General features: G+C 70.7%; 54 protein-coding genes and 3 pseudogenes. 28 read left to right on the top strand and 29 right to left on the bottom strand.

Annotated elements, in window-relative coordinates; translation table 11 throughout:
- Positions 1–174 precede the first annotated feature (174 nt).
- Positions 175–1437 (top strand): MFS transporter, encoded by a 1263-nt coding sequence (locus GWK61_RS15625; protein WP_194909098.1) that lies wholly within the window; start codon positions 175–177, stop codon positions 1435–1437.
- A 9-nt stretch (positions 1438–1446) separates the two neighbouring features.
- Complete coding sequence (locus tag GWK61_RS15630; protein ID WP_194909099.1) at positions 1447–2541, top strand: serine hydrolase domain-containing protein; 1095 nt, start codon at positions 1447–1449, stop codon at positions 2539–2541.
- Between the two features lie 53 nt (positions 2542–2594).
- On the opposite strand, the gene GWK61_RS15635 is transcribed toward GWK61_RS15630, so the two are convergent.
- Positions 2595–3074 (bottom strand): YbaK/EbsC family protein, encoded by a 480-nt coding sequence (locus GWK61_RS15635; protein WP_194909100.1) that lies wholly within the window; start codon positions 3072–3074, stop codon positions 2595–2597.
- Positions 3075–3124: 50 nt separating this feature from the next.
- On the opposite strand from GWK61_RS15635, the gene GWK61_RS15640 reads away from it, so the two are divergent.
- On the top strand, positions 3125–3694 hold the full coding sequence (locus GWK61_RS15640) for a GNAT family N-acetyltransferase (protein WP_194909101.1): 570 nt from the start codon (positions 3125–3127) through the stop codon (positions 3692–3694).
- Positions 3695–3930: 236 nt separating this feature from the next.
- Here GWK61_RS15640 and GWK61_RS15645 read toward each other — a convergent pair whose 3' ends face one another.
- A complete protein-coding gene (locus GWK61_RS15645) occupies positions 3931–4479 on the bottom strand; it encodes a methylated-DNA--[protein]-cysteine S-methyltransferase (RefSeq protein WP_194909102.1) in 549 nt (182 codons plus the stop codon).
- A 55-nt stretch (positions 4480–4534) separates the two neighbouring features.
- Here GWK61_RS15645 and GWK61_RS15650 point away from each other — a divergent pair, with 55 nt between their 5' ends.
- Positions 4535–5401 (top strand): alpha/beta fold hydrolase, encoded by an 867-nt coding sequence (locus GWK61_RS15650; RefSeq protein ID WP_194909103.1) that lies wholly within the window; start codon positions 4535–4537, stop codon positions 5399–5401.
- A gap of 130 nt (positions 5402–5531) precedes the next feature.
- Positions 5532–5960 (top strand): pyridoxamine 5'-phosphate oxidase family protein, encoded by a 429-nt coding sequence (locus GWK61_RS15655; RefSeq protein ID WP_194909104.1) that lies wholly within the window; start codon positions 5532–5534, stop codon positions 5958–5960.
- A 38-nt stretch (positions 5961–5998) separates the two neighbouring features.
- On the opposite strand, the gene GWK61_RS15660 is transcribed toward GWK61_RS15655, so the two are convergent.
- From GWK61_RS15660 to GWK61_RS15670, 3 genes are all read right to left on the bottom strand, one after another.
- Positions 5999–7645, bottom strand: coding sequence for a hypothetical protein (locus GWK61_RS15660; RefSeq protein ID WP_194909105.1), 1647 nt, complete (start codon positions 7643–7645; stop codon positions 5999–6001).
- Positions 7646–7739: 94 nt separating this feature from the next.
- Positions 7740–7943, bottom strand: a complete 204-nt coding sequence (locus GWK61_RS15665; RefSeq protein ID WP_228562379.1) for a hypothetical protein — start codon at positions 7941–7943, stop codon at positions 7740–7742.
- Complete coding sequence (locus GWK61_RS15670; RefSeq protein WP_194909107.1) at positions 7940–8956, bottom strand: ADP-ribosylglycohydrolase family protein; 1017 nt, start codon at positions 8954–8956, stop codon at positions 7940–7942. Before GWK61_RS15670 ends, GWK61_RS15665 begins: the two co-directional genes overlap by 4 nt.
- A 56-nt stretch (positions 8957–9012) precedes the next feature.
- On the opposite strand from GWK61_RS15670, the gene GWK61_RS15675 reads away from it, so the two are divergent.
- Positions 9013–9471, top strand: coding sequence for a GNAT family N-acetyltransferase (locus tag GWK61_RS15675; RefSeq protein ID WP_194909108.1), 459 nt, complete (start codon positions 9013–9015; stop codon positions 9469–9471).
- Between the two features lie 58 nt (positions 9472–9529).
- On the opposite strand, the gene GWK61_RS15680 is transcribed toward GWK61_RS15675, so the two are convergent.
- From GWK61_RS15680 to GWK61_RS15715, 8 genes and pseudogenes are all read right to left on the bottom strand, one after another.
- Complete coding sequence (locus GWK61_RS15680; protein WP_194909109.1) at positions 9530–10294, bottom strand: hypothetical protein; 765 nt, start codon at positions 10292–10294, stop codon at positions 9530–9532.
- Complete coding sequence (locus GWK61_RS15685; protein ID WP_194909110.1) at positions 10291–12009, bottom strand: Hsp70 family protein; 1719 nt, start codon at positions 12007–12009, stop codon at positions 10291–10293. Before GWK61_RS15685 ends, GWK61_RS15680 begins: the two co-directional genes overlap by 4 nt.
- A gap of 6 nt (positions 12010–12015) precedes the next feature.
- On the bottom strand, positions 12016–12684 hold the full coding sequence (locus tag GWK61_RS15690) for a protein DA1 (protein ID WP_194909111.1): 669 nt from the start codon (positions 12682–12684) through the stop codon (positions 12016–12018).
- A 53-nt stretch (positions 12685–12737) separates the two neighbouring features.
- Entirely contained in the window at positions 12738–13658 is a 921-nt protein-coding gene (locus tag GWK61_RS15695) for a protein kinase family protein (RefSeq protein WP_194909112.1), read from the bottom strand.
- Positions 13651–14823 (bottom strand): protein phosphatase 2C domain-containing protein, encoded by a 1173-nt coding sequence (locus GWK61_RS15700; protein WP_194909113.1) that lies wholly within the window; start codon positions 14821–14823, stop codon positions 13651–13653. Before GWK61_RS15700 ends, GWK61_RS15695 begins: the two co-directional genes overlap by 8 nt.
- 1 nt (position 14824) lies before the next feature.
- Positions 14825–15556, bottom strand: coding sequence for a vWA domain-containing protein (locus GWK61_RS15705; protein ID WP_194909114.1), 732 nt, complete (start codon positions 15554–15556; stop codon positions 14825–14827).
- A gap of 168 nt (positions 15557–15724) precedes the next feature.
- Entirely contained in the window at positions 15725–17773 is a 2049-nt protein-coding gene (locus tag GWK61_RS15710; protein WP_194909115.1) for a M3 family metallopeptidase, read from the bottom strand.
- Between the two features lie 170 nt (positions 17774–17943).
- A pseudogene (locus GWK61_RS15715) lies at positions 17944–18414 on the bottom strand (Lrp/AsnC family transcriptional regulator); the annotation flags it as partial.
- Between the two features lie 110 nt (positions 18415–18524).
- On the opposite strand from GWK61_RS15715, the gene GWK61_RS15720 reads away from it, so the two are divergent.
- Together GWK61_RS15720 and GWK61_RS15725 are read left to right on the top strand one after the other, a co-directional pair.
- A complete protein-coding gene (locus tag GWK61_RS15720) occupies positions 18525–19697 on the top strand; it encodes a trans-sulfuration enzyme family protein (RefSeq protein ID WP_194909117.1) in 1173 nt (390 codons plus the stop codon).
- 68 nt (positions 19698–19765) lie between these two features.
- Positions 19766–20281 (top strand): putative immunity protein, encoded by a 516-nt coding sequence (locus GWK61_RS15725; RefSeq protein ID WP_194909118.1) that lies wholly within the window; start codon positions 19766–19768, stop codon positions 20279–20281.
- Between the two features lie 70 nt (positions 20282–20351).
- Here the strand turns inward: GWK61_RS15725 and GWK61_RS15730 are convergent, their stop codons facing one another.
- On the bottom strand, positions 20352–20918 hold the full coding sequence (locus GWK61_RS15730; protein ID WP_194909119.1) for a 3'-5' exonuclease: 567 nt from the start codon (positions 20916–20918) through the stop codon (positions 20352–20354).
- Between the two features lie 99 nt (positions 20919–21017).
- On the opposite strand from GWK61_RS15730, the gene GWK61_RS15735 reads away from it, so the two are divergent.
- Positions 21018–21539 carry a GNAT family N-acetyltransferase gene (locus tag GWK61_RS15735; RefSeq protein ID WP_194909120.1) on the top strand — a complete coding sequence of 174 codons (522 nt, stop codon included), beginning with the start codon at positions 21018–21020 and terminating at the stop codon, positions 21537–21539.
- A gap of 91 nt (positions 21540–21630) precedes the next feature.
- The gene (locus GWK61_RS15740; RefSeq protein ID WP_194909121.1) at positions 21631–22098 is read left to right on the top strand and encodes a hypothetical protein; all 468 of its coding nucleotides are present in this window, start codon (positions 21631–21633) and stop codon (positions 22096–22098) included.
- 21 nt (positions 22099–22119) lie between these two features.
- Here the strand turns inward: GWK61_RS15740 and GWK61_RS15745 are convergent, their stop codons facing one another.
- Positions 22120–23796, bottom strand: coding sequence for an amidohydrolase (locus GWK61_RS15745; protein WP_194909122.1), 1677 nt, complete (start codon positions 23794–23796; stop codon positions 22120–22122).
- Positions 23797–24068: 272 nt separating this feature from the next.
- On the opposite strand from GWK61_RS15745, the gene GWK61_RS15750 reads away from it, so the two are divergent.
- Positions 24069–24878: a mechanosensitive ion channel family protein gene (locus tag GWK61_RS15750; RefSeq protein WP_194909123.1), complete on the top strand. Its 810-nt coding sequence runs from the start codon at positions 24069–24071 to the stop codon at positions 24876–24878.
- A 35-nt stretch (positions 24879–24913) separates the two neighbouring features.
- Here GWK61_RS15750 and GWK61_RS15755 read toward each other — a convergent pair whose 3' ends face one another.
- Complete coding sequence (locus GWK61_RS15755; RefSeq protein ID WP_194909124.1) at positions 24914–26434, bottom strand: MDR family MFS transporter; 1521 nt, start codon at positions 26432–26434, stop codon at positions 24914–24916.
- 81 nt (positions 26435–26515) lie between these two features.
- Here GWK61_RS15755 and GWK61_RS15760 point away from each other — a divergent pair, with 81 nt between their 5' ends.
- On the top strand, positions 26516–27172 hold the full coding sequence (locus GWK61_RS15760) for a TetR/AcrR family transcriptional regulator (protein ID WP_194909125.1): 657 nt from the start codon (positions 26516–26518) through the stop codon (positions 27170–27172).
- 17 nt (positions 27173–27189) lie between these two features.
- Here the strand turns inward: GWK61_RS15760 and GWK61_RS15765 are convergent, their stop codons facing one another.
- The 3 genes and pseudogenes from GWK61_RS15765 to GWK61_RS15775 all read right to left on the bottom strand — a co-directional run.
- Positions 27190–27576: a VOC family protein gene (locus tag GWK61_RS15765; RefSeq protein WP_228562381.1), complete on the bottom strand. Its 387-nt coding sequence runs from the start codon at positions 27574–27576 to the stop codon at positions 27190–27192.
- An 85-nt stretch (positions 27577–27661) separates the two neighbouring features.
- Positions 27662–28015: a DUF6401 family natural product biosynthesis protein gene (locus GWK61_RS15770; RefSeq protein WP_194909126.1), complete on the bottom strand. Its 354-nt coding sequence runs from the start codon at positions 28013–28015 to the stop codon at positions 27662–27664.
- Positions 28016–28440: 425 nt separating this feature from the next.
- Positions 28441–29130 (bottom strand): annotated as a pseudogene (locus tag GWK61_RS15775) (lysophospholipid acyltransferase family protein); the annotation flags it as partial.
- Between the two features lie 141 nt (positions 29131–29271).
- Here GWK61_RS15775 and GWK61_RS15780 point away from each other — a divergent pair.
- Positions 29272–29796 carry a ribonuclease FAU-1 family protein gene (locus GWK61_RS15780; RefSeq protein WP_194909127.1) on the top strand — a complete coding sequence of 175 codons (525 nt, stop codon included), beginning with the start codon at positions 29272–29274 and terminating at the stop codon, positions 29794–29796.
- Here GWK61_RS15780 and GWK61_RS15785 read toward each other — a convergent pair.
- Positions 29753–29965: a DUF6191 domain-containing protein gene (locus tag GWK61_RS15785; RefSeq protein WP_194909128.1), complete on the bottom strand. Its 213-nt coding sequence runs from the start codon at positions 29963–29965 to the stop codon at positions 29753–29755. The genes GWK61_RS15780 and GWK61_RS15785 overlap by 44 nt on opposite strands.
- Positions 29966–30130: 165 nt before the next feature.
- Between GWK61_RS15785 and GWK61_RS15790 the strand changes: the two genes are divergently transcribed.
- Together GWK61_RS15790 and GWK61_RS15795 are read left to right on the top strand one after the other, a co-directional pair.
- Positions 30131–30793: a hypothetical protein gene (locus GWK61_RS15790; protein ID WP_194909129.1), complete on the top strand. Its 663-nt coding sequence runs from the start codon at positions 30131–30133 to the stop codon at positions 30791–30793.
- A 26-nt stretch (positions 30794–30819) separates the two neighbouring features.
- Positions 30820–31206, top strand: a complete 387-nt coding sequence (locus GWK61_RS15795; RefSeq protein ID WP_369125588.1) for a hypothetical protein — start codon at positions 30820–30822, stop codon at positions 31204–31206.
- Here the strand turns inward: GWK61_RS15795 and GWK61_RS15800 are convergent.
- The gene (locus tag GWK61_RS15800) at positions 31146–32306 is read right to left on the bottom strand and encodes an acyl-CoA dehydrogenase family protein (RefSeq protein ID WP_194909130.1); all 1161 of its coding nucleotides are present in this window, start codon (positions 32304–32306) and stop codon (positions 31146–31148) included. The two genes, GWK61_RS15795 and GWK61_RS15800, sit on opposite strands and share 61 nt — an antisense overlap.
- 100 nt (positions 32307–32406) lie before the next feature.
- Here GWK61_RS15800 and GWK61_RS15805 point away from each other — a divergent pair, with 100 nt between their 5' ends.
- Both GWK61_RS15805 and GWK61_RS15810 read left to right on the top strand, forming a co-directional pair.
- Positions 32407–34128, top strand: coding sequence for an AMP-binding protein (locus GWK61_RS15805; RefSeq protein ID WP_194909131.1), 1722 nt, complete (start codon positions 32407–32409; stop codon positions 34126–34128).
- A 169-nt stretch (positions 34129–34297) separates the two neighbouring features.
- Complete coding sequence (locus GWK61_RS15810; protein ID WP_194909149.1) at positions 34298–35101, top strand: PaaX family transcriptional regulator; 804 nt, start codon at positions 34298–34300, stop codon at positions 35099–35101.
- A 13-nt stretch (positions 35102–35114) separates the two neighbouring features.
- On the opposite strand, the gene GWK61_RS15815 is transcribed toward GWK61_RS15810, so the two are convergent.
- The 4 genes from GWK61_RS15815 to GWK61_RS15830 all read right to left on the bottom strand — a co-directional run bounded on the left by GWK61_RS15815 (position 35115) and on the right by GWK61_RS15830 (position 39202).
- Positions 35115–35498: a hypothetical protein gene (locus tag GWK61_RS15815; protein WP_194909132.1), complete on the bottom strand. Its 384-nt coding sequence runs from the start codon at positions 35496–35498 to the stop codon at positions 35115–35117.
- 133 nt (positions 35499–35631) lie between these two features.
- Positions 35632–37977: a bifunctional salicylyl-CoA 5-hydroxylase/oxidoreductase gene (locus GWK61_RS15820; protein ID WP_194909133.1), complete on the bottom strand. Its 2346-nt coding sequence runs from the start codon at positions 37975–37977 to the stop codon at positions 35632–35634.
- Positions 37974–38378: a RidA family protein gene (locus GWK61_RS15825; protein ID WP_194909134.1), complete on the bottom strand. Its 405-nt coding sequence runs from the start codon at positions 38376–38378 to the stop codon at positions 37974–37976. Before GWK61_RS15825 ends, GWK61_RS15820 begins: the two co-directional genes overlap by 4 nt.
- Positions 38375–39202, bottom strand: coding sequence for an enoyl-CoA hydratase family protein (locus tag GWK61_RS15830; RefSeq protein WP_194909135.1), 828 nt, complete (start codon positions 39200–39202; stop codon positions 38375–38377). Before GWK61_RS15830 ends, GWK61_RS15825 begins: the two co-directional genes overlap by 4 nt.
- A 221-nt stretch (positions 39203–39423) precedes the next feature.
- On the opposite strand from GWK61_RS15830, the gene GWK61_RS15835 reads away from it, so the two are divergent.
- From GWK61_RS15835 to GWK61_RS59510, 11 genes are all read left to right on the top strand, one after another.
- Positions 39424–40128 carry an RNA polymerase sigma factor gene (locus tag GWK61_RS15835; RefSeq protein WP_194909136.1) on the top strand — a complete coding sequence of 235 codons (705 nt, stop codon included), beginning with the start codon at positions 39424–39426 and terminating at the stop codon, positions 40126–40128.
- 382 nt (positions 40129–40510) lie between these two features.
- Positions 40511–41581, top strand: a complete 1071-nt coding sequence (locus GWK61_RS15840) for a serine/threonine-protein kinase (protein WP_194909137.1) — start codon at positions 40511–40513, stop codon at positions 41579–41581.
- Positions 41582–42384: 803 nt separating this feature from the next.
- On the top strand, positions 42385–42942 hold the full coding sequence (locus tag GWK61_RS15845) for an RNA 2'-phosphotransferase (protein ID WP_194909138.1): 558 nt from the start codon (positions 42385–42387) through the stop codon (positions 42940–42942).
- Between the two features lie 57 nt (positions 42943–42999).
- Entirely contained in the window at positions 43000–44721 is a 1722-nt protein-coding gene (locus GWK61_RS15850) for a 3' terminal RNA ribose 2'-O-methyltransferase Hen1 (protein ID WP_194909139.1), read from the top strand.
- Entirely contained in the window at positions 44714–47284 is a 2571-nt protein-coding gene (locus GWK61_RS15855; protein ID WP_194909140.1) for a polynucleotide kinase-phosphatase, read from the top strand. Before GWK61_RS15850 ends, GWK61_RS15855 begins: the two co-directional genes overlap by 8 nt.
- 141 nt (positions 47285–47425) lie before the next feature.
- Positions 47426–48238: a GNAT family N-acetyltransferase gene (locus tag GWK61_RS15860; RefSeq protein WP_323747584.1), complete on the top strand. Its 813-nt coding sequence runs from the start codon at positions 47426–47428 to the stop codon at positions 48236–48238.
- Between the two features lie 93 nt (positions 48239–48331).
- The gene (locus tag GWK61_RS15865) at positions 48332–49441 is read left to right on the top strand and encodes an RNA ligase (ATP) (RefSeq protein ID WP_194909142.1); all 1110 of its coding nucleotides are present in this window, start codon (positions 48332–48334) and stop codon (positions 49439–49441) included.
- Positions 49434–50672: an RNA ligase gene (locus GWK61_RS15870; RefSeq protein WP_228562384.1), complete on the top strand. Its 1239-nt coding sequence runs from the start codon at positions 49434–49436 to the stop codon at positions 50670–50672. Before GWK61_RS15865 ends, GWK61_RS15870 begins: the two co-directional genes overlap by 8 nt.
- Positions 50673–50773: 101 nt before the next feature.
- Positions 50774–51766 carry a phosphatase domain-containing protein gene (locus tag GWK61_RS15875; RefSeq protein WP_194909143.1) on the top strand — a complete coding sequence of 331 codons (993 nt, stop codon included), beginning with the start codon at positions 50774–50776 and terminating at the stop codon, positions 51764–51766.
- Positions 51767–51864: 98 nt separating this feature from the next.
- The gene (locus tag GWK61_RS15880; RefSeq protein ID WP_194909144.1) at positions 51865–52332 is read left to right on the top strand and encodes a hypothetical protein; all 468 of its coding nucleotides are present in this window, start codon (positions 51865–51867) and stop codon (positions 52330–52332) included.
- 54 nt (positions 52333–52386) lie between these two features.
- Positions 52387–53367: a GNAT family N-acetyltransferase gene (locus GWK61_RS59510; RefSeq protein WP_194909145.1), complete on the top strand. Its 981-nt coding sequence runs from the start codon at positions 52387–52389 to the stop codon at positions 53365–53367.
- Between the two features lie 103 nt (positions 53368–53470).
- Here the strand turns inward: GWK61_RS59510 and GWK61_RS61535 are convergent.
- The 4 genes and pseudogenes from GWK61_RS61535 to GWK61_RS15905 form a co-directional block, all read right to left on the bottom strand.
- Positions 53471–53662: pseudogene (locus GWK61_RS61535) on the bottom strand (hypothetical protein); the annotation flags it as partial.
- Positions 53663–53698: 36 nt separating this feature from the next.
- Complete coding sequence (locus tag GWK61_RS15895; protein ID WP_194909146.1) at positions 53699–54112, bottom strand: peptidoglycan-binding domain-containing protein; 414 nt, start codon at positions 54110–54112, stop codon at positions 53699–53701.
- A gap of 168 nt (positions 54113–54280) precedes the next feature.
- Positions 54281–54886 carry a P-loop nucleotide/nucleoside kinase family protein gene (locus GWK61_RS15900; protein WP_323747586.1) on the bottom strand — a complete coding sequence of 202 codons (606 nt, stop codon included), beginning with the start codon at positions 54884–54886 and terminating at the stop codon, positions 54281–54283.
- Positions 54883–56018: amino acid deaminase/aldolase (locus tag GWK61_RS15905; RefSeq protein ID WP_194909147.1), on the bottom strand; the 1136-nt coding region annotated here is incomplete at its 5' end. The genes GWK61_RS15905 and GWK61_RS15900, both read right to left, overlap by 4 nt.

Below are 56018 nucleotides of genomic sequence, written 5' to 3' on the forward strand. Positions count from 1 at the left end.
CGGGTGGGCTCGGGCAGCCCATTGTTACCTGCCGCGGACGTCTGCGGGGAGATCGCGGGCGGATCGCCGCATCGTTGCTTGTCAACGCTGTCCACTCCCCGAAATACATTGCGGACCTGATCGCGTTCCCCCTACGTTCGCGCCATTGGTCTAGACCCAAAGGGGTGGGGCGCCTTGACGACGGCGACCTGTGACGTCCGGCTGCCCGCGCGCTCGCGCCTGTGGAACCGCGATTTCCGGCTGTACTTCACCGCGCGCCTGGTCTCGCTCCTGGGCGACGCCATGCTCCCGGTCGCCCTGCTCTACGGCGTGGTCAGCCTCGGCTACGGCACCACCGGCGTCGGGCTGGTGCTGGCCGCGCAGGTGCTGCCGTTCGCGGCGTTCGTGCTGTTCGGCGGGGTGCTCGCCGACCGGTTCACGCCGCAGCGGATGATGGTCGGCGCCGACGCCGCGCGCTTCGTGCTGCAGGCGGTCACCGCGACCGCGTTCGCCGTCGGGCATCCGTCGCTGTGGCTGCTGATGGGGCTGTCCGGGCTGTCCGGGGTGGGGACGGCGGCGTTCCAGCCGGGGCTGGCCAGCGTCATCACGCAGGTGTCAGGGGACTTACAGCGCGCCAACGCCGTCACGCGCGTCGCCGAGGCCATGGCCACGCTCGGCGGGCCGGCGATCGCCGGGTTGCTGATCGCGGTGTCCGGGGTGCCGGTGGTGCTGGCCGCGGATTCCGCGACGTTCGCGATCAGCGGTATCTGCCTGCTGATGCTGCGGCTCGCGCCGGTGGCCCGGCCCGCGAGCCGCGAATCCACGTGGCGCAACCTGGTCGAGGGCTGGCACGAGTTCCGGACCCGGACCTGGATGCCGTCGGTCATCCTGGGCTGGATCGCGCTGGGCATCACGGTGTGGGGGCCGATCCGGCCGCTGGCCACGATCCTGGTCACCGACAAGCACGGGGCCTCCGGGCTCGGGCTCATGTGGACCGGGTTCGGCGCCGGCGGCGTGGTCGGCGGGCTGGCCGGCGTGCGCTTCCGCCCGCGGCATCCGCTGCGCGTCGGCGCCGTCGGGCTGCTCGCCTGGTCGGCGTGGCCGTTGACGTTGGCCGCCGGACTGTCGCTGCCGATGGTGTGCGTCGGGGCGGCGGTCGGAGGGGCGACCACCGCGTTCTGGGGCGTGATGTGGTCCACGAGCGTCCAGACCCACATCCCGGCCGCCGTGCTGAACCGCATCTCCGCCTACGAGATCGCCGGGTCGCTGATCGCGTTCCCGATCGGGCAGGCGCTGGCCGGTCCGGTGAGCGACGCGGTCGGTACCGGGGTTGCCCTCTATGCGTCCGCCACGTTTCTGGTGGCGGTGCTGATCGCGATGCTGTGCGTGCCGGCGGTGCGGAATCTCGGGGCGCGTGCGGCGGAAAATGAGAGTCGGCCGGAGCCCGCGCGGCTGTAGCGTCCGGCTATGACCGAAGTTCAGGGTACATATACGAAAGAGTTCTCCGCGGTCGCCGACGCGCTGTCCGAACTGCTCGACACGCAGGACATCGGGGCCTCGGTGGCGGTCTTCCTGAACGGCGAGCCGGTGGTCGACATCTGGGGCGGCCATGTGGATGCCGAGCGGACGGTCGCGTGGGAGCGCGACACGATCGTGAACGTCATGTCCTCGACCAAGCCGATCACGGCATTGTGTGCGCTGATCCTCGCTGATCGTGGTGAGCTCGACCTTTCAGCGCCTGTGTCGACCTACTGGCCGGAGTTCGCGGCGGCCGGCAAGGAGAACGTCCTGGTGCGGCATCTGCTGTCGCACACCGCCGGGCTTCCCGACTGGCCGGGGAAGCTCGTCGCCGAGGACCTGTACGACTGGACCGCTGTCACCGATCGGCTCGCCGCCTTGCCGACGCAGTGGGAACCGGGGACGGCGGCCAGGTACCACTCGATCACGTTCGGGTTCCTCGTCGGCGAGGTCGTGCGGCGTGTCACGGGGCGCAGCATCGGGCGCTTCCTCGCCGAGGAGGTCGCCGGGCCCCTCGGTGCCGACTTCCATATCGGGCTCGACGCTCAGGACGACGCGCGGATCGCGCGCTTGTATCCGCCGCCGTCGCAGACCGACGACTTCGCCTCCAGCGGTCCCGACTACGACTCGACCGGCGGCATCCGGGTCAAGGACGCGAACACCGAGGCCTGGCGGCGTGCGGAGATCCCGGCGGCCAACGGGTTCGGCAACGCGCGCGGGATCGCTCGGATCCAGTCGGTCTTGAGCAACGGCGGGGTGGCCGGGGGAGCGCGGCTGCTGTCCGAGAAGGGGTGCGAGCCGGCGTGGCAGGTGGAGTACTCCGGGCAGGACCGCGTGTTGGGGCAGCCGGCCAGCTACGGCGCGGGGTTCGGGGTGTTCGGCAACACCTTCGGGTGGGGCGGCTGGGGCGGGTCGCTGGTGATGAACGACCATGTGTCGGGGCTGACGGTCGCCTACGCGATGAACCAGATGCTCGACCCGCGGTCGGGTGAGGATAGCCGCGGCATGACGATCGTCGCGGCTGCCTACGAGGGGGTGAGCTGACGGCGTCGGCGGTTTGCCGTTCGCTGCCAGTTGTTAGCTCACGTCGACGACTGTCAGTTCACGTCGACGACGTCGCCGCCGGTCACCCGCACCAGCTCCGCGAACGTGATCGCGAAGACTGTGTGCGCGTGGCCCGCGGCGGCCCAGACCTCCGGGTAGTTCTCCAGCGTCCGGTCGATCAGCGTGCGCACCGGCACCGGATGGCCCAGCGGGGCGACGCCGCCGATGCGCTGGCCGGTGTGCTCGTGGACGAACTCCTTCGTGGCCCGCCCGACCTTCGCCACGCCCAGGTCCGCGGCCACCTTCACGGTGTCCACGCGGTGCGCGCCGCTGGTCAGCACCAGCAGGGGCGCGCCGTCGGCCTCGAACACCAGGCTGTTGGCGATCGCGCCGACCTCGCAGCCGACCTGGTCGGCGGCGGCCTGCGCGTTCGGCGCGGACTCCGGCAGGACCACCACCTTCGGCTCGAAGCCCTTCGCGCGCAGTTCCTTCTCCACGGCCTGCACGGCCGGATGGTCAGCGATCCGTTCCATGCCGGGATATTAATCCGGGTCGGCGCCGGAAGTCCGGCACAATACGCGGCATGGAAACGCTTGATCGTGTCGTGGAGCCCACCGAGATCGTGGCGGGCCGCCACCAGCTGCGTCCGCCGTCCTTGCGCGACGTCCCCGACATGATGGAGATGTCCCGCGACCCCGACGTCGCCCTGTGGAACCCGCTGGCCTCCGGCGCCGACGAGGAGACCGCACACGCCTGGGCCGTGCGCTACGGGGACTGGGACGGCGGGCGCAGCCCGACGTTCGGCGTGTACGAGGCGGTCGAGGGGCGGCTGCTCGGCCTGGTGTCGGTGCACAAGATCGACCTCGACATGTCGTCCGGCGAGCTGGGCTACCGTGTCGCGCCCTGGGCCCGCGGACGCGGCATCGCGACGATGGCCCTCGGCGCGGTCAGCGAATGGGCCTTCGGGGCCCTGGAGCTGACGCGGCTGCAGCTGATGCACGGCGTGGAGAACGCCGCGTCGTGCCGGGTGGCGCAGAAGTGCGGCTTCCGGCACGAGGGCACGACGCGCAGCTCGTACCGCTACGGCGACGGGGAGCTGCACGACGAGCACATTCACGGACGGCTGGTCGGGGATCCGGTGCCGGGGCGCTGAGGGCTGGCCAAAACCAGCCAGACCAGCCCGCTAGCCAGACCAGCCAGCCAGAGCCAGCCAAGCGAGAGCCAGCCGCCAAGCCAGAGCCAGCCGGCAAGCCAAAGCCAGCTGGCCAAGCCCCGCTAGCCGGCCAAGCCCGCCAGCCTCCGGAGTCACCAACAACCGACTCAGTCCGGGAGCCGGTCGCAGCTGGCCGGCAGACTGCCGCTCGGCCCGCTACTCGAGCCCCGCCCCGCCTACATCCCCCAATCCAGCGCCGGCGGCATCACACCCTCCCAGGCCAGCAGCCACTCCTTCGTCCGCAGCCCGCCCCCGAACCCGCCGAGCCCGTCGGCGGCGAGGACCCGGTGGCAGGGCACGACGATCGGCAGCGGGTTGCTGCCCATGATGCCGCCGACCGCCTGGGAGGCCGTGACGCCGGCGCCGGAGCCCTTCGCCAGGTCGCCGTAGGTGACCGTCTCGCCGAAGGGGACCTCGGCCAGGAGCTTGAGCACCGTCAGGCGCAGGCCGTTCACGCCGTACCAGTCCAGCGCGATGTCGAAGTGCGTGCGGGTGCCGTCGAAGTACTGCGTCAGCTGGAGGACGGCCTCGTCGAGTTGGGCCTGGGCGATGCGGTCGTCTTTGGCGTCCTTGACGCTCTTGGCCTTTTCCTCTTCCTCTTCCTCAATGGCCCTGGGCGAGGGGCTCTGCCCGCGATCGATCGGGAACTGCACCACACGTAAGCCGCGGGTGGTCGTCCCGATGGTGAGCGTTCCGATCGGGGTGTCCAGCGACGCGGTCTGCATGCAAACATTGTGCCAACCGGGGCCGACAACCCGGTGCTACTTCCAGGAGGACGGCATGCCCAAGGCCACCGCGAACGGCGTCGAGCTGGAGTACGACACCTTCGGCGACCCGAGTGCCCCGCCGTTGGTGCTGATCATGGGCCTGAGCACCCAGATGACGGCGTGGCCGGAGCCCTTCTGCCAGTCCGTCGCCGACGCCGGGTTCCACGTCGTCCGCTTCGACAACCGCGACTGCGGCCTGTCCACCATCGTGGACGTCCCGCCGCCGAGCTTCGGCGACCTGCTCGCCGGCGACACCTCCGGCGTCCCCTACCTCATGTCCGACCTCGCCGCCGACGTCGCCGGCCTGCTCGACGCGCTCGGCTTCCCGGACGCGCACATCGTCGGGCTGTCCATGGGCGGCATGATCGCCCAGCAGTTCGCCATCGACCACCCGGGCCGCCTGCGCTCGCTGTGCTCGATCATGTCCACCACCGGCGCCCCGGACGTCGGCCAGCCCGCAGCCGAGGTCCTGATGCTCCTGCTGAGCCCGGCGGCGACCAACCGCGAGGAGGCGGTCGACCGCGGGCAGAAGATGTTCGAGACCGTCGGCTCCCCGGCGTACCCGACGCCGACCGAGGACCTGCGGGACCACATCGGCGAGGCCTACGACCGCTCGTTCACGCCCGAGGGCTCGGCCCGCCAACTCGCCTGCATCGTCGCCTCGCCGGACCGCACCGCCGCGCTGTCCGCCGTCAGCGTGCCCAGCGCCGTCATCCACGGCGAAGCCGACAAGCTCGTCGACGTCAGCGGAGGCCGCGCCACCGCCGCCGCGCTCGGCGTCTCGCCGCTGATCATCCCCGGCGCCGGCCACGATCTGCCCGAGGAGCTGTGGCCGACCTACGTCGAGGCGATCGTCGCGAACGCTCAGAAGGCCGGCTGAGGGCTGGCTGAGCAGCCGGCAAGGATCAGAACGCCGGCAGGACCAGCCCCGGCGCGCGCCGCACCCCACCCCGGATTCGGCCGGTCCCGAATCCGGAGCACCGCGGCGCTCTCCTGTGTACAACTGAGCCATGGAACTTCTGGATCACCTCCCCGAGGCCGACCGGCAGCGCGTCCTGGGTCGCCTGAACAGCAACCTCATGGTCTGGCTGACCACCGTCCGCCCCGACGGCCAGCCGGTCAGCGTGCCGGTGTGGTTCCTGGCCCGGGAGGACGGGAGCATCCTCGTCTACAGCCGTGCGAACAAGGCCAAGCTCGCCAACATCGCGTCCAACCCGAAGGTGAGCCTGGGCCTGGACGTCACCGACATCGGCCGCAACATCGTGCGCCTGGAGGGCGTGGCACGCCACGACCCGAGCCTGCCGCCGGCCCACGAGCACCCCGCGTTCCTCGCCAAGTACATCGAGCGCATGGGAGCGATGTTCGACACGCCCGAGAGCTTCGGCGAGCAGTTCACCGCCGGTCTGGTGATCGAACCGACCAAGGTCTACGTCGGCTAGGCACGGCCTCGTAAGGCATCCGGCTCGACGCGCCGACCTCAGGGCCCGATCCCGATCGAAGACGGATCCGACGGCGTGCACGCCTTGCTCTTCACCGCGGTGAAGGCAGGGCATCCGCCGTCCTCCATCACGGTCGTGTGCGAGATCATCGTCAAGGTCCCGGGGCCGGACGTGCTCGGCATATAAGAGTTCGCCGTCGCGTCCCCCATCGACGCGGTGAGGAACAACACTCCGGCGAGCACTCCGGGCACCATGGCACGCCGCTTGAACGCGTCCAGCCGCACCGCCACCGTCTCCGACTTCAGACCGACGACGACGAAGTGCCGGGCCATGAACGCCGACAACACCAGCAGCCCGAACAAGATCTGCACGTCAGTACGCGGATACAGCCCGACGACCCCGCTCGCGTACATGTGCTCGGCGGTCCAGAACCGCATCAGCCACGCGCTCAGCACCGACGTGGCCACCACCAGCACCAGCGTGTCCCGCCGCCGCAGCGCCACCGCCGCGGCGAAGCCGACGAACAGCAGCAGCGTGAACAGCCCCACGCCGCCGAGGTCACCGACCGGCGGCCAGGCCCCGAGGTTCGCCGGCGGCTCGTCGGAGAACCAGTGCAGGAAGTACGTCGGCTCGGTCCGCACATCGAAGTAGACGTACGTGTCGGACCCGGCCCCCGAGGTCATCAGCGCGATCAGGTTCCGGAACGTGACGGCGGACAACGCCACACCGGACACGCCGAGAAACACCGCCGCCCGCCCGCGCGCCCCCGGCTCCCACCACGGGAACACCGCGACGATCGCCACGGCGATCCCCAGCGCGGACCACAGGAACCACCCGAAGTAGAGCTCGAACAGCAGTCCCATGCCGACGCCGAACACCGCACCCCGCACGGCGTTGCGCCGATATGAGGCACGGCCGCTGTCCCGCAGCACCTCGACGAACTTCACCAGCACCGGGACCATCATGACCAGCACGACGTTCGTGTACGGCTTGTACAGGTCCATCAGCGGCAACGCCGCCAGCACCCCGACCAGCAGCGCCGACACCGGCCGCAGCACCAGCCGCCAGGACAGGTACGCTAGCGGACCGTAGACGGCGGCGCCGAAGATCTGGAACGTCTTCATCGCGTACGCCGGACTCTCGCCGGTCCACCGCGAGATGGCGGCGATGATCTCGGCGGGCAGCGGCGGGTAGGTCTTCGGCAGCGCCTTGCCCTGCTGTACGTCGGTGGCCCACTGGATCAGCTGCGCCATGTCGCCGTGCTCCGCGTAGATGCCGTACGGCGTCTTGTACAACGCGACCATCAGCCCCGCACCCACCAGCGCGCTGGCCAGCCCGGCGACCGCCGCGCACACCAGCCGCACCGTGGCGTCGGCCGTCCGGGTCCGCCGCGACCGGAGCCCGATCACGGCCGCGCCGACCGCGAGGATGCCGAAGACCGCGAACCGGAACTGGAGTCCGGCCAGCCCGCTCACCTGCCCGACCCGCGTGAGCGGATTGACCGCCACGCTCATGCAGACCAGCAGGAACACGACGGCCGTGAGGAACGCGACCGCGACCTCCGCCGTCCGGAGCCCGAGGACGTCGCGCACCCGCCGGCCGTCCGACAGCCGATGGGTGCGTCGCGGCAACGCCAGCTGCGCCACGTCAGCGGAGGCGTAGCTTTCCGTTCCGGTGTCTATCACGCCCTTAGGACGGCTTGAGGCATGCGAAATGTTGGGCCGTCGACAGAAAATGACAGAGAATTCTCAGGATTGATTCGGGCGAGGTTCAGACAAGCTAGGACGTTTCCAGCGTCCTCGAAGCAGCGCCCTCTGTCTCAGAATCCTGCGTCTCGCGGACCACCACGTAGTACAGCTGCTTGTGCTGCACCCCGGCCTCCATCGCGGCGCGCGCGGCCTCGGCGTCGGCACGTTCGGCGTGCCCGGACACCAGGAACCGGTTCCCGTTGTCGTCCTGGCGCCAGAGCTCGAACCCGCTCACGCCGCACGTCCCCAACCGGCGTCCCACACGCCGCCGGCGCGCGCCAGGCGGTCGCGGTACTCGATCCGCTCGGGCCAGTCCGAAGGAAAGGCCTCGATCCCGTGGCGGGCGCCCAGGAACGCGCCGGCCAGGGCGGCGATCGAGTCCGAGTCGCCGCCGGTGGCCGCGGCGCGGCCGAGGGCGCGCACCGGCTCGTCGGGATACATCAGGAAGCACAGAAGCGCGGTGGCCAGCGCTTCCTCCGCGATCCAGCCCTCGCCGGTGTAGCCGCAGGGGTCCACGGCCGGGTCCGGGTTCTCGGCCGCCTCGGCCAGCACGCCGAGGACCGTGCCGCACTCGACCCAGCCGTGCTCGATGAACTCCTCCGGGGAGTCGCGCAGCGGGACGCGCCACAGGTCGTCGCCGAGCCAGTCGCCGTGGTAGACGCGGCGCTGTTCCTGGCAGCGTTCACGCAGCGCCGGGACCAGGTCCGCCGGTGCCATGCCGCGCAGGAGCCAGCGGGTCGCGAAGGCGGTCAGGTCCGAGGCGGCCAGGGCGGTCGCGTGGCCGTGGGTCAGGGCCGCCTGGAGTTGCGCGGCGCCGGCGACGGTCGTGTCCGGGACGTGCGGCAGCAGGCCGATCGGCGTCACGCGCATGTTCGCGCCGCACCCCTTCGAGCCGCGCTGGCTCGCCTCCGGCCACGGCGCGCCGTTGCCCAGGAGGCCGCAGGCGCGCAGGCAGGTCATGCCCGGCGCGCGGTTGTTGTCCGGGGACTTGGCCCAGGCCAGGAAGTGCTCGATCAGCGAGCCGGTGAGCGGTTCGACCGCCAGGTCGGCGCCCTCGGGCTGCTCCAGCAGGGCCTCGGCGACGGCCAGCGCCATCTGCGTGTCGTCGGTGACGTAGCCGTCCTGCGAAAGGTCCGCCGGGCCGGCCGGACCGTAGAGCCGCACGATCTCCTCGAAGCGCTGGAACTCCGTGGGCTTGCCGACGCAGTCCCCGAACGCGAGCCCGAACATCGAACCGGTCGCTGTCATATGATCCCCTCCCCGGTGGCGCGATCGTGCAAGTCTGCCAGCTACAGTGCCGGTCTATGACCGAGTCCTTGATCCTTCGTGACGCCACCGCCGCCGACCTGCCGGAGATCGTCGCCATGCTCGCCGACGACAAACTGGGCTCCACGCGGGAGGACCCCGAGGACCTGGCGCCCTACCTCGCGGCCTTCGCCGAGTTGGAAGCCGACCCGAACCAGCGCCTGATCGTCGCCGAGCGGGACGGCACGGCCGTCGGCACGTTCCAGCTGACCTTCATCCCCGGCGTGGCGCAGCGCGGCCTGAAGCGCGCCATGATCGAGAGCGTTCGCGTCGCCACCACGGAGCGCGGCAGCGGGCTCGGCACCGAGATGATGCAGTGGGCCATCGATCAGGCGCGGCAGGCCGGCTGTCTGCAGGTGCAGCTGACGTCGAACGCGCAGCGGCCCGACGCGCACCGGTTCTACGAGCGGCTCGGGTTCGTTCCCTCGCACGTGGGGTTCAAGCTGAAGCTGGGCTGATCAGCGGTCGCGCCGGCCGGGTTTTCGGCGACTGGGCTTCGCCGGCCGGCGCGGCGCGTCACGGACGCCAGGCCGCGGTGAAGACCACCTGGTTCCGGATGACCCGGCCGCCCTCGATGTAGCCGGGGCGAATGACGTACTGCGCCAGACCGTCGGCCGGGCAGTCACGCCACGCCTCCTGGCCGGGTCGCAGCGGCTCGCCCTGGATGATCGCGAAATCCCACGAGTGCATCGGCGCGCACGCTACCAGTCGATCTCGGATCTCGCGCATCTTCCTGACGACGTCGCTGTAGTGCTCGTTCCCGATGTTCTGGACCAGTCGTCCGTCGTCCACATCCGCGATGCCGAACAGGATCTCGACGGTCTCCGCGAGGACCGGCACGACCTCAACCGGCTCCCCGCGCTTCCGCACTCTGTTCAGGTGTTGCGTGACGATGGGCCACAGCGACGAGATCAGGGACTCCATGTCGTCCAGCGCCTCGTCCCGGCTGAAACCGACGGCCGTCGCAGCGTTCGGATTGTCGTTGCGGAAGTCGCGCTCCAGGACCTCGGTGAGGCGTTCCTGCAGGACGGTGTGCTCTTCCTCGGACTGCGCGCGTGCCTGGCGCAGGCTGAGCTCAAGGTTCTGGATGGACTTGCGGTGGACCTCCAGCCGCTCCTCCGCGGCTGCCAGCCGGTGGATCAGCGACTGGACGTGCTCTTCGAGCCTGCGGACCCGGTTCCGCTGGTCGTCGACCGTGCCGAGGAACAGCTGGACGAGGTCGACGGCCTGTTTCTGGGCCACGCTCCAGTCGATCTGTCCGGGATATGCGGGCGAGTTCACAGCCGGTCCTCCTCGACGAAGTCAATGAACAGGCGCTCTTCCTCACCGGTCCGGGGATCGCGCGCCACGGTCTCCACCTCGGTCCCCCCGAAGACCATGTAGATCTCGATCATCCGTTCCGCGGGCGGCAGATCGAGGGTCTTCGACATGTCGATCTCGATCACCCCCAGCTCCCGGCACCCCTCGTCGGTGACGTACCGCGGGGTCTTCTCCTCGGTCACGACGACCTTGAGCCCCATCGAGCGCTGGCCGGCCAGGATCGGGTACGCCCGCACCGGCACCCTGGTCCCCGGCTCGACGGCGTCGCCGGCCCGCACGAACGTCTTGAACCGTACGGAGCACAGCTCCTGGCCGTCGTACTGCGTGATCAGCGTCGAGTCCGGGTCGATACCGCGTTCGAAGGGTTCCGCGAAGGAGATGCCGTAGGTGAGCTTCGTGGTCCGGCCACGGATGAGGGTCGGGTCGTTGGCGTAGAACACGGCGCCCAGCAGGATCGCCGCCGCGGGTGTGGTCGGTACGACGACCTGCATCCGCTTGCTGTCGAACGCCTTTCTCAGCTGCTCCTGGAGGTACCGCGACTGCGCGAAGCCACCGACCAGGAGGATCTGGCCGACCGACTTCGGGCCCACGGTCTTCAGCTGCTCGTGCACCAGCTCCAGCAGCGGATTGATGGTGTGGTCGAAGGCCTGCTTGACCTCCTTGGGCGTGAGCACGAACTGGTCGTCCACGCCGTCCTGCGCCTTGGCCAGCCTGGCGCGTGCGCCGTCGGCCGCCGAGATGACCTTCAGCATCGGCGAGGAGATGTCCAGCACGACGGGATAGGTCTGCTCCGGGTCGAACGTCCGCTTGGCCAGCTCCCACTGCGCCGACACCTTGTGCAGCAGTTCCGGCGAGTTCTTCACGATCGCCGACAGCACCTCGGGTCCGATGCGGTCGGCCAGGATCCGGTCGACGAGGTACGCGTCGGAGTACGTGGCACCGTGCTTGCCTCCGGTGGAGAGCCCGATCTCGGTCAGGCCGTCGGCCGCCACCTCGTACGCGGTCAGGTCCACCGTGCCCCCGCCGGCGTCGACCACCATGAACCGGCTGCCCGGCTCGTTCAGCTTCGCCTCGCTGGCCTGGCGCGCGTACAGGGCGGCGACTTCGGGCTCCACCGCGATCAGTAGCCGCTCCGGCGACCCTGGCAGGCCAGCCTGTTCGGCGCAGGCCCGCATCAGACGCCGTTCCTGGTCCCGCCAGATCGCCGGCACCGTCAGGCACCACAGGATCTCGTCGGCGCGCACGTTGGACCGTGTGAGGACTTCGGTCAGCGCATGCTCGCAGAACGCCTTGAGGTACTGCGTGACCAGGAAATCCGGCGGGTACCCGGGCGTCTGGGCCCCGGACGTCGGACGGTCGGGCCGGGACTCCGCCCGGGCCGCGAGCGCCGATTCGCGCAGCAGGCCCATCTTGAACCGCACGTGGTACGTGTTCAGGGAGTCCCGCTCCTGCATGTGGCGGTTGTGGGCGCGGTAGCCCCAGTCGGCGACCTCGCCGACCTCGTCGAGCAGCAGTGCGGTCAGGTTCTTGTGATACGGCACCGCGGCGCCCGGCCACGAGTCGTAGAGCTGGATCGCTTCCGGGACGAGCGGACGGTCGCGACGCTTGTAGGCCCACGCGAACCCGGTCGCGTAAGTGCCGAAATCGATCGCCGCGACGACGCGGACCGTGGACATCGGATCTCATTCCTGGTTGGGGTCGGGCGGGAGCTGTCCGGTGCGGCGCACGTGTTCGATCACCGCGGCGGCGCCGAGCCGCTGGGCGAGGCCACGGACCCGGCGGAAGCCGTCGCCGTAGACCGGATCGGGGTCCCGGCGCATGGCCTGCGCGGCCAGGCAGGACCGGGGATCGGGGGACCGCCGGACGAGGTACCCGTAGGCGACGAGCTGGCAGATGCCCTCCATCACCTCGTCGGGCGCCGGCGGGAAGGAGCGCTGGGCCAGCCAGGCGTGCATGCACTCGTGGGCCACCGTCGCGCCGAACCGGCACGGCGTCAGCCCGGCCGCCACCTGCAGGCTCAGGACCTCGGCGCCGCGGGTGACGGTCAGCCCGGTGCGCCGGCGTCCCGAGTCCCAGTCCGAGTCCGAGCCTGAGCCTGAGCCTGAGCCTGAGCCTGAGCCTGAGTGTGAGTCTGGGACCGCGCCGAGCCCGTCGGCGGCCAGGGCCACGCGCACCGGTGTCGGGAGGCGGATTCCCATGGCGTGCAGCGTCTCTCTGACCTGCGGTACCTCGCGGCGGACGTCGTCCTGGGTCCAGACCGCGGCGGCCTGGCAGTTGGCGCACAGCCCCGGCTGCTTGTCGGACCCTGGCAAGCCGACCGGGGACGAGCCGACCGGCTGGCTGCGCGTCACACGGTCCCGGCGCAGGGTTCTCCGGGACAGGGCTGCGGCGGACCATCGGCCGGTCATCGCGCGGGCGGGAGGGGTCCGAGGCGGAGGTGCTGGCGCCAGTACCGGGTCCAGGTGCCGGCCGTGGGACGGTCGGCGGGGCCGCCCTCCAACGCCGCCCGCAGCAGTCCGACCCCTTCCGGGTCCAGCATGCCGACCGAGGCGTCGACGTCGCGGTTCGACGCGCCGCCGCGTCCCGGCGCCAGGCAGCGCAGGATGAACAGGCCGAGCTTGTACCGGTCGGTCTCCAGGCTCTGGTGGCGCAGGCCGCCGCTGTCGTCCTCGTGCTCCGGCGGGTCCCAGTCCGGGGTGTTCTGCTGCCGCACGCCGCCGGTGGCGCCGTTGGGGCGGGCCGCGTCGCAGTCGACGAGGAAGACGTCCGGCTGCGGGTCGGTCTGGTACAGGATGTTGCGGACCGACAGGTCGCCGTAGACCAGGCTCTCATAGTGCAGCGCGGCGACGATGAACGAGAGCCGCTCGCAGATCAGCATGCGGCTTCTGACGTCGTGGTCGGCCGGCACGTCGATACCGCGCAGCCGGGCCACGTCGGCGGCGAACAGCAGGTGCTGGATGTCGCGGGGTTTGATCGTCGCCGAGCCGTCCGGCAGGTTGATCTTCTGCATGAAGCCCGGCGGTATCAGCGGCATCAGGACCCCGATGGCCTCGTTCGCAGCTCCCGGCGCCCCCGACCGGTCGTCGAACACCACCCGGGTCGGCCAGGCGGTCATGCCCTTGATGTCCTCGCTGCGCTTGGCCTGGCGCCGGATCTGGATGAGCTGGCGCAGCGGCGCGGCCGGCACGCCGGTGTTGAACTCCTTGAAGACCACGGAGGGGCGGTCCTTGAGGCGGTGGATGCGGCCGTTCGCGCCTTTGTTGATCTCTTCGAGCGGGCCGAGCTGGGACCAGGCCACGTCGAAGGGGAGCTGGGTCTCAGCCATCGGCGGTGGCCCCTTCGGGGTGGTCGGGATGTCCGGCTTGCGCGGTGTGGCCAGCGTGCTCGGCGTGCTCGGGCCGGTCGGAGTGCCCGGCGACGTCCGCCGCGGCTTCTCGCGGCGTGGACTCCGCAGCTTGCGGTTCCGGCGCCCCGTTCGCGAACACGCCGCCGTCCGCCCAGATGCCGACCACGGTGCGGTCGTCGTCGAAGCCCTTGCGCCCGAAGCCGATCTGCGCGGTGAACTGGTGTTGGAGCGGCGGCCGGGCCCAGGCCTGCCCGAGGGTGAGGGCGACGTCGTCTTCGGCGTCGTCGAGCGGGTCCCCGACGCCGTCGCTCATCACCAGCAGCGTGCAGTCCGGCGGGAGGATCTCGGTGGTCACCGGGTGGGTTCCACGTTCGACCGGCAGCAGCGGAAGCGCGAGGACCTTCGAGGTCGCGAGCCCGTCGGCGCCCAGCGGCTTGGGACCGGCGAGCCTGCGCCAACGGCCCTCGGCACTGAGTGCCCAGACGGGGGAGTCGCCCTGGCTGGCGACCGTCACCTTCCAGCCGTCCTGAACCGAGGGCGCGGTGTGGCAGATCGCGAAGGTGGCGGTCGAAGCCATCTCGCTGGCGACCTCGCGCGCGGAGGGCACGGTTCCCTGCATGCTCCGGCTCCGCTGTCCGTGCTTGACGATCATGATCGCCAGCTGCTCGAACACGCTCCACCAATCCAGGTCCGACGGCTCGGTGGGGTTGGTGTCGGTGTCGGTGTCGGTGTCGGTGTTGGAGTCGGTGTTGGAGTCGGTGTTGGAGTCGGAGTTCGGGGCGGAGGCCAGCAGTTCGCGGATCAGCTCGGGGCCGTGTCGGCTGACCAGCGCGGCCGCCTCCTGCGACTTCGGGCCGTTGCCCACACCGTCGGCCACGACCGCGATGAACCACTGGCCGTCCTCGCTGAGCGCCGCGCCGTACGAGTCCTGCCTGGGCCTGCCGTCGTAGCGGTGATGCAGGCCCCGCACGCTCGCCGCGCGGATCGCCAGACCGCCGGCCGTGCCACCGTCGGAGACGCTGTCCGGCCACTCCGGGAAGAACGGCAGGCTCGAACGCACCTGCCGGAACGCCTGACCGGGCTCCCCGATGGAGAACTCGAACCGTCCCTCGGGCTGCCAGCCCGGTTCGATGTCCGCGGCCATGTCAGTCCAGGTAGTCGTCGTCGATGACGACGGCTTCCGCCGGCCCGACCGCGGTCAGCTGTCCGCCGCTCCCGCTCCCAGAGACCGGCGGCAGTGTGAAGGCCCCACTGGTGCCGGAGGACAAGGCGGACATGACCAGGATCTCCGCCATGTGCTTGATCGCCTCAGCGGCCTTACTCCCACTGGACATCATGTAGCAGCGGCTCTTGCCGATCGGCTGGACCAGGTGCTCCATGGTCGCCTGGTCCGCATCCTCCACCCCGAAGGGGACCACGATCGGGTGGTTCTTGTTGCCGACGCCCGTGGCCTTGTCGTAGGTGATGAGCTCGGCGAACTTCGTCTCCCAACCCGTGTCGGTCGGTTGGCCGTCGCTGAGGAAGAACACCGCCGGCCGGAACACCCGGAAGGGGTCCGTCTGCAGCTGGCTGACGTCCTTGTCGATCTGGGTGCGCAGGAACTCGAAGCAGGCACCGAAATCCGTTCCGCCCTCGACCGTCAGTGTCGGCAGCGGCCCGACGAACGTCGACATGTCGCACAGGGGGACGATCGACTTGGCGTCGTCGGAGAAGCTCACGAGGCTGAACCTGAGCTTGTCGTTGACGACCGGGTTCACCGCCAGGGTGTTCGCGACTTCCTGGAAAACCTTGTTGGCCGCCTCGATCTTGTCACCGGACATCGAATAGGAGACGTCGACGACGGCGTAGAACGGGATGAGCGGTCTCTGGTTGGCCATGCTTCGCTCCGGATGAGTCGGTACCGCCGTGGGGCGCGGCCTGTGGTGGCGGAGGCTGCGCTTGGTTGTCGGGGTACTGACGGACGGCACATCCGGAGCGAAGTCGGTCAGGCGAGGAGCTACATCCGAGGAACTACATCCCAGGAGCTACATCCGAGTGGAGCCGTCTCAGCCGGCGAGCCCCCGGGCCCGCAGCATCGGCTCCACCTCCGGCGCGCGCCCCCGGAACTCCGCGAACGCCGCCATCAGGTCCACACTCCCGCCGCGCGAGAGCACCGCGCGCCGGAACGCCTCGCCGCTGTCGCGGATCGAGCGCCCCTGCTCCACGCCCTCCTTGAACCAGTCGACCGTGTCCTTGTCCAGGACCTCGCTCCACAAGTACGAGTAGTAGCCGGCGCAGTAGTCGTTGCCCCAGATGTGCGCGAAGTAGCTGCTCCGGTACCGCGACGGGATCTCCGGCACCAGCAGCCCGTACCGCGTGAGCGCCGCAGCCTCGAACTCCTTGGCGTCTGACACCTTGGTGTCGCCGGGGTCCGCGCCGGCCGGCAGCGTGTGCCAGGCCCAGTCCAGCATCACCGCGCCGAGGATCTCCACGGTCGCGAAGCCCTGCCCGAACTTCTCCGCCTCGGCCATCCGCTCCAGCAGGTCCGCCGGTACCGGCTCGCCGGTGCGGTGGTGCTTGGCGTAGTTGGCGAGCACCTCCGGCCATTCCGCCCACATCTCGTTCACCTGCGAGGGGTACTCGACGAAGTCGCGCGGCGTGTTCGTTCCGGAGAACGTCGGATGCTCCACGTCGGAGAACAGGCCGTGCAGCGTGTGCCCGAACTCGTGGAACAGCGTGCGGACCTCGTCCCAGGTCAGCAGTGTGGGCTCGCCGGCCGGCGGCTTGGCCACGTTCAGGTTGTTCACCACCACCGGCGCCTGCCCGAGCAGCCGCGACTGGTCGACGTAGTTCGTCATCCACGCCCCGCCGCGCTTGGAGCCCCGGGCGTAGAAGTCGCCGAGGAACAGCCCGATCCCGGAGCCGTCGGCGTCGAAGACCTCCCAGATCCGCACGTCCGGGTGGTACGCGACCAGGTCCGGACGCGCCTCGAAGGTGATCCCGTAGACCAGCTCCGCGGCGTGGAACACGCCGTTGACCAGCACGCTGTCCAGCTCCAGGTACGGCCGCAGGGCCTCGGAGTCGACGTCGTACTCGGCCCGGCGCACCTTCTCCGAGTAGTACGTCCAGTCCCACGCCTCAAGGCTCTGCCCGGCCGGCAGGTGCGCCCGCAGCGCCTCGGCCTCCTTGGCCGCGTTGGCCACGGCGGTCGGGATCAGCCGCGCCATCAGGTCCTCGACGGCCGCGGTGGTCTTGGCCGTCCGCTCCTGGACCGCGTACTCGGCGTACGACCCGAAGCCCAGCAGCGCCGCACGCTCGGCCCGCAGCTTCGCGATCCGCACCGCGATCGGCCCGTTGGCCTCCCAGGCCCGCTCCAGCGACGCCTCCAGCAGCGCGCGCCGCGCCTCCCGGTCGTCCAGCGAGGCCAGCTGCGTCTGGTTCGAGAAGTTCTTCAGCGAGATGACGTACTTGCCGGGCAGCCCGACCGCCTCGCCGTTCTCCTTCGCCGCCGCGACCGCGTCCGCCGAAAGGCCCGACAGCTGCTCGGCCGAGTCGAACACCTGCTGTCCGGCCTTGTTCGCCGCCAGCAGGTTCCGGTCGAAGTCCGTGGACAGCGCCGCCAGCTTCTCGTTGAGCTCCTTGAGCCGGTCCTTGTCGGACGGCGAGAGCTTCGCGCCGCCCCGGACGAAGTTGCGGTGGATCTTCTCCAGCAGGTGCAGCTCGACGTCGGTCAGGCCCAGGCTCGCACGGCGCTCGTAGAGGTCGTCGATCCGCGCGAACAACGCCGCGTCCAGATTGATCGTGTCCATGTGCGCCGCCCAGCGCGGGCTGATCTCCTGCTCGACCGCCTGCAGGGCGTCGGAGGTGTCGGAGGAGGTCTGCGGGAAGAACACCGCCTGGACCCGGTGCAGCAGCGTGCCGGAGCGCTCCATGGCGACGATCGTGTTCTCGAACGTCGCCGGCTCCGGGTTCTCGGCGATCGTCTTGATCTCGGCCAGGTGCTCGGCGAAGCCCGCGTCGAACGCCGGGAGGTAGTGCTCCTCCCGGATGTCCGCGAACGGCGGCAGCTCGTAGGGCAGCGTGCTGGCGAGGAAAAGCGGATTCTCGGTGGTCACGCTCCCGACTCTAACGCTCGATCGGTAGTGGCTCGAAAGCGGTTTGGTCGTTACCGCCGGCTTGTTTGGTCGGGCGTCGGCGGCGTCGTGGGCAGCGCTGCTGTTGCCGCGGCCGTTGCTGCTGTTGCCGTCGCCGTTGCCGCCGCAGTGCCGGCGGGGCTCGCCGTGCCGCCGGCACCGCGCAGGTGGCCGAAGATCAGACTGGTCTCGGTGTGTCCGACCGCCGGGTGCGTCGTCAGGTGCTCCAGGACGAAGTCGCGCAGCGCGTCGGAGTCGGCGACGGCGATGTGCAGCAGGTAGTCGTCGGCGCCGGCGACGTGCCAGACCCCGACGACGTCCGGCAGCCCCGGCACGTCCCGGATGAACTCCTGCACGCGCTCGCGCGTGTGCGCCCGCAACCGTACCGCGATCATCGCCTGCAGCCCCCGCCCCAATGCCGCCGGGTCGATGTCGGCGTGGAAGCCGCGGATCACGCCGCGCTCCCGCAGCGTCCGGATCCGTGCCAGGCACGTGGACGGCGCGATGCCCACCGCGTCGGCGATGGCGTTGTTCGGGGTGCGCGCGTCGGCCGCCAGCACCGCCAGGATCGCGCGGTCGGTGTCGTCCAGGACCGGCCTCGGCGCTCGCAGATCGTTCGGCATACCGCTCAGTGTTACCGATGCCACTGAATCTTTCAATGAGCAGAGCCATCATCACAGAATCTTGTTCGCGATACTTTCCATCCCACCGATGTATCTTCAACAATGACCGCATGCTCCCCGCCTCCGCACTTCCCGACACCATCGCCGTCCACGCCGGCCGGGACGACTTGAACGCCCTCGGCGTCCACGTCCCGCCGATCGACCTGTCGACCACCAACCCGCTGTCGAACGTCGGCGTCGGCGGCGACAGCTACGAGACGCTGGCCACCGGCGGCACCCCGATCAGCGGCGGCAGCCACGTCTACCAGCGGCTGTGGAACCCGACGACCGCGCGCTTCGAGGAAGCGCTGGCGCGGATGGAGAACACCGAGGCCGCGGTCGCGTTCGCCTCCGGCATGGCCGCGATCACCGCCTGCCTGCTGGCCGCCGCGGCCGAGGGCAAGCGGCACGTGGTGGCGGTGCGGCCGCTGTACGGCGGCAGCGACCACCTGCTGGCCAGCGGGCTGCTGGGGACGGAGGTGACGTGGGCCGCCGCCGACGGCATCACCGCCGCGCTCCGCCGCGACACCGGCCTGGTGATCCTGGAGACGCCGGCGAACCCGACGCTGGAGCTGCTGGACCTGGCGCGCGTCGCCGAGCAGTGCGGCGACGTCCCGCTGCTGGTGGACAACACGTTCGCGACGCCGGTGCTGCAGAAGCCGGCCGACTTCGGCGCGACGCTGGTCGTGCACAGCGCCACGAAGTACCTCGGCGGGCACGGCGACGTCCTGGCCGGCGCGGTCGCGACCACGGCGGCGTGGGCCGAGCGGCTGCGTCCGGTCCGTGCCATCACCGGCTCGGTGCTGCACCCGCTCTCGTCCTACCTCCTGCACCGCGGCCTGCAGACGCTGCCGCTGCGCGTCCGGCACCAGTCGCAGAACGCCGAGAAGCTCGTCGACCGCCTGCTGGCCAACCCGGCGGTCGAGCGCGTGTACTACCCGGGGCTGACCGAGTGCGACCCGCGGCACCTGGTGGGACGGCAGATGGCGGGCCCCGGCGCGGTGTTCGCGATGGCCGTGCGCGGCGGGTACGACGCGGCGGCGCGCGTGGCGGACTCGGTGCGGCTGATCACGCACGCGGTGTCGCTCGGGGGAGTGGACACGCTGATTCAGCACCCGGCTTCGCTGACACACCGGCCGGTCGCCGCGGACGCCAAGCCGCACGCTTCGGTGCTGCGGGTTTCCGTGGGGCTGGAGGATCCGGAGGACTTGTACGCGGATCTGGAGCGTGCGCTGCGGTCCTAAAGCGTGCGCTGCGCTCTTAAGGGGTGTGGTCGTCGCGCCGGCGTGGCGCCTGTCGCGATGATGGAGACATGATTCTGCCCTCCGAACGCGACCCCCGACTGATCACCATCCGACGCGGCGGAACCTTGACCGACGAGCACCACCAGCTGCTCGCGGAGTGGGCGGCGCAGTGTGCGGAGCACGTGCTGCCCCTGTTCGAGCAGGAAGCGCCGGAGGACCTCCGGCCCCGAGACGCGATCGAGGTCGGCCGTGCGTGGATCCGTGGCGAGGTGCGCATGACGGACGCGCACAACACCGCGTTCGTCGCCAACGCCGCCGCCAAGGGACGACCGGACCCGGCGAAGTTCGCGGCGCTCGCGGCCGGCCAGGCGGTGGCGGTGGCACACGTCGCGGCGCACGATCTGGGCGCCGCGGCGTACGCGATCAGGGCGGCGGTCGCGGCGGCTCCGAAGTCCGAGGCGGAGTCGGCGCGGCTGGGGGAGCGGGACTGGCAGCGGGAGCGGATCCCCGCCGAGCTGCGGGAGCTCGTGCTTGACGATCAGCGGCTGCGGAGTCCGATCTGCTGGAACGTGTTCGACGACTGATCCGGTAGTCCCACCGCCAAGCCTGTGCTCGCTCCCTGACCCTCCGCGCCTTCCCCGCCGCTCACGCCGCTCACGCCGCCTCCGGCCAAGCACGCCGCGCCATCATCAGCAGCACCAGCGCCGCGATGTTCCACGCGTCGTCGGCGCCGCAGTGGTGGCGCCCCTCCAGCGGGACTTGCGCGACCTCCAGTGCCCGGTGCATGCCGACGCCCTTCGGCCAGCCGTTGGCGAAGGCGAACTGCTGTTTGGCGTTGGTGTGCATGGCGGCGAAGGGGTAGCGCACGTCAGTGGCGTCGCATTGGCGCTGGAACTGCTTGCGGTCGTAATCGCCCCAACTCGCCCACGGCCGCGAATCGGCGTAGTGCTCCCGGCGCAGCTGGTCGCAGGCCTCGGCGAACGTCACTCCGGTGTCGACCTGCTCCTGTGTCAGCCCCGTGAGCTCCGTGCAGAACTCGCTCACCGTCGAGTGCTCCGGCCGCACCATGATCTGGTGCTTTTCGACGCGGACGCGTTCCTGGACGTCGACGACCGTGAGTCCGATCTCGATGATCTCGGACACCTGGCCCGGTGGTGGCCTGCCGACCCAGCACGTGGCCTCGACGTCGACCACGTTCAGGTACCGCCCGTACGTCTCCATGGTGGGCAGGGTAGATCCGCGCAGGCTCGGGGCGCTGTCGATTATTCGCCGGCTCTGCGCCGAAACATCGGGGAAACGACGCGGTTTTAACCTGCGATCATGACCGCGCCCATTGGGACTGCGCCCATCACCATCGTCCCCATGACGGCCGCCCACGCCGCCGACGTCCTGCGCATCTACCAGCACGGCATCGACGAGGGGAACGCCACGTTCGAGACGGCCGCGCCGACCTGGGACGTTTTCGACGCCGGGAAGATGGCCGAGCACCGCTTCGTGGCGCTGAATGCGGCTGCGCCCGCAGTACTCGGCTACGTCGCCGTCTCCGCTGTCTCGAAACGCGCTTGCTACGCCGGCGTCGTCGAACTCACCGTTTACGTCGCGCCCGAAGCACGCTGCCGAGGCGTCGGCAACCGCCTGCTCAGCGCACTGATCGCCTCCACCGAGGCGGCCGGGATCTGGACCATCAACGCGGGGATCTTCCCTCAGAACACCGCGAGCCTCGCCCTGCACGAGCGCCACGGCTTCCGCGTCCTCGGCCGACAGGAGCGCATCGGCAAGACGGCCGCCGGGGTCTGGCGCGACGTCATACTCCTCGAACGCCGCAGCCCGGTCGTCGAGTAGCTGCACGCTTGTTACCGCGACCCTTACCGCGTTGATATCTTCCATGCGCATGCTGGTCTCACCATCACGCAGGAACCGGGAGAGCAGCGCCGTGAGATACGTCGACATCGAGGTGACCGGTACCGGCGACTCGATCAACCCCCTGGCCTACCTCGACCGGCTCGCCGACCTCGCCCCGCAGCTCCCGCCCGGCGCCCGGGCCTTCGCCGTCGACCCGGACCACTACGACTTCCACGGCGAGCGCTGTGTCAAGGACCTGAAGATCGAGCAGCTGCGCTTCGGCGCCGACGACGACGGTGCGACCTTCGAGATCCACTTCCGCCACAACTGCTGGAAGCACGAGGAAGACCTGCGGATCACCTACCGCCGCCTGTCCGGCTTCACGTTGGACAACGACCCCGACGACAAGTGGGGCGACCAGATCGTCATCCTCGACGAGGTCCTCCCGCACGAGCGCGGATGCAGCCACGAGATCGCCTGCCACACCGGCACGCTGACGATCGTGTGCGGGGACCTGGACGCGGTGTGGGTCCCGGCCGACTGCCCCGAGCAGGAGTAGCCGGGGAGCAAGACGCCGACTTTAGGCGTCGGCCGCATACACCTCCACCCCCTCCACGTACGTGCGAAGCACCCGCGCCTCACCGATCTCCCACGCAGGTCCCTCGAACGGATCCCGGTCCAGCACCACCAGATCGGCCAGCTTCCCGACCTCGACCGAACCGGTCACATCATCCAACCGGTTCACATACGCCGACCCCGCCGTGTAAGCAGCGATCGCCTGCCCCAACTCCAGCCGCTCCTCCGGGTAGAACACCTTCCGCGCCGCGAACTCCTGCGCCGACAGCCCCGGCTCCACCCGGTTCACCGCCGTGTGGATCCCCCACAGCGGGTTCGGCGACGTCACCGACCAGTCCGACCCCGCCGCGATCGTCGCGCCCGCACGGCTCAGCGACCCGAACGGGTACTGCCACCCGGCCCGCTCCTCGCCCAGGAACGGGATCGTCAGCTCGTCCATCGCCGGTTCGTGGGCCGCCCACAGTGCCTGGATGTTGGCCGTCGCGCCGAGCCGCCGGAAGCGCTGGACGTCGTCCGGGTGTACGACCTGGAGGTGCGCCAGGTGGTGACGCCCGCCGGGGCCGTTCGCGGCGCGCGCCGCCTCCAGCGCGTCCAGGGCGTTGCGCACGGCCCGGTCGCCGAGCGCGTGGAAGTGGACTTGGAAGCCGGCGGCATCGAGCTCGGTGACGTAGGTCTTCAGCTTGTCGGGGTCGATGAAGTCCAGGCCGGCGTTGTCGGTGGTACAGCCGCAGCCGTCCAGGTACGGGCTCAGCAGCGCGGCGGTGTGGTTCTCGGCGACGCCGTCGAGCATCATCTTCACGGTCCGCGCACGGAAGCGTCCCGCCCCGGCCACCTCTGCCGCCTCGCGCCGCTGTCGGAACAGCTCCAGCTGCTCCAAGCCGCTCTCGCGTTCCCACCACAGCGCCCCTGCGACCCGCGCGGTCAGAGCGCCGGAGACGGCGGCGTCCAGGTACGTCTCGAAGACATCGCCGATTCCGAGCCCGTCACCGACCCACGCGTCCTGCCACGCCGTGATCCCGAACGAGTGCAGGTACGCTTGCCCGGCCAGCAGCCCGTCGGTCGTCTCCTCGGCTGTCGGAACTGGCAGATGAGCGTTGACGAGCGCCATCGCGCCTTCTTGCAGACATCCGTTGGGCTCGCCGTCGGCGTCGCGTTCGATCCGGCCGTCGAACGGGTCAGGCGTGTCGCGCGTGATGCCGCAGACCTCCAGCGCCTTGCTGTTGACCCACATCCCGTGGACGTCGCGGTTCGGCAGGGCCACCGGTCGGTCCGGCACCACGGCATCCAGCATTTCCTTGGTCGGCATGCCGCCCGGGAAGGCGTCCATGCTCCAGCCGCCGCCGCGGATCCAGGCGGCGTGCGGGTTGCGCTGTGCGTAGTCGGCGACGGCGGCCACGAACTCCTCGGCGGTGTGCAGCTCGTGCAGGTCGCACTGGCGCAGGGTGGTGCCGCCGAGGACCGGGTGCACGTGTGCGTCCTGGAAACCCGGGAGCAGGAGCTTGCCGGCCAGGTCCACGACCTCGGTGCCCGGCCCGATCAGGTCCTTCACGTCCGCGTGCCGGCCGACCGCGGTGATCCGGCCGTCGGCGACCGCCGCCGCGCCGGCCCAGGAGCGTGCGGCGTCGACCGTGTAGCACGGGCCGCCGGTGAAGACGAGGTCTGCGAACGGCGAGCGGGACACCGGTCCTCCAAGGTGGCTGAACAGAGGGGTCAACCAGAAGTCTGGGCTGCCCCGGCCCGCGGCGGTATTGGCAACGTGGCTGGCGCTGTCTCCGAATCACGTCACAGTGCTGGGACGCGACCGCCGAATTCGAACACACACTCGGGGTGCGGCCCGGCTCCCGCCACCTGACCGGAGTACCGCATCCAGCCTTCTGAAGTGCGGCGTCGAAATACGGGTGTTACGAACTATGTGGGGATCTGCCCCGTCACCGCATCGATGGAGGAACCTACATGGGACCGAGACTCGCAATATCGGTCGACTGGGGCTCGGGCATCACCAACGCCTGGACCTCGGTCACAAGAATCATCCCGAAGCTGATCGCGTTCGCCGTGATCATGTTCGTCGGCTGGCTGATCTGCAAGGCGATCGCCAAGGTGCTGGACGCGGTGCTCCGTCGGATCGGCGTCGAGCGCATGGCCGAGCGGGCCGGCGCGGGCCGGTTCCTGTCCAACTCCAAGTGGGACACCACCGCGATCCTGGTGAAGGTCGTGTACTATGGCCTGCTGCTGGTGTTCCTGCAGTTGGCGTTGGGAGTCTTCGGGCCGAACCCGATCAGTACGATGATCCACAGCGTCGTGGCCTGGATCCCCAAGGCGATCGTCGCACTGGTGATCGTCGTCGTGGCGATGTGGCTGGCCAACGTGGCGAAGGAGTTCATCTCCAACATCCTGTCCGCGGCCTCCTACGGCAAGGTGCTGGGCTGGGTGGCGTGGGCGTTCATCGCGTTCTTCGGCGCCATCGCGGCGCTGGCCCAGATCGGCGTCGCCACGTTCGTGCTGGGGCCGATCCTCAACGCGGTGCTGTTCACCTTGGCGGGCGTCGCGATCGTCGGCGTCGGCGGCGGCCTGATCCAACCGATGCGGTCCCGCTGGGAGCGCATGCTGACCAAGGCCGAGTCCGAGACGACACGGGTCCAGGCCTCGGTGCAGCAGAACGCGCTGGCCTACCAGAAGGGCCGCGCCGACGCCCGCGCCGGGCAGCCCGCGACCGAGACGCAGTCGCAGATGCCGTACGGCCGGGAGCCCGGCACGACCGCGTGAGGTTCCGGCGTCAGCGCACGGCTGACCTGGTGACGTCAGCGGACCGCTGACGCGGCGACGCCAGGGTGCGGGTCCGGTGAGTTCGGGCCCGCGCCCTGGCGCTTCTGGCTGCGCAGCGGCACCTCCTTCAGCGCGAGCGCGGCCAGGAACGCCACGGCGCAGACCAGGCCGGCGATCAGGAAGATCAGGTGCGAGCCGTTCGCGGCGCCTTGCACGGCCGAGGCCTGGTGGCTGACCTGCTGACTCACCTGCTGACTCACCTGGCGGCTGACCTCGTGGCCGACCTGGCGGTTGTAGAGCGAGCCGAACACAGCCACGCCGATCGACCCGCCGACCGTGCGGAACAGGTTCAGGCTCGCCGAGGCGGCGCCCAGGTCGCGCATCTCGACGCTGTTCTGCGCGATGGTCGTGACCATCTGCATCTGCCCGCCGAGTCCGATGCCGACGACGGCCATGTAAAGGCTCGTGGTCGTACGGGAGGTGGAGACGTCCATGGTCGACAGCAAGATCAGCCCGACCGCCATCAGGGCCGCGCCGACGACCGGGAAGATCTTGTACCTGCCGGTGGCGGACATGTAGCGCCCGCCGATCTGGGACACGACGACGATCGGGATCATCAGCGGGAGCAGGAGCAGCCCGGAGCTGGTGGCCGTGGCGTGCTGCACGCTCTGCTGGAACAGCGGGAGATAGAGCGTGGCGCCGAACATGACCACGCCCGAAGCCGTGATCAGGGCTATGGCGAGCGGGAAGTTGCGCTCGCCGGTGAACATGCGCGGCGGCAGCACCGGTTCGGGGGAGCGGCGCTCGACCGCGATGAAGGCGGCGATGCCGGCTATGGCGAGGACGAAGAGTCCGAGGACCTGCCAGGACGCCCACGCGTAGGTGGTGCCGGCCCAGTTCGCGGCCAGCGTGACGGACGTGATCACCAGGGTGAGCAGGCTGATGCCGGGCCAGTCGATCCGGGCCTGGCGGCGCAGGCGCGGCAGGTCGAGCATGACCTGGCACCAGACCAGGGCGAGCAGGCCGAGCGGCAGGTTGAGGTAGAAGGCCCAGCGCCAGCCGAAGTGCCCGGTGACGAAGCCGCCGAGCAGCGGCCCGCCGATGGTGCCGATCGCCATGACCGAGGCGGTCATGCCCTGGTAGCGGCCGCGCTCCCGCGGCGGCACGAGCGCGCCGATGAGGGCGAACGCACCCGCGCCGATGCCGCCGGCGCCGACGCCCTGGAACGCGCGGGCCGCGATGAGCCAGCTCATCGACTGTGCGGCGCCGGACAGCGCGGAGCCGGCCAGGAACAGGACGATCGAGATCAGGTAGACGTGCTTGCGGCCGTACAGGTCGCCGAGTTTGCCCCAGACCGGGGTCGAGGCCGCGGTGGCCAGCGTGTAGGCGACGACGACCCAGGACAGGTGGTCGAAGCCGCCGAGGTCGCGGACGATCGTCGGCATCGAGGTGCCCACGACCGTGTTGTCGAGCATCGAGAGCAGCATCGCGAGCATGACGCCCAGCAGGGCCCAGCGGACGTGGCGCGGGCCGGCGGGGTCGGGGTTCGTGGTCATGGGCTCAGAAAAGCACACTCATTTCAAAAGTGCAATGAGTCAACTTTGCCATCGAGTCCACCGTGGTCGTAGGATGGGGCCATGAGCGGTGGTGGCGTGGGATCGCGGCAGGTTGACCGGTCTGAGCAGGTAGAGCGGCTCGAGCCGCCGGGGCGGCGCGAGCGGAAGAAGGCGGCCACGCGGCACGCCATCGCCGACGCCGCGCTGGCGCTCTTCCTCGAGCGCGGCTACGACCAGGTGTCGATCCGCGAGATCGCGGACGCCGCCGACGTCTCGACGACGACGCTGTTCAAGCACTTCACCGGCAAGGAGGCGCTGGTCTTCGACGAGGACGCGCAGATCGAGGCGCGGCTGGTGGCCGCCGTGCGCGACCGGGCTCCGGGGACGTCGATCCCGCAGGCGCTGCGTGCGCTCACGCTGGAGCGCCTGAAGTTCCCGACCGAGGACGAGGCGTTCGCCGCGTACACACGCCTGGTGGAGAGCACGCCGGTGTTGCGCGAGTACTGGCACCGGATGTGGATGCGCCACGAGGGGGCGCTGGCGACGGCCGTCGCCGCCGAGGTCGGGGCGGCGCCGGACGACATGGCGTGTGCGGTGCTCGCGCACTTCGCGCTGGAGACCGCGTCACTGGCACGTGCGAGTCAGGACCCGAAGGGGACGGTCGACGTGGCGTTCGCCGTGCTGGAGAACGGCTGGGCCGGGGCCGGCGTCGGAGTTGGTCCCGGCCCAGGCAGATAGCGCCGGCGGGTGTGCGGTTAGCTGTCGCCGTCGCAGCACAGGCAGAACGGGTGTCCGGCCGGATCGATGAGCACGCGTACGTTCTCCTGCGGCTGATGCGAGGCGAGCGTCGCGCCCAGCTCGACGGCCTCGGCGACGGCCTCGTCCAGGTCGCCGACCTGGAAGTCGAAGTGCATCATCGGCCGCTGCTCGCCCTCGGCCGGCGGCCACACCGGCGCGCGGAAGCCCTCGGCCTGCTGGAACACGAAGTACGGGCCCTCGGGGGCGGGGGCGACGATGGCCGTCCCGGGCTCCTCGTGGCCGATCGGCCAGCCGAGCAACTGGGAGTAGAAGCGGGCGAGGGCGGCGGGGTCGGGTGCCTCGATCGCGGTGCCCCACCACATGCCGGAACGTCGGGATCGCATGCTTGATCCTGTCTGATCAAGTCGCGATCCGCCACAGGGGAATTCCCTGCGGGAACCCCTTGCGAAGCACGCCCTACAGATGATGTCAGAACGCCAGCAGGTCCTGCTCGCGCACCAGCCAGCAGATGGCGGTCAGGCGCAGCGTGGCGAAGTCATAGCCGACGGGCTCCTGCCAGCCGGTCTCGGTGAGCACGTCGTTGAAGCCGAGCACGTAGTCGCTCAGCTCCTCGCGGCCGACCGTGCGCTGGACCGGGATCGCGACCGGGGCGTGGGGCGGGTCGAGGCTGAGGGTGTCGCAGACCGCCGCCGCGTGCTGGTCGATCGCCGCGAGCAGGCCCGGGTCGAAGGCGAACTCGGCCAGGCGCGGCATGAACGCGGCCACGACGCCGGCCAGCGGGGAGGCCATCGGGGGCGCGTCGTCGTGCGGCGGGAAGTCCATGCGTTGACGGTAAAGTGCCAGGTCATCGCACGTCAAAGGAAACTTTGCTGGGTGACGGGACGGGTGCCGACGGTAGCTGGGAACAGCGGTTCGCACGGCACCCGGCGCGCTCAGTCCTCGGGGGTGGTGTCCTTGGCTGCGGTCGCCGCCGACGCGGCTGCCTTGTCCGGCTTGGGCTCCGGCTTCATCGCCTCGGGCTCGGACTCCGGCTGGGGCTCTGCCTTCAGCTCGGGCTCTGCCTTCGCCTCTACCTCCGGCTGAGGCTCCGCCTTCGCTTCGGGCTCCGTCTCCGTCTCCGGCTTCGTGTCCGGCGTCGGCTCCGCCTTCAGCTCAGGCTTTGCCTCGGCGGTCGCCTTTGCCTCGACCTGTGCCTCCGCCTCAGCTTCCGTCTTCTTCTCGGTCCCGTTCTCACCCTCGCCGCGACCGCGGGCGTCCATCTCGGCCGCCTGCTCCAGCGTCGGCGCGGTGCCGCCGAGGTGCGCCGGCAGCCACCACGAGTCCGCGGGGCCGGACGGCTTGTCCGGGTACGTCGACTGCGCCTCGTCGAGCAGCGCGCTCAGGCGGGCGTGCAGTTCGGCCGACAGCTCGGCGGAGTTCTGCCCCTTCTTCGGGTACATCGGCTCGCCGACCAGGACGGTGATCGGCACGTGCCGCTGCCACAGCCGACGCGGCTTGCCCTTCGTCCACAGTCGCTGCGTACCCCACAGCACCACGGGGATCAGCGGCACGTCTGCGGCCTGCGCCATTCGTACGGCGCCGTTCTTCAGGTCCTTGATCATGAAGGAGCGGCTGATCGTGGCCTCGCCGAACACGCCCACGATTTCACCGGACTTCAGGCACTCCAGAGCCTGGCGGTAGGACGACAGGCCGGCCTCGCGGTCCACCGGGATGTGCCGCATACCGCGCATCAGCGGTCCGGAGATCCGGTTGTCGAAGACCTCCTTCTTGGCCATGAACCGCACGCGGCGGCGCGACGGCAGTGCCGCCGCCCCGGCGAAGATGAAGTCCAGGTAGCTGATGTGGTTGCTGGCCAGCACCGCCCCGCCACTGCGCGGGATCCGGTCGGCCCCGTGCACGTCGATCTTGAGATCGAGAGCTCGGAAAGCACCCTTCATGGCCCGGATCACCGGGGGATAAACGTATTCGCGTTCGGCCACAGGAGGACCCTAACCTACTCTGCCGTAAGTTATCGCCACTCGCTGAGGGCCGAGACTTACCCTCGGCCCGCGGGAAACGATAAGGAATATGGGGAAGACGTGAGCGACGGAAAAACCCTGCTGAAGCCCGGCACGACCATCACCGTCCGGCTGCTGAAGGCGCCGCGGCCGGACGTCGAGTACCCGGCCGAGGTCCGGTACGACGACGGCGAGCACCTGGTGGTCGTCGCCCCCTGGTTCGGGGACGGCCCGCGCGACATGGGCTTCGCCGTGTTCGAGCCCGGCGATGTCTGGACCGAGCACTACTGGCGCTCGCGGTGGTACTCGATCAAGGAGGTACGCACCGCCGCCGGCAGGCTCAAGGGCTGGTACTGCGACGTCACCCGGCCCAGCACCGCCCTGCCCGGAGCCCCGGACGGCCCGCGCCTGGAGGTCGCCGACCTGGACCTGGACCTGTGGCTGTCCGCCGACCAGACGCGGATCCTGCGGCTGGACGAGGACGAGTTCGAGGACAGCGGCCTGCGCGAGCGCGAGCCGGAGACCGCCGGACAGGCCGAGGCGACGCTGGACGAGCTGGAGGCTATGGCTCGCTGTGGCGGGTTCCCTTCGCTGCTGGCCTGGTGACCTGCGACTCGGCGCCGGGCATCTTGATGCTCACCACACCGCCGTCCAGGTCGATCGGACCGCGGTGCGGATCGCCCTCGCCCTCCTCCTCGCGAGTCCACTCGAGCCGGTTCCGCTCGTCCTCGACGTGGCGCCGGCTCGGAACGAACATGTCGAAGAAGACGCTCATGATCGGTTAACGCACGGCGGCCCGGAGTCGTTCCAGGCCGCGACACGCCGAAACCGTGGGGCCGACCGGGTGAATTATCCGGACTCTGAGTTGCCCGCACTATTCGCCCCCAATCATCCTGGTGCCTTCACATTCCTGAGGGGACAGGAGAAAGGGGGCGCCATCATGGCACCACGCACCACCAGTCCTACCAGTACGAACAGCACAACCAGCACCACCGGCTATCTCAACGCCACGCAGCTCGCCGCCCGCGGCTGGACGCCGGCGATGATCCGCGACTTCCTGGGCGCCCCCGACCGCACCGAGTTCATCCCGCGCTTCCGGCAGTCGGCGCCGACGCTGCTGTTCGAGCTCTCCCGAGTGCAGGCGGCGGAGCGTACCGAGAAGTTCGTCCAACGCCTTGAGGTGGCGGCCCGAAGATCCGCGGTCGCCAAACAGGCCGCACACCGCCGCCGCGTGGAGCTGCTGCGCCTGATGTCCGCCGACGAGATCCCGATCCCCAAGCTGGCCCCGGACGTCCTCGCGGACCGCGCGATCCGGCACCGCGAGCCCCGCAAGCCGGTCGCCGCCGCCGGCGCGGACAGCAATACTCTGAATCGCTGGAAGGTCAACTACCTCCGGCACGAGCTCACGCGCTACGACTCGATGATCGAGGGCCTGTTCGGCCGGGTCGGCCGCGCCGCCGCTGAGAAGCTGCTGCTGCGGCGCGTGCTGGAAGCGATCGGGAAGACGTACCCTGATCTGCTCGACGAGTGCCAGCGGCAGCTCAGGGTCAGTGAACGGACGTCTCGGTCGACGGCGACCTGGCGACCATCGAGACCGTCGTAGTCCACCCCGGCCACCGCCGCCGCGGCCTGGGCCGTGCCCCGCTGGCCGAGGCGACCACCCGCGCCGCCGCCACCCCGGCGACCACCCTGGACGCCTGGACCCGACGACCCGGACGCCCTGACCTGGTACCGCGCCACGGGCTTCGCCGAAAGCGACCACTACCTGCACGTCTACGCCAACTTCTACACCGACGCCGCCGAGCCGAAGCGAGCGATCGCCGAGCGCAGACCCGACCTGCGGCCGGTGGTCCTGTTCCTGCACGCGAAGCTCGCCGAGGAGGCACGCCTGCGGAAGGAGTTCGCGCGGGTGCACGTCTGCCGACGCTTCGCCATGCCGCTGTGACGCCCCGGCCCTACCCCCGATACAACTCCCGCCCGATGATCGTCCGCTGCACCTCCGAAGCCCCCTCGTAGATCCGCGGCGCGCGCACTTCGCGGTACAGGTGCTCCAGTAGGTGGCCGTGCTGAAGCGCTGCGGCGCCGTGGATCTGGACGGCGGCGTCGACGACGTATTGGGCGGTCTCGGTGGCGAACAGCTTTGCCATGGCTGAGCGGGCGGCGATGCGCTTCTCGCCGCTGTCGTAGGCCTCGGCGGCGCTGTAGACGAGGAGGCGTGCCGCCTCGATGCGGGTCGCCATTTCGGCCAGGCTGTGCGAGACGGCCTGCAGGTCCTTCAGGACGCCGCCGAAGGCTTCGCGCTGGCCGGCGTGCGTGACCGAGGCGTTCAGCGCGGCCTGAGCCATGCCCACGGCGAAGGCGCCGACGCTGGGGCGGAACAGGTCCAGGGTGCGCATTGCGACGCGGAAGCCCTGGTCCACCTCGCCGAGGAGGTCCGCGCGGGTGACCGGCACGTTGTCGAAGGTGACGCGGCCGATGGGGTGCGGGGAGATCATGTCCAGGTGCTCGCCGCCGAGGCCGGGGCGGTCGGCCGGGACCAGGAACGCGGTGACGCCGCGTGATCCCGCCTCGGGTGTCGTGCGGGCGAAGACGCTGTAGAAGTCGGCTTCGGGGGCGTTGGAGATCCAGATCTTCTCGCCGCTCAGCGTCCAGCCGTCGGCGTGGCCTGGCCCCGTGGTCGGTGTCGCGGCCAGAGAGAGTGACGCCGCGTCCGAGCCGCTGCCCGGCTCCGACAGTGCGAACGCCGCGACCGCCTCGCCGGCCACCACCTTCGGCAGCCAGTGCGCGATCTGTTCTTCGGTCCCGTTCTGTACGACGGGGTAGGTGCCGAGACCTTGTAGCGCGAGCGCCGTCTCGGCCTCGGTCGAGACCTGCGCGAGCGATTCCCGCAGCAGGCACAGGTCCAGGGCCGCGGCCTCGGCGCGGCCGTCCGCGCCGCCGGGGAACAGCCGGGCCAGCAGGCCGTGCCGGCCCATGGCGGCGAGCAGGGGGCGGTTGACGTGCCCGGCGGCGCCGGCCGCGGCCAGCGGCGCGAGGTCGGTCTCGGCGAGCGTGCGGACCTGGGCGCAGAAGGCTGACTGGGCCGGGGTCAGGCGGAACTGGGAGCCGGATTCCATACCCGTCAATGTAACAAAATCTTGACTGCCGTCACAGAAGTCGTACGCTGGAGCCGTCGAGCTCGGCTCCGCACCCGCTCTGGCATCCCCGGAGGACCCGATGGACCTGCTCCCGTCAGCGCACGTCGACAGCTTCGCCCGCGACCGCCTGCCGGCCGCGGACCGGTGGCCCGAGCTGCGCTTCGACTTGGACGAGCTGCGGTACCCCGAGCGCCTGAACTGCGCCGCGTACCTGCTGGACCGGGCGATCGCCCGCTTCGGGGCCGACCGCAGATGCCTGATCGGCGCCTCGGACAAGGGCACGTCGGACAAGGGCACCTCGGACAAGCACGGTGCGCCCGGGATCTGGACCTACGGCGACCTGGACCGGCGCAGCGACCAGATCGCGCACGTGCTGACCGCCGAGCTCGGCGTCGTGCCCGGCAACCGGGTGCTGGTCTGCGGCCCGAACAGCCCGTGGACCGTGGCCTGCTGGTTCGGGGTACTCAAGGCCGGCGGCGTGGTGGTGACGGTCGTGCCCCTGCTGCGCAGCGAGGAGATCGCCACCGTCGCCGAGATCGCGCAGGTGAGCGTGGCGTTGTGCGCGCCGGGCTGCGACGAGCAGGCCGCGAAGGCCGGCGTGCCGGCCATGCGGGTCGTCACCTTCGGCGGAACGGGGCCCGAGGACCTGGTCGAGAGGTGCGCGCAGGCCCCGCAGCAGGAGTTCGAGGCGGTCCAGACGTCGCAGGACGACGTCGCGATGATCGCCTTCACCTCCGGCACGACCGGCCGTCCCAAAGGCTGCCTGCACTTCCACCGCGACGTGCTGGCGATCGCCGACACCTTCGGCAAGCACGTCCTCAAGGCCGGCCCGGACGACGTCTTCGCCGGCAGCCCGCCGCTCGGCTTCACCTTCGGCCTCGGCGGCCTGGTCATCTTCCCGCTGCACGTCGGTGCCTCGACCGTACTGCTGGAGCGTGGCAGCCCCGAGGCGTTGCTCGGAGCCATCGCCGAGCACGGCGTCAGCGTGCTGTTCACGGCACCAACCGCCTACCGGGCCATGCTCGCGATGCTGGAGTCGGACAAGCCGGACGACGACGGTGAGGACGAGAGCAAGGGTGAAGGCGAGAGCAACGGCGACACGCGCCTGCGCACCCTCCGCCGCTGCGTCTCCGCCGGTGAGGCGTTGCCGGCCGAAACCTGGCGCGCTTGGCACGCTGCGACCGGCGTCAAGATCATCGACGGCATCGGCGCCACCGAGCTGCTGCACATCTTCATCTCGGCCGCCGACGACGACATCCGCCCCGGCTCCACCGGCCGCCCGGTGCCCGGCTGGCAGGCCGCGATCCTGGACGCCGACGGCAACCCGGTCCCGGACGGCGAACCGGGCCTGCTGGCCGTGCGCGGCCCGATCGGCTGCCGCTACCTGGCCGACGAGCGGCAGGGCACGTACGTGCGCCACGGCTGGAACTACACCGGCGACACCTACATCCGCGACGAGGACGGCTACTTCTGGTACCAGGCGCGCTCCGACGACATGATCATCTCTTCCGGTTACAACATCGCCGGCCCGGAGGTGGAGAACGCGCTGCTGCGCCATCCGTCGGTCCTGGAAGCCGGCGTCATCGGCATGCCGGACCCGGACCGCGGGCAGCTGGTGACGGCGTTCGTGGTGCTGGCCGCCGAGGTGCCGACCGGGGAGGCGACCGTCAAGGAGTTGCAGGAGTTCGTGAAGGCGCGCATCGCCCCGTACAAGTACCCGCGGTCGGTGCACTTCGTTCCGGCCCTGCCACGCACCAACACTGGCAAACTCCAGCGGTTCAAGCTCCGAGATCTGCTCTGAGCCGGGGCGGACGGCACGGTATCTTGCCGCTGTGCCGCCCGAGCCCGCCGAGCCTGTCGGTCGAACCCAGCCTGTCGATCGAACCCAGCCTGTCGATCGAGCCCAGAGGAAAGCCCAGCCTGTGAGCGCACCGTCGAAGACCGAGGGGACGGCGGCCGAGGCCCCCGCCATGAAGGCGCCGACGCCGCGCTCGCTGATCGTGTCGTTCTTCGGCGCGTACGGCCGCGAACTCGGCGGCTGGATCGCGGTCGCCGACCTCGTCACGCTGCTGGGCCGGCTCGGCGTGGACGCCCCCGCAGTACGCTCGGCCGTCTCCCGCCAGAAGCAGCGCGGGTTCCTGCAGGCCCGCCAGGTCGGCGGCGTCGCGGGCTACTCGCTGTCGGAGCAGGCCCAGGAGATCCTGGCCGACGGCGACCGCCGGATCTACGTCCGGCAGGACGTGAAGCTCTCCGACGGCTGGGTCTTGGCGGTGTTCTCGGTACCGGAGACCGAACGACACCGGCGTCACCTGCTGCGCTCGCGCCTGTCGCGGCTCGGCTTCGGGGCCACGGCGCCCGGCGTGTGGATCGCGCCCTCGCACCTGGCGGAGGAGGCCCGGCACACCTTGGAGCGGCTGGAGCTCGCCGAGTACGTCGACCTCTTCCGCGCCGACTACCTCGCCTACGGCGACCTGCGCGAATCGGCGGCGCGGTGGTGGGACCTCGGCGCGGTGCAGGCCGGGTACGCGGAGTTCTCCGAACAGTTCCTCGCCACCGAGAAGAACGCCGACACCGCTGACGAAGCCGACGCGTTCGCGACCTACCTGCTTGCCCTGGACGCCTGGCGGCGCATGCCGTACCGCGACCCCGGGCTGCCGCCGGAGCTGCTGCCGGGGGACTGGCGGGGGACGCAGGCCGCGGACATCTTCTTCGGGCTGCACGACCGCCTGCGCGGACGGGGGTTGAGCTACGTGAAGAGCGTGGTGTCGAGGTAGTACGCCGGGCCGGCTAACCGCCGAGCACCGCACGGAGCAGAAGCACCGCCAGGACGACAGTCAAGGTGACGATGGCGAGCCACTCGCCGTTCTCGGTCAGCCCGCGTCTACGGCCCGACTGCGGGGTGAAGTCGCTGAACTCTCGCGACAGAATCTGGGCTCGGAGCCAGTCCGCGCATTCCGTGCGGCCTTCGAATCGGCACGCCAGGACGCTCATGCCATGCGGGCAGGTCTCCACGCTTTCGCAGTGTTGCACTCGGCGCCGGAACTGCCTTGCCCGGTGGTCTGCGAGCCGCTGCTGCGGTCCCTTGACCAGCGCGTTGATCACACGGACCAGCGTCCAGGACGCCGCGAAGGGCGGTACGAGATACATTGTGCCGAACAGCAACAGCGGCATGGCGCGCCTCCCCCCCCCACCCGGCCGCAGACCTGTGCTGTCGGCACTTCACTTCATCGTGGCATCGGCTGTGGCGCGGTTGATCAGCGGGGCACGTAGGTGGGGAGACGACTGGATTTCGAACACGGAATCCTTACGTGCCAGGCCGCCACCGAGCGTGCGCCGTCTCCTCCGCGCCTTCCCGAATCAGCTCCAGCCGCGGCCGAGGTCCGTCCGTGCGCCCCGACGCGGGCTTCCGGGCGCCCGCGCGGAACGGGGCCGGCCACTGGCTGCCAGGGCCCGTGTATTCCTGCTCGGCGGCCGCGTGCAGCGTCCACTGCGGGTCGTAGAGGTGGGTGCGGCCCAGGGCGCACAGGTCTGCGCGGCCGGCGAGGAGGATCGAGTTCACGTCGTCGTAGGAGGAGATGGCTCCGACGGCGATTGTGGCCAGGCCGGTCTCGTTGCGGATGCGGTCTGCGTACGGGGTCTGGTACGAGCGTCCGTACTCTGGCTGTTCCGCGGCGGTGACCTGGCCGGTGGAGACGTCGATGGCGTCGACGCCGAGGGAGGCGAAGGCTTGTGCGATCTTCACCGATTCGGCGGCGTCCACGCCTCCAGGGGCCCAGTCGGTCGCCGACACGCGCACGCTCATCGGGCGCTCGGCGGGCCATACCGCGCGTACGGCTTCGAAGACCTCCAGCGGGAAGCGCAGCCGGTTCTCCAGCGGGCCGCCATACTCGTCCGTGCGCTGGTTGGTCAGCGGGGACAGGAAGCTGGACAGCAGGTAGCCGTGGGCGCAGTGCAGCTCCAGGAGGTCGAAGCCGGCTCGGGCGCCGCGCTCGGCGGCCTGGACGAACTCGGCCTTGATCTCCTGGAGCTCCGGGACGGTCAGCTCGTGGGGGACCTGGTTCACGCCGGGCTTGTACGGTAGCGGCGAGGGGCCGACCACCGGCCAGTTGCCCTCCGGCAGCGGCTCGTCGATGCCCTCCCACATCAGCTTCGTCGAGCCCTTGCGGCCCGAGTGGCCGAGCTGGAGTCCGATCGCGGCGGTCGACTGCGCGTGGACGAAGTCCGCGATCCGCCGCCACGCCGCCTCCTGCTCGTCGGTGTACAGCCCGGTGCAGCCCGGGGTGATCCGGCCGGTCGCCGAGACGCAGACCATCTCGGTCATCACCAGTCCGGCGCCGCCGAGTGCCTTGGAGCCCAGGTGGACGAGGTGGAAGTCGGTCGGCAGGCCGTCGCCCTGCGCCGAGTACATGTCCATCGGCGAGACGATCACACGGTTCTTCAACGTCAGCTCGCGCAGCCGGAACGGCCGGAACATCGGGGGAGTGGCGTCGCCGTTCACCTCCGCCACGAACTCCGGGTCGCGCAGCTTGAGGTTGTCGTACGTGACCCGGCGCGAGCGGGTGAGCAGGTTGAACGCGAACTGCAGCGGCTCCTGGGCGGTGTAGCGGCCCAGGTCCTCGAACCAGCGCAGGGAGGCCGCTGCGGCGCGCTGCGTGGAGGCGACCACCGGCCGTCGTTCGGCCTCGTACGCCGCCAGGGCCGAGGCGATGTCCGGGTTCTCGTGCAGGCACGCGGCCAGCGCCAGCGCGTCCTCCATGGCCAGCTTCGTGCCCGAGCCGATGGAGAAGTGCGCGGTGTGCGCGGCGTCGCCGAGCAGCACGATGTTGCCGTGCGACCAGTGCGCCGTGGTGACGGTGGCGAAACTGAGCCAGCGGGAGTTGTTGGCGATCAGCCGGTGGCCGCCGAGCATGTCGGCGAAGAGCTCGCCGATCCGCGCGATGCTCTCGTGGTCGCTCTCGCCGGGGGCGAAGTCGCGAGCCGCGAACTGGTCGAAACCGGCCTGGCGCCAGACGCGCTCGTGCATCTCGACGATGAACGTCGAGCCGTGCGCGTCGTAGGGGTAGCCGTGGACCTGCATGACGCCGTACGGGGTCGGCTGGACCTGGAAGCGGAAGGCGTCGAAGACCAGGTCCGTGCCGAGCCACATGTAGCGGCAGTCGTGGGTGCGGATCGAGGGCTTGAAGGCGTCGGCGTACTTGGTGCGGATCGCCGAGTTGACGCCGTCGGCGGCGACCACGAGGTCGTACTCGGCGGACAGCTGCTCGGTCGGCGGCGCGGTGGTCAGGTAGCGGACCTCGATGCCCAGGTCGGCGCAGCGCCGCTGGAGCATCTGGAGCAGCCGGACCCGGCTCAGGGCCGCGAAGCCGTGCCCGCCGGAGGTCACGACCCGGCCGCGGTAGTGCACGTCGATGTCGTCCCAGCGGGCGAACTCGGCGGCCATCAGCTCGTGGATCCCGGGGTCGGCGTGCTCGATGCCGCCGAGCGTCTCGTCGGAGAAGACCACGCCGAAGCCGAAGGTGTCGTCGGCGGCGTTGCGCTCCCAGACGTCGACGACCGCGGCCGGGTCCAGCTGCTTGGCCAGCGCCGCGAAGTACAGGCCGCCGGGGCCGCCGCCGACGACCGCGATCCGCGGGGCGTCGCCGAAACTCACGGCACCACCGCGACGCCGGTGAGCTCCACCAGCGCCGCCGGGTCGAACAGGCCCTTGACTTCGAAGAAGGCCATCGCCGGGTAGTGCTTGCCGAGGTGCCGGCGCCAGATCGTGCCGAGCTCCTTGAGGTCCGCGCGGTACTGCTCGGCGTCGGTGGCGAAGACCGTGACGGTGACCAGGTGCTCAGGCTTGGCGCCGGCCGCAGTAAGGGTCGTGACCATGTTCGCCAGCGCCAGGTCGAACTGCTCGATCAGCGTGGACTTCGGGTCGACCGTGCCGTCGGGCTGGAGTGCGGCCTGGCCGCCGAGGTAGACCGTGCGGCCGGGGCCGGTGGCCACGGCGTGCGAGAAGCCGATCGCCGGGGCCAGCTCCGGGGGGTTCACCAGCTCGTGCGGGGTCATCGGCCCTCCCAATTCGGCGTCTCCTTGGCGTTGAACGCGCGGTGGAACTCGGCGTGGTCGCGGGTGTTCATCAGCAGCGCCTGGACCGCCGCGTCCATCTCCAGCGACGGCGACAGGCCCATGTCCAGCTCGCGGGTCAGCAGCATCTTGGTCTGCGCGTAGGCCAGCGCCGGGCCGTCGGCCAGCCGCCGGGCCAGCGCGTCGGTGGCGATCTGCAGCTCGTCGTCCTCGACCAGCTCGCTGACCAGGCCGTACCGGTCGGCCTCGGGGGCCTTGACGGTGTCGCCGAGCATCAGCAGCTTGGTGGCGTTGCCCAGGCCGACGATCCGCGGCAGCAGGTACGCCGCTCCCATGTCCGAACCGGACAGGCCGACCTTCGTGAACAGGAACGCGAAGCGTGCCGAGCGGGCCACGATCCGGAAGTCGGCGGCCAGCGCCAGCACCGAGCCGGCGCCGGCGGCGATGCCGTGGATCGAGGCGATCACCGGGATCGGGACCTCGCGCAGCGCGCGCACGACGTCGCCGGTCATGCGGGTGAAGGACAGGTGCTCGTCCGGGCGCATCTTCAGCAGTTCGCCGATGATCTCGTTGACGTCGCCGCCGGAGCAGAAGCCGGGGCCCTCCCCGCGCAGCACCAGGACCCGGGTGTCGCCGCGGTGCGGCAGCTCGGCGAGCAGGTCGCGCAGGTCGGCGTAGGCCTGGAAGGTCAAGGCATTGATCTTGTCGGGGCGGTTGAGGGTGACGGTCGCGACCCCGTCGGCGTGTTCCACGCGGAAGTGCTCCCACGTGTCGGTGAACGGGACCGAACCCCGGAACGGGCTCATCGCTGTCCTCCCGGTGCTGTGCCTCGGCCGGCGCGGTCCGTCCGGTCATCACCAACATATGACTGTCGTCAAGGAAACGCCATACCCGGCGGACGTGTCGGAGGTCGCGGAGGTCGCGAGGCTTGTCGGGTATGTCGGTGCATCGGGTGCGTGCGTCCGGTCTAGGGGTCGGGCAGGACGGCGCGATCCGTGTATCGTTCGGGCGGCGACAAGCTGTAGCAGTGGCGTCGGTGCACGCACGGTTCGAGGAGGGGTACGGCTTGGCCTGGGGCGATCTGGATTCCGCCCTGGCCGCGGCCCGCCGCGGCGAGGAGACGGGATTCGCAGAGCTTTGGCACGCCCTGCATCCGCCGCTGCTGCGCTACCTGCGCGCCGTGGTCGGCGACGCCGCCGAGGACGTGGCCAGCGAGACCTGGCTCCAGGCCGCCAAGGACGTGCGCGGGTACCGAGGAGATGCGGCCGGCTTCCGCGTCTGGCTGTTCCGGGTGGCGCGTCACCGCGCCCTGGACGAGCTGCGCAAGGCCTCGCGCCGCAAGGAGGACAACGGCGACATCGCCGAATACGTCACCGACTGGCCGGCCCCCGACGACACCGAGGGCGCCGCCGCCGAGCGCGAGGACACCGAGCGGGCCCTGCGGCTGATAGCCCGGCTGCCCAAGGACCAGGCCGAGGCGGTGCTGCTGCGGGTGGTCGCCGGGCTCGACGTGGCGCAGACGGCGAAGGTGCTGGACAAGCGCGACGGGGCGGTGCGGATAGCGGCGATGCGCGGTCTCAAGCGGCTGGCGGCGATCCTGGCCGAGCAACAGGCCGACGGTCAGACCGGTCGGGACACGGACAACTCGGGGGGAATGGAGGAGACCGGCGAGACGGGGCCGGGCCGCAACGGCCGGGGCTCGCGCACGGTGAAGGGTGCGGAGTATGGCTGAGCTCAGCGACGATGAGGCCGAGCGGATTTTGAGCGCTTTCCGCGCGTCCGGCCTGGTTCCGGCCCGGATTCCCACTTCGGATCGACAGTCCGGAGTGGAAGACGGGGACCGGCGTCCGGCCCCCGGACCTGCGGCTCTTCCGGGTACAGGAATTTCTGCCGTCGCCGGATCACCTTCGCGGATGCCATACTCGGCCGGCTGGGACGGCGCTGGAGATGCCACCGACGGCGCACACCGCCCGGCACGGTTCGACGGACGAGACGCAAGCGACGTCCGAGTACCAGACCTACCAGAGGCACGACTCGACGGTCCGGCGGCCCCGGAAGGGGCCTGGACGCCGGATTCGCACGCAGGCTCGGGGGACAGTGGAGGTGGCACGACCGTGAGCAGCGTGGACTTCCTCGCCGACCTCGGGTCGTCGGCCGAGGCGCGGGCGGTGGCCCGGGTGCTTTCGGCGGCGGCCGCGCCCCCGTGGCCGCACGAGCTGCGCGGGTACGAATCGGCGCGGCGGGCATTCGAGAACGCGGGTGCGGCGCCGGTGCGCGGCGGGACGCATGGCGCGGGCGTCAGGACCGGAGCGGCCAAGACCGGAGTGGCCACGGCCGGAGCGCCCAGGGCCGGGGTCGGGGTGCCGCTGCGGCGGCTGATCGGCGTGAAGCTGGCCGCGGTGGCCGGGGCGCTGACCGTCACCGGCGTGGCGGTCGCGGCGGAGGCCGACGTGCTCCCGTCGCCGATCCAGCGGGCCGCGCACCAGATGCTCGGCGGGGTCGGCGTGCCGGACCCGGACGCGGGTCCGCGCGGGGAGCAGACGATGGCGTCCTCGCCGGGGTCGTCGGGCGTTCCCGGTTCGCAGGGTGCTCCGGGCTCGCTGGGTTCGCCGGGATCGCAGGGCGCGCAAGGTTCGCAGGGCTCGCATCCGGGTCAGCTGCTGACGCCGAACTCGCAGGGTACGGACCAGGCGTCCGACAGCGACTCGAGCAGCGCGGGTTCGCTGCCGGGGACGCCGGTCGGGACCGCCGACACGTCGGCGCAGAGCGCTGCTTCGACGCCGCCTGCGGATGCGCTGGCGCTGTGCCGTACGTACGTCGCGCATCAGGGCAACGGCGACGCCAACGGGAACGGTAAGGACAAGGGCGGTCTCAACGAGCACGACCGGCGCCGGCTCGCGGCTATGGCCGGGGGCGAGGACAAGATCGGCGCCTTCTGCGCGCAGGTGCTCGCGGCGGCGTCGGGTACTCCGGTCCCGCAGCCGACCGGCGCCTCGACGCCGACGACCTCGCCCACGTCCACGCCGACTTCGCCGTCGACGAGCCCGGATCCGTCGCACGACCACAAGCCGGCCGCCGACACCTCCAGCAGCGCCCCGGGTTTCGGCCCGGTCAGCACGTCCTCGCAGGACGGCGGCGGGGGCAAGCACCGGCGGGCCTCGAGGAAGCCCTACGCCGGCACCTGAGCACGTGTCCTGACCTGCTGCGGTAACGGCACGCGGGTTTCGTACGCCTCTTCCGACAAGAGGGATTCGCGGCATGCGAGCCCGGCCGTACCCATCCCTGCCGGCCGGTCCTCCAGGTTGTGCCCCGCTGCGACGCGGCGGGGCGCAGCCAACATCGGACGGCGAAGGACGACGAACGGTGCAGACCCCGACTGGACGGCACGCGGTCCGAGGCACGGGCCGGCTCGCCGGGCGGGTCTCCGGGGCAGAGCGCGCCGACGGAGCCTCGTCTGACGAGTTCGGGGTCGCGTTCAGGTTCGGGGTCGCGTTCAGGTACGAGTCCAGGTACGAGTCCAGGCACGAGTCCAGGCACGAGTCCAGGCACGAGTCCAGGCACGAGTACGGGAACGAACTCGACCACGAGCCCTGCCAAGCCTCCGGTCCCTCGCCGCGCCCGCATCCCGGCGACGGCCCGCCGCGAGGCCCGTTCCCGCCCGGCATCTATCCGCCGAGCCCTGACGGGTATCCCGGACACGGAGTCCGTCCGGCCGGCGCGCCGCCGCCTCCGCCGGGACCCGGCCGTCCGCCGCGGCGTTCTGGGGCCAGTCACTGTGCGGCGCTTCGTCGCAGGTCAGAATAGGTGTAACGCCAGAGGGGCCTGTGACGCCTGTATTAACGGCGAGAAGGTGGCATCTCGTACAGCGCTCGGCTCCGGAACCCGTCGCCCATTCCCGGCGGGGCCCGGAGCCGAATGCTTTTATCCGGCGGGTTCCCGCAAACTCTGTTGCGATCTGCGGCGCCGCTGCGGGACCTTGGTCGCCGATATGAATGAGAAGAACATGATCCGCTTGTCGAAGCGGATGTCGAGCTGGCTGCGCCACCATCCCGAGGCGATCGGCCTGACGATGGACGGCGCCGGCTGGGTGCGCGTCGACGAACTGCTCGCCAAGGCCGCCGCGCACGGGCAGGCGTTCAGCCGGGCCCAGTTGGACGAGGTCGTGGCCGAGAACAACAAGCAGCGGTTCGAGATCGACGACACCGGTGAGCTGATCCGGGCGCGGCAGGGGCATTCGGTGCCGGTCGAGCTCGGCTATTCGACGGCCGAGCCGCCGGAGGTGCTGTTCCACGGCACCGCGCAGAACACGCTCACCCTGATCTGGCGCGACGGGCTGCTGCCGATGAAGCGCCACGCGGTGCACTTGTCGTCGGACAAGGACACGGCGTTGAAGGTCGGATCCCGGCACGGCAAGCCGGCGGTGCTGGCCGTCGCCGCCGCACGCATGCACGCCGACGGCTACACGTTCTTCGTGACGGGGAACGGTGTGTGGCTGACCGATGCCGTGCCCGCGGAGTACCTGCGCGAGGTTTCCGCGTTCGGGTGATACATCTGACGAAATACCAGGTTGCCCCGGCCGTGGCCGGTCCGTCACGATCGTGCAATGCTCCTGACGATTACCGCGACGCCGCCGCCCGGCGCCGACTGGCCGGCCACTGACCTGGGCTTCCTGCTCCACAAGAACCCCGAGCGGGTTCAGGCCTTCGACGTGACCTACGGCAAGGCCCACGTGTTCTATCCGGCCGCCGGCCCGCAGGAGTGCACCGCCGCGTTGCTGCTAGAGGTGGATCCGATCGCGCTGGTCCGCGGCCGTGGGCGCAACAGCCCGGACTTCGCGCTGTCGCAGTACGTGAACGACCGGCCGTACGCGGCCTCGTCGCTGCTGGCGTCGGCTCTCGGCCACGTCTTCCGCTCGGCCCTGCGCGGCCGCTGCGACCAGCGTCCCGAACTCGCCGCCAGCGCCCTGCCGCTGCGCATCGAGGTGCCCGCACTCATCTGCCGCGAGCCGGAGCTGGCCGCCTTGCTGTTCGAACCGCTGGGCTGGACGGTCGAGGCCGAGCCGGTGGCGCTGGACCCGGCCTTCCCGGACTGGGGCGCCTCGCGCTACACGAAGCTGACGCTGACCGGCACCCTGCGGCTGTCCGACGCGCTGTCGCACCTGTTCGTGCTGCTGGCCGCGCTCGACGGCGCCAAGCACTACTGGGTCGCCAGCGACGAGGTCGACAAGCTGGTCCGCGTCGGCGAAGGCTGGCTCGGCACCCACCCCCTGCGCGCCATGATCGCGCGCCGCTACCTGGCCCGCCGGCAGCCGCTGGTGCGCGAGGCGCTGGCGCGGCTGGCCGAGGTGGACGACGTGGAGCCGGAGGCGCTGGACAACGCGGTCGGGTTCGAGGAGGACGCCGTCGAGCTGATCGGTGCTGCGAGCGCCGATTCGGCTACTGCGAACGCCCCCGCCACCGCCACCGCCACCGATCCGGCCGCCGAGACCGCTGCCGCCGCCAATCCGGCCGCCGAGACCGCCGAGACCGCCGAGACCGCTTCCGTGTCGCAAAAGACACCCCACCCACCCAGGGGGCTCACCAACCGACAAGAGGAAGGCGCGCCAGGCGATTACGCCCAAGAATCCGCCGCCGCCCCTGCCGAGGTCAACGAATCCGATCCGAAGTTGGGCCACCCGAGCGAACGCAAGCTGTCCCTGGCCACCGCGCGCCGCGCGGCCGTGGTCGAGGCGCTGCACGAGGTCGACGCCGCGCGCGTCCTGGACCTCGGCTGCGGTGAAGGCGCGCTGCTGCGTGACCTGCTCAAGGACAAGGCGTTCAGCGAGGTCGTCGGGATCGACGTGTCGGCGCGTGCGCTCCAGATGGCCGCGCGCAAGCTTCGCGTCGACCGGCTGCCGGACCGTGTCAGGGCACGGCTGACCCTGCGTCAGGGTGCGCTGACGTACACCGACGCGCGGCTCGCCGGCTACGACGCCGCAGTCCTGATGGAGGTCATCGAGCACGTCGACCCGTACCGCCTCCCCGCGCTGGAGCACGCCGTGTTCCGGGCCGCGCACCCTCGCGCGGTCGTGGTCACGACGCCGAACGTCGAGTTCAACGTGCGCTACGAGACGCTGGAAGCCGGGCGCTTTCGGCACGCCGACCACCGGTTCGAGTGGACGCGTGCGGAGTTCCGCGACTGGGCCGAACGGGTTGCGGCGGCGCATGGGTACGACGTGCGCTTCAAGCCCGTCGGCGAGATCGACCCCGAGCTCGGGCCGTCCACCCAGCTCGCGCTGTTCACCGTTGCCAAGAACGAGAAGAAGGAGGAACCGGCCGATGTCTGAGCTGGCCGTTCCGGAACTGTCCCTGGTCGTCCTCATCGGCACCAGCGGCTCCGGCAAATCCACCTTCGCCCGCAAGCACTTCCGCCGCACCGCGATCGTCTCCTCCGACGCCTGCCGCGGCATCGTCGCCGACGACGAGAACGACCAGTCCGCGACCCCCGAGGCCTTCGCGCTCCTGCACCACATCGCCGGCGTCCGCCTGCGCCGCGGCCTGCTCACCGTCGTGGACGCGACCAACGTCCAGACCAAGGCGCGCGAGGCGCTGGTCAAGCTCGCCCGCGAGTACGACGTCCTGCCGGTGGCGATCGTCCTGGACATCCCCGAGCGCGTCTGCGTCGACCGCAACACCGAGCGCGCGGACCGCGCCGACCTGCCGGCGCGCGTCATCGCGCGCCAGCGCCGCGAGCTGCGCAACGGGCTGCGGAACCTGTCGCGTGAGGGCTTCCGCAAGGTCCACGTCCTCAAGAGCGTCGAGGAGGTCGACCAGGCCGTCATCACCTACGAGAAGGCCTACAACGACAAGCGCGACCTCACCGGCCCGTTCGACGTCATCGGCGACGTGCACGGCTGCCGCTCCGAGCTGGAGACGCTGCTCAGCACCCTCGGCTACGTACTCACACGAGACGACCGGGGGCGCCCCGTGGATGCCGTGCACCCGGAGGGTCGCACCGCGGTCTTCGTCGGCGACCTCGTCGACCGCGGCCCGGACACCCCTGGCGTGCTGCGTCTGGCGATGGGCATGATCGAGGCCGGACACGCGCTGTGCGTCAGCGGCAACCACGAGAACAAGCTGGTCCGCGCGCTCGACGGCCGCAACGTGAAGGTCGCGCACGGCCTGGCCGAGTCGCTGGCGCAGCTCGAAGCCGAGGACGAGGACTTCCGCAAGCGCGTCCGCGGCTTCTGCGACGGCCTGATCAGTCACTACGTCCTGGACGGCGGCAACCTGGTCGTGGCGCACGCCGGCCTGAAGGAGGAGTTCCACGGCCGTGCCTCGGGCCGCGTCCGCTCCTTCGCGATGTACGGCGAGACCACCGGCGAGACCGACGAGTTCGGCCTGCCGGTGCGCTACCCGTGGGCCAACGACTACCGCGGCAAGGCGATGGTCCTGTACGGCCACACCCCGGTGCTGAACCTGGAGTGGGTCAACAACACGCTGTGCCTGGACACCGGCGTGGTGTTCGGCGGCCGGCTCAGCGCCCTGCGCTACCCGGAACGCGAACCGGTGTCGGTACCGGCCGAGAAGGTCTGGTACGAACCGGTGCGGCCGCTGGAAGCCACGACGTTCGCCTCCGCCGAGGGCGTGGTGCGCCGTGACCCCGGCGTGCTGGACCTGGAGGACATCCTCGGCCGCCGCACCGTCGAGGCCCGCCACCTGGGCCGCGTCACAGTGCAGGAGGAGAACGCCGCCGCGGCGCTGGAGGTGATGAGCCGGTTCGCGGTGGACCCGCGCTGGCTGGTCTACCTGCCGCCGACGATGGCGCCGTGCGGGACCTCGACGTTGCCGGGCTTCCTGGAGCACCCGGCGCAGGCGTTCGCCGCGTACCGGGACGAGGGCGTCAGGGAGCTGCTGTGCGAGGAGAAGCACATGGGCTCCCGGGCGGTGGTGGTGATCGCCCGCGACGTCGAGGCCGCACGCAACCGCTTCGGCGTCGAGGACGGCAGCACCGGCGCCGTCTACACACGGACCGGCCGGCCGTTCTTCGACGAGCCTGCGAAGGTCGAGGCCGTGCTGGCGCGGGTGCGTGCGGCGGTCGACACCGCCGGCGTGTGGTCGGAGCTGGCCACGGACTGGCTGCTGCTGGACTGCGAGCTGCTGCCGTGGTCGGCGAAGGCGCTGGGCCTGCTGAGGGACCAGTACGCCGCGGTCGGCGCAGCGGCGCGCGCCTCGCTGACCGCCGCCACGTCCGTGCTCGGCGCCGCGGCGGCCCGCGGCCTGGACGTCGCCGACCTGGCCGCGCGCCAGGACCGGCGCCTCGCCGACGCGCTCGCCTTCACCACCGCCTACGGCCGCTACTGCTGGCCGGTCGACGGCCTGGAGGGGCTGCGGCTGGCGCCGTTCCAGATCCTGGCCTCGCAGGGCGCGAACCACGCCGTGACCAAGGGCAACGACTGGCACATCGCGCTGGCCGACCAGCTGGTCGCCGCCGACCCGGAGTTCTTCACGCGCACCGAGCGCCGCATCGTCGATCTCGACGACGAGGCCTCGGTCGCCGAGGCGACGGCGTGGTGGCAGGCCATGACCGCGTCCGGCGGGGAGGGCATGGTGGTCAAGCCGCGGCACGGCTTCACGGCCGGCCCGCGCGGCCCGGTGCAGCCGGGCGTGAAGTGCCGCGGCCCGGAGTACCTGCGCATCATCTACGGCCCCGAGTACCTGGAGCCGGCGAACCTGGACCGGCTGCGCAACCGCGGCCTGGGCCGCAAGCGCTCGCTGGCGAGCCGCGAGTACGCGCTCGGGCTGGAGTCGGTGGAGCGGTTCGTGGGCGGGGAGCCGCTGTGGCGGGTGCACGAGGCGGTGTTCGCGGTGCTGGCGCTGGAGTCGGAGCCGGTGGACCCGCGGTTGTAGGCGGGCGGTTCGGCCTGGCACCAGCTCGGGCTCCGGTCACGGCGGCGGTTTGAGGCTGCCGCCGAGACCGGGATCCGGCTCGGGTGAAACGTGGGTGCGAGCGTGCGCCGGGGTGTGCGACGGTAAGGCATGACCTGGCATGTGACAGCTGACATCGACGAGTTCGAGACCGCGGCCGGCGACTTCCTGCTCGCCGATCCTGTGCGGAACACCGTGATGCTGACGGTGGTCGCATCGCTGAAGACCTCCGGAACTGACGCTTACGGTGACGCGCCACCGACCTTCGGCTGGTACGCCGACTCCGAGGTGCGTTCCGCCTTTCTCCGCACGCCGCCGATGCCGGCGATCATGACCGATGGCCCGGCCGACGCGGTGAGGGAGCTGGTCGAGGTGCTGGACGGTGCGCCCGGGCTCCACAGTCCCACCACGACCGCGAGGGCTTTCGCGCAGGCCTGGCATGCCGCGAACGGCCACACGCCGAAGGCGGCATCGCATCGAAGGCTCTTCCGGCTGGCCGACCTGACTCCGCCGCAGCCTGCGCCGAAGGGCCGCGCCCGGCTGGTGACGAACGCCGACCGAGACCTGCTGGTCGCATGGTTCTCGGCCTTCGGCATCGATGTCGGCGAGCCGATCGCGGACGCGGCGCGCGCCGTGGATCGGCGCCTGGAGAACGGCGAACTCCTGTTGTGGGAGCTGGACGGCGTCCCCGTCTCGATGGCCGGCGCCACGAGGCCGATCGCGGGCGTGACGCGTGTGGGTCCCGTCTACACGCCTACCCCGCTGCGCGGACGCGGCTACGCGGCCGCGGTCACTGCCGAGATCAGTCGGCGCGCGCTGGATGCCGGCCTCGAAGTGATCCTCTTCACCGACCTGGCCAACCCCACCAGCAACGCGCTCTACCAGCGCCTCGGCTATCGGCCGATCGGCGACTGGACGGAGCTGGAGTTCGCTTAACCGAAAATATTCGCTATAGCCGGGAGCCTCTCTCGCTTTACCGTCGTCGTCGAGTCCATATCCGGACCCTGACCACCACGAGACGAGAAGCCCATGTCCACCCTGCGTGTCACCGCCGAACCCCTGACGATCCACGTCCATCCCAACGCCGACGCGTTGGAGCTGGCGCAAGTCGGCCTCTACCGTGCCGTCGTGGCCAAGGGCGCGTTCCGGTCCGGTGATCACGCGATATACATCCCCGAGCAGTCCGTCCTGCCGACGGAGCTGATCGAGGAGCTGGGGTTGACCGGGCGGCTGGCCGGGTCCGGCAAGGACCGGGTCAAGGCCGTGCGGCTGCGCGGCGAGCTGTCGCAGGGCATCGTGTGCCGTCCCAAGGCGCTGGACGGCGTCGACCTCGCCGCGGCCCACGTCGCCGGGGAGGACTTCGCCGAGCTGCTGGGCGTCGTGAAGTGGATGCCGCCGGTGCCGGTCAGCATGTCCGGGGACGTCGTCTCCGCCGCCGACCTGCTGCCGTGGACCGACATCGAGAACATCGCGCGCTACCCCGGCATCTTCGAGCCCGGCGAGCCGGTGTCCGCGACCGAGAAGGTGCATGGGACCTGCTGCATGCTCACGTACCTGGCCGAGGCCGGCGGGGCCAGCGAGCACGGTAAGGCCGGCGAGTTCCTGGTGTCGTCCAAGGGCTTCGGGTCCAAGTACCTGGCCCTGGTCGAGAGCGACAAGAACCTGTACTGGCGCACAGTGCGTGCCCACAGGGTTCCCGAAGCCGCCGCGAAGATCGCCGAGGCCTACGGCGCGCGCCGCGTCGGCATCTACGGCGAGGTCTACGGCAAAGGCGTCCAGGACCTGGCCTACGGCGCCAACGCGCAGGATACGCCGGGCTTCGCCGCGTTCGACGTCTGCGTCGACATCGACGGCGTCGTCCGCTGGCTGGGCGCCCCGGAGTGGTCGCAGGCGCTGAAGGACACCGGCCTGGAGATCCCCCAGGTGCCGACGCTTTATGAAGGCCCCTACGATGAGGCCCTGTTGCTGGCCCTGGCCTCCGGCAAGGAGACCGTCAGCGGCACGGGGGCGCACATCCGGGAGGGCATCGTCGTGCGTTCGCAGCGGGAGCACGCGAACGCCGTGGTGGGGAGTCGCACGATCGGCAAGATCGTGTCGGCGGAGTACGTGACGAGGAGCGGGGGAACCGAATATGAGTGAGCAGGTAGTTGCGGGGGAGCGACCAGAGCGTCCCCTGCTGTCCGAGGTCATGGACCCGGAGGAACTCGCGCGCGAGATCGCCGCCGACAAGGTCACCCGCCGCACGCACCCGACGCTGCCGCTGTCGATCTACTCCTACAGCCGCGCCTGTCAGTACGAGCAGTACTGGACCCCCGTCACCACCCGCACCCGCGGCCTGGTCGTGGATGACACGACCGGCCGCGTGGCCGCCTGGTGCCTGCCGAAGTTCTTCAACCACGGCCAGCACGGCAAGTTCGACTACGCGCCGACGTTGCCCGACGAGCCGTTCGAGGTCTACGACAAGGTCGACGGCTCGCTTGGCATCGTCTTCCACTACGACGGTGGCTGGCACATGGCGTCGAAGGGCTCGTTCATCTCCGACCAGGCTGCCTGGGCCCAGCGCTACCTCGCAAAGAAGGACACGTCGGCGCTCGATCCGTCGGTGACGTACCTCGTGGAGATCGTCTACCCCGAGAACCGCATCGTCGTGAACTACGGCGACCGCCGCGACCTGGTGCTGCTGGCCGCGTTCCGGGCCGACGGCAGTGAGCTGGCGCTGCGCGAGGCCGCGCCGGCGTGGGACGGTATCGGCACCGTGGTGCGTACCTACGACTGGTCCGACACCTTCGGCGTGCTGGCCGCGTTCGCGGAGAAGAACCAGCACCTCGACGGGGCCGGCGCCACCGGTACCGACGCTGAGGGCTGGGTCATCCGGTTCGCCTCCGGAGTTCGTACGAAGACGAAGCTCACCGGCTACGTCTCGCTGCACTACCGGCTGACCAGCGTCGGGCCGCGGCATCTGTGGCGCGCGCTGGCCGTCGAGCTGTTCCCGGAAGCCACCGACGTGCAGATCGCGCAGGCCATCGGGGTGCAGACCAACGAGGTCGTGGGGATGCGCCGGATCCCCGGCGGGCCGCTGGCGCCGCTGCTGGAGGACGTGCCCGACGAGTACGACGCCTGGGTGCGCGGCGTCTGCGACGAGCTGAAGGCGCGCGCCGCCGAGCTCACCGCGACGATCGAGGACGCGCACCGTTCGCTGGCGCACCTGGCCGGCGACCGGGGTGCGTACGCGCGGGCCGCGAAGGACTTCGACGGGTTCGTGCGCGCCGGGATGTTCCTGCTGGTGGACGGTCGGCCGATCTCGATGCACGTGTGGCGCGCGGTGAAGCCGGAGGCGACCGACGCGTTCCGGGACGACGACGAGGGCTGACGAGGCTGACGAGGCCTGACGAGGGCTCACCGGGCCTTGCGACGCTTGACGGCGGCCGACGAGGGCCGCAGCGAAATGACCGAAGCGATGAATGAGGGCTGATGGACGACGACTACTTCGACGACGCGCTCCCGGACGCCGGCCCGGATCCGGTGCCCACCGGCCCCGGCGTGCAGGCCGCCAAGCCGGTGGTGCACATCATGCGCGGGCTCCCGGCCTCGGGGAAGTCGACGCTGGCCCGACGGATGATGGCCGAGGCCGAGGGCCGGATGCGGCGCGTCAGCCTGGACGAGCTGCGCCGGATGATGGACGACAACGACGGCTCCAAGCGCCTGGGCCGCCGGCACGAGGAGACCGTGCTGGCGGTGCAGGACGCCGTGGTGCTGGCCGCGGTCGAGGGCGGGTTCGACGTCGTGGTCGACAACACGCACCTGGTCTCGCGGATCCCGAAGCGGCTGAAGACCCTGCTCGGCGGCCGGGCGGTGTTCGAGGTGCACGACCTGACCGACGTGGACGTCGAGGAGTGCGTCCGGCGCGACGCGCAGCGTCCGAACCCGGTGGGGGAGGAGCACATCCGGGCCATGGCGCTGCGGCTGGCCTCCACCAAGTCCTCGGGCTGGAAGCTGACGGCGGCGGACCTGAACGCCGTCGTGCCGGTGCAGACCTACGTCGCGGACCCGGCGCTGCCGGCGGCGGTGCTGTGCGACATCGACGGCACCCTGGCTGACAACACGAACCGCGGCCCGTACGACTGGGCGAAGGTGGAGAGCGACGAGCTGATCGTCGCGACCGCCGACGCGCTGGTCGCGTTCGCCGCGCGCGGGGACCGCATCGTCTTGATGTCGGGGCGCGGCGGGGACGTACGCGAGGGCACGGAGCGCTGGCTCGCGGCGCACGACGTCAAGTACGACGAGCTGTGGATGCGCAAGGCCGGCGACACGCGGGCGGACGACATCGTGAAGGGCGAGCTGTTCGACGCGCACGTGCGGGACCGGTTCGCGGTCCGGGTGGTGCTGGACGACCGCTCGCGGGTCGTGGCGCTGTGGCGGCGGATGGGGTTGACGTGCTGGCAGGTCGACTACGGGGACTTCTGAGGGGGACTTTTGAGATAGCGGGACTTCGGTCTCGGCCTCGAAGCCGCCGCGCTGGACGGCCCCGACGGATGTCGGGGCCGATCGCTAGCGTCTGCCGCATGGGAATCCTGTGCGACTACTTCGCCGCCGCCGACGACGCAACGGCCGCCGCCGCGCTCGACGTCGTCGGTCGGCCCGGCGGTCCCGGCGGGCGGCTGTCCGAGCACGGGTTCCAGGTCGTGTCGACCAAGGACTTCAGTCCGTTCGCCGATGTCGCGACGGTCGAGGTGGCGCTGACCGGGGAGATCTGGGAGGACGTCTGGGACCGCCGGCCCCGGCCGGTCGCGATGCGCGACGAGGGGGAGCGGCTGGTGGTGCCGATCGCGGAGGCGGCGTGTGCGGCGCTGGTCGCGGCCACCGGGCCCGCGCTCAAGGCGGCCGCGGTCGCGCTGGTGCGGAGCGTGGCACTGCCGGGGCGGGCGCTGGCCGACACCGCGCCGATCGTCAGCCTGCTGACCGAGCTCCGTGCGCTGGCGCGGGGGGCGAGCGAGCGTGGCGAGCGGGTGTATTGCTGGCTTTGCGTGTGAACGGGGGCGAAATTCATTGCACGACCGGTTCGCACCCTGCCACTGTGACCGTTTATGAGCGCATCGCCGTCGAAACCGTCTGATCTGGTGACCGCCGGGGACGTCGTCCTCATGCAGGGGCTGGCCCGGCGCCTGGTCGCGATCCGGCCCGATCTGGTGAACCCCGGCGCGTCGTTCGGCGGGCTGGCCTGGATCTGGGGCAAGGGGCACGGCTCGGCCGGGAACAGCTGGCGGCGCGCGTTGTGGTTCGCCGACACGCCGGGCGGCAAGGAGCTCGTCGCGTGGGCATGGGTCGGGCTGCCGCGGTGGGTGCGCAGCAGCGACGGTTCGGTCCGGAAGGTCGAGGACGCCTCGGTCACCTTCCAGGTGCATCCGGACCACGCCGAGCTGATCGACAAGGTCATCGCCTGGTTCGAGGGTGTCTCGCCGAACGTCGATCGGCGGGTGGTCATGACGGACACCGACAAGGACATGGTGGCGCGGTGGGCGGAGTTCGGGTACCGGCCCGATCCGGCCGCCGCCGGGGAGTGGACGCGCCTGAACGAGCGCGCCCTGGGCGAGCGGGACCTGGACGACGCGGCCAAACCCATGCTGCCGGAGGGGTATCGGTTCCGGACGGCCGCCGAGGTCCCGGCCGAGGCGGTGGCGCAGGCGCACCTCGACGCGTGGCATCCGTCCACGTACTCGGTCGAGGCGTACCACGGCGTGCGGACGACGGCCGGCTACCGCGAGGACCTGCACTTCCTGGTCGAGGCGCCGGACGGGACGATGGCGGCCTCGACGATCGTGTGGCTCGACGAGGTCAACCGAACCGCCGAGTTCGAGCCGGTGGGGACGCACCCGCGCTACCGCAGGCGCGGGCTGGGCCGGGCGCTGTTGCTGCACGGGATGGGGGCCGCGCGGGATGCCGGGGCCGGGCAGATGACGGTCGCGTGTCTTGGGGCGCCGGGGAATGCCGCGCTGCGGTTGTACGAGGGGCTCGGGTTCCGGGAGATCAGTCGGGACACGGCGCTGGTCAAGCGGAAGGTGGGCTGAGGAGGCGGCGGCGGCCTGGGCTGGAAATGAAAGGCGGTTTGGCAAGTCGGCGGCGGCGTGTGCTGAAGTGACCGGTCCGGCGCATCGCTCACCGTCCAGCGCATCAGTCAGTTGCGATAATCGTCACCACCCCCGCATTCCCCAGCACCTCCCGAGCCGGCAGCGCCACGCTCTCCGCCGCCGTCAGCCCGCTCGCGGCCGAGTGCGCGTCGGCGATCCGCAGGAAGCGCGGCGCACGGATCGCGGCCCGCCCGGCCGGTCCCGGCGGCAACAGTGACACCGGATCCGGCCCGAGCGATCAGCGATCAGCGATCAAGCGACCAGCGCCGGCTCAGCAGAAGTGGCCGGAGTCGACCCCTTCGTTGAGCGCGTTCCAGGTGTTCGGGCCGATGATGCCGTCGGGGTTGGTGGCGCCCATGCAGTGGATCTGGAAGTTCTTGACCGCGGCCTCGGTGTTCTGGCCGAAGTCGCCGTCGGTGCGCACACCGTTGTAGGGGCCGTTGCCGTAGTTGGTCGAGTGGCCGTAGGCGTAGGCGACGTCGAGCTCACACTGGGCCTGGTACACCGCCAGGCCCTGGCTGCCGACGTACAGCTGCGGCTGGGCGTTCGTGTAGCCGCAGAAGTTCGAGGTCGCGGCCTGTGCCGGCGCGCCGGCCGCCAGCGTGCCGCCGCTGACGGCGAGCACGCCGACGACGGCCGCGACGAAGCGGCGCCGCATCGGCAGAGCGAGCGAGAAGTTCGCCATGGTTCTGTTCCCTTCGCAAGGACGTTGTCTGCGATGACCGCGGTCAGGTGCCGAAGTCGTCACGAAGACCATGGCGAAGGGGTGTGGCATTTCCGTGTGAACGCTGTGGCAGCCGCGTGGCAGCCAGGAGCCGGGCTCAAGCGAGCAGCCAGGCTCAAGCCAGGAGCCTCAAGCCAGCAGTGCGCGCACCTCAGCGGCGACCCGCGCCACGTCCACCGGCGTCGACGTGTCGACCGTCAGCAGCGTCCCGATCCCGATCGGCGCGTGGAAGTCTGCCTCCCAGCGCTCGGAGGTCAGCTCCTGAGCCGGATGCACCGCGTGCCGCTCACCGGCGGCGGCACGCTCGCGGAACCGCCGCATGACCACTTCCTTCGGTGCCGTGCAGTACACCTCAACAAGCTTCCCGCCCTTGCTCAGCGCGCGCAGCGAGGCGTTCTGCCGCTCGTGCCCGGTCCAGAAGTTGGCCTCCAGCACGCACTCGGGCGCGTCGGCCGCCAGTACCCACAGCAACTCCATCGCCGCGGCCCCGAGCCGCCGCGACCACCCGGCCTCGACCAGACCGGCGCTCACCAGGTCGGCTTCCACCGGCCCCGGCCCCACCGGCTCGGTCTCGGCCAGCACGTCGTGGATCCGCTCCTTGATACTGTCCTTCGCGAACAGCGGCATCCCCAGCGCCCGAGCCAGCGGCCGGGCGATGGTCGTCTTCCCGACTCCAGGAGCCCCGGAAATTATCACGATCGTGCGATAGAAGGGTCCCGGGTCCTTCACAGTCACAGGAACGTTTTACCCTCGCCCCGATACGTCGGCACCGACCGGACCACCTCGTCGCCCGAGATCAGGTGCAGCACGTCGAACCGCTCGCACAGCTCACCCGCCTTGGTGTGCCGGAACCACACCCGGTCGCCGACCCGCAGGCTCGCGGCGACCTTCCCCAGCAGCGGCGTCTGCACCTCGCCGGCGGCCTCGTTCGGGTCGTAGGACAGCCCCGGCGGCAGGTACGGCTGCGGCAGCCGGTCCTTGCCGGCCACGCCGGAGGCCGGGTAGCCGCCGCCGAGGGCGGTCGCGGTCTCCGGGCCCGGGCGGCGCACCACCGGCAGGGCGAACAGCGCCGCGGGCCGGCCGCGGAAGGCTCGGTAGGAGTCGAACAGCCACGGCTGGTAGAGGCCGGAGCCGGCGGCGATCTCGGTGACGGCGTCCTCGGCGGTGGTCCGCTCGATGCTGCCGGTGCCGCCGCCGTTGACGAACTCCAGCGGCGCCAGCTCGCGCACCGCCTCCACGATCGCGCCCCGGCGGGTGGCCAGCTCCCGGGCCGAGCGGCTCTGCATGGCGCGGATCGCGGCGCCGCGGAGCGGGCGTCCGGGCGGGGCGTCGCCGACCCCGGCGATCTGCGACTCGTAGGCCATCAGGCCGACCAGCTTGAACCCGTCGCGCCGCAGCACCTCCCGGGCCATCGCCGCGACCTGCGCCGGGGTGTGCAGCGGGGAGCGGCGCGCGCCGATGCGGATGCGGCCGCCGGCGGCGACGAAGGCGGCGTCGATGTCGATGCAGACCCGGATCGGGGCGGCCAGGCCGCCGGGCGTGCCGGCCACCGACTTCTCGATCAGGTCCAGGTGGTCGGTGCTGTCGACCATCACCGTGACGGCGGCCAGCGCGGTGGCGTCGGCGGCCAGCTCGGCGTAGGCGACGCGGTCGGCGGAGGGGTAGGCGACCACGATGTCGTCGAAGCCCTCGGCCGCCAGCCACAGCGCCTCGGGGAGCGTGAAGCCCAGGATGCCCTGGTAGCCGGGTCGGCTGAGCACTTCCTCCAGCAGCGCCCGGCAGCGCACCGACTTGCTGGCCACGCGGATCGCCTTGCCCGCGGCACGGCGGGTCAGGTCCGCGGCGTTGGCGTGGAACGCGTCCAGGT

Origin of the sequence: Catenulispora rubra (assembly GCF_015356825.1) — a bacterium.
Classification (GTDB): Bacteria; Actinomycetota; Actinomycetes; order Streptomycetales; family Catenulisporaceae; genus Catenulispora; species Catenulispora rubra.

Bases quoted from the DNA above. Each gene is read 5' to 3' on its own strand.
- GWK61_RS15700 (WP_194909113.1), bottom strand. From the start codon at position 14,823: ATGGCCGCGGACATCGAACCGGGCTGGCAGCCCGAGGGACGGTTCGAG.
- GWK61_RS15815 (WP_194909132.1), bottom strand. From the start codon at position 35,498: ATGCCGCTGTTGCTGTTCGGCACAATGTATCTCGTACCGCCCTTCGCG.
- GWK61_RS15635 (WP_194909100.1), bottom strand. From the start codon at position 3,074: ATGGAACGGATCGCTGACCATCCGGCCGTGCAGGCCGTGGAGAAGGAA.
- GWK61_RS15805 (WP_194909131.1), top strand. From the start codon at position 32,407: ATGGACCTGCTCCCGTCAGCGCACGTCGACAGCTTCGCCCGCGACCGC.
- GWK61_RS15735 (WP_194909120.1), top strand. From the start codon at position 21,018: ATGACCGCGCCCATTGGGACTGCGCCCATCACCATCGTCCCCATGACG.
- GWK61_RS15865 (WP_194909142.1), top strand. From the start codon at position 48,332: ATGTCCACCCTGCGTGTCACCGCCGAACCCCTGACGATCCACGTCCAT.
- GWK61_RS15825 (WP_194909134.1), bottom strand. From the start codon at position 38,378: ATGACCCCGCACGAGCTGGTGAACCCCCCGGAGCTGGCCCCGGCGATC.
- GWK61_RS15850 (WP_194909139.1), top strand. From the start codon at position 43,000: ATGCTCCTGACGATTACCGCGACGCCGCCGCCCGGCGCCGACTGGCCG.
- GWK61_RS15650 (WP_194909103.1), top strand. From the start codon at position 4,535: ATGCCCAAGGCCACCGCGAACGGCGTCGAGCTGGAGTACGACACCTTC.
- GWK61_RS15870 (WP_228562384.1), top strand. From the start codon at position 49,434: ATGAGTGAGCAGGTAGTTGCGGGGGAGCGACCAGAGCGTCCCCTGCTG.
- GWK61_RS15880 (WP_194909144.1), top strand. From the start codon at position 51,865: ATGGGAATCCTGTGCGACTACTTCGCCGCCGCCGACGACGCAACGGCC.
- GWK61_RS15895 (WP_194909146.1), bottom strand. From the start codon at position 54,112: ATGGCGAACTTCTCGCTCGCTCTGCCGATGCGGCGCCGCTTCGTCGCG.
- GWK61_RS15845 (WP_194909138.1), top strand. From the start codon at position 42,385: ATGAATGAGAAGAACATGATCCGCTTGTCGAAGCGGATGTCGAGCTGG.
- GWK61_RS15875 (WP_194909143.1), top strand. From the start codon at position 50,774: ATGGACGACGACTACTTCGACGACGCGCTCCCGGACGCCGGCCCGGAT.
- GWK61_RS15640 (WP_194909101.1), top strand. From the start codon at position 3,125: ATGGAAACGCTTGATCGTGTCGTGGAGCCCACCGAGATCGTGGCGGGC.
- GWK61_RS15830 (WP_194909135.1), bottom strand. From the start codon at position 39,202: ATGAGCCCGTTCCGGGGTTCGGTCCCGTTCACCGACACGTGGGAGCAC.
- GWK61_RS15685 (WP_194909110.1), bottom strand. From the start codon at position 12,009: ATGTCCACGGTCCGCGTCGTCGCGGCGATCGATTTCGGCACTTACGCG.
- GWK61_RS15810 (WP_194909149.1), top strand. From the start codon at position 34,298: ATGAAGGCGCCGACGCCGCGCTCGCTGATCGTGTCGTTCTTCGGCGCG.
- GWK61_RS15760 (WP_194909125.1), top strand. From the start codon at position 26,516: ATGAGCGGTGGTGGCGTGGGATCGCGGCAGGTTGACCGGTCTGAGCAG.
- GWK61_RS15655 (WP_194909104.1), top strand. From the start codon at position 5,532: ATGGAACTTCTGGATCACCTCCCCGAGGCCGACCGGCAGCGCGTCCTG.
- GWK61_RS15800 (WP_194909130.1), bottom strand. From the start codon at position 32,306: ATGGAATCCGGCTCCCAGTTCCGCCTGACCCCGGCCCAGTCAGCCTTC.
- GWK61_RS15785 (WP_194909128.1), bottom strand. From the start codon at position 29,965: ATGAGCGTCTTCTTCGACATGTTCGTTCCGAGCCGGCGCCACGTCGAG.
- GWK61_RS15645 (WP_194909102.1), bottom strand. From the start codon at position 4,479: ATGCAGACCGCGTCGCTGGACACCCCGATCGGAACGCTCACCATCGGG.
- GWK61_RS15855 (WP_194909140.1), top strand. From the start codon at position 44,714: ATGTCTGAGCTGGCCGTTCCGGAACTGTCCCTGGTCGTCCTCATCGGC.
- GWK61_RS15750 (WP_194909123.1), top strand. From the start codon at position 24,069: ATGGGACCGAGACTCGCAATATCGGTCGACTGGGGCTCGGGCATCACC.
- GWK61_RS15705 (WP_194909114.1), bottom strand. From the start codon at position 15,556: ATGGCCAACCAGAGACCGCTCATCCCGTTCTACGCCGTCGTCGACGTC.
- GWK61_RS15675 (WP_194909108.1), top strand. From the start codon at position 9,013: ATGACCGAGTCCTTGATCCTTCGTGACGCCACCGCCGCCGACCTGCCG.
- GWK61_RS15790 (WP_194909129.1), top strand. From the start codon at position 30,131: ATGGCACCACGCACCACCAGTCCTACCAGTACGAACAGCACAACCAGC.
- GWK61_RS15670 (WP_194909107.1), bottom strand. From the start codon at position 8,956: ATGACAGCGACCGGTTCGATGTTCGGGCTCGCGTTCGGGGACTGCGTC.
- GWK61_RS15755 (WP_194909124.1), bottom strand. From the start codon at position 26,434: ATGACCACGAACCCCGACCCCGCCGGCCCGCGCCACGTCCGCTGGGCC.
- GWK61_RS15725 (WP_194909118.1), top strand. From the start codon at position 19,766: ATGATTCTGCCCTCCGAACGCGACCCCCGACTGATCACCATCCGACGC.
- GWK61_RS15770 (WP_194909126.1), bottom strand. From the start codon at position 28,015: ATGGACTTCCCGCCGCACGACGACGCGCCCCCGATGGCCTCCCCGCTG.
- GWK61_RS59510 (WP_194909145.1), top strand. From the start codon at position 52,387: ATGAGCGCATCGCCGTCGAAACCGTCTGATCTGGTGACCGCCGGGGAC.
- GWK61_RS15730 (WP_194909119.1), bottom strand. From the start codon at position 20,918: ATGGAGACGTACGGGCGGTACCTGAACGTGGTCGACGTCGAGGCCACG.
- GWK61_RS15720 (WP_194909117.1), top strand. From the start codon at position 18,525: ATGCTCCCCGCCTCCGCACTTCCCGACACCATCGCCGTCCACGCCGGC.
- GWK61_RS15765 (WP_228562381.1), bottom strand. From the start codon at position 27,576: ATGCGATCCCGACGTTCCGGCATGTGGTGGGGCACCGCGATCGAGGCA.
- GWK61_RS15630 (WP_194909099.1), top strand. From the start codon at position 1,447: ATGACCGAAGTTCAGGGTACATATACGAAAGAGTTCTCCGCGGTCGCC.
- GWK61_RS15695 (WP_194909112.1), bottom strand. From the start codon at position 13,658: ATGGCTGAGACCCAGCTCCCCTTCGACGTGGCCTGGTCCCAGCTCGGC.